Genomic DNA, 57,215 nt, shown 5'->3' on the forward strand with positions numbered 1-57,215 from the left:
CGAGGCGTTCTCCCGCCCCGGAACCACGTCGATCGTGCCCTGGGCGTGGTTGGTGTACCAGCCCGCGTCGTCCCACTGCCGCCACCGCACATCACCGGTGTGGAAGTTCTTGTCGACCGGGATGACCTTGCCGTGTGGGTACTGCGGGCTCATCAGCACCGTCCCCGACGACACCGGCCGGTTGTGCCGGTCCAGTTCGATGACGGTGGCGTCGAGCTGTGGCTGCTGGGAGATGGGCTTCGCGTCGTCGGCGGCGGCCAGCAGCCGCGCCTGCTGCTTCGGTGTCTGGGCGTCCTTGTCGACGGAGTTCGCCCGCAGGCTGCGGGCCGCGGCGGCCGTGGTCGGCGGGTCGGTGTCGAGGACGTCCTGGAACCTCAGGCCGTCCATCGTCTGCTGGAGCTTGTTCGCGATCTCGCTAACGGAGCCGTTCTTGGGCCTTGCGGCCGCCTGGGCCGGCGCGATGGCGGCGCCGATCAGCGCGCCCGCGGCGGCGAGGCATACGACGCTCCGCCCCCAGATTCGAGATTTTGACATGAGGTCAAGGTAGCCAGAAGATCGTTTTGGTAACGACCGAATCGCGAAGTTCGACGATCTTGTTACACCCGCCCCGGCGCGGGCTGTGTCCGCGCCGGGGCCGAGGTCACTAGGAGAACCAGCGGTGGGGATGCCGGGTCAGGCTGTAGCCGGCGACGCCCGCCACGGCGGCCAGCACGCCACCGCCGATCGTCCACCACCAGCGGGTCGACGGCCAGGAGAACGAGAACCAGCTCTTGGCGCGCTGGACCGGTTTCGGCGCCGAGCTGACCGCCGACGGGTCCGCCGAGGGCATGGCGTCCGGGGCCACGGTCGCGCCGGGGTTGACGGCGGGCGACAGCGGGGCCTTGAGGTGCGCGCCGGACGGCTCGGCGTTCCCATGCTTGGCGCTGATCCGCAGCCGTACGTCGATCGGCAGGCCGAGGCCCTGCTCCGGCAGGTCGGCCGCCGCCAGCCGTACGAAGTAGGTGCCCGGCAGCGGGTCGCTGGACCAGGGCTCGGCCCAGGAGCGGATCTGCCGCAGCGTGCACTGGAGCGAGACCTTGGCCGCGCCGGACTGCGCGGTGACGGTCTGCGGGCCCGCCGTGCAGGCCTGCCGCCGGCGCAGCCCGTCGAAGACCTCGACGTTCCAGGTGCTGGCCCCGAGCCGGTTCGAGTCGGTGGGCAGGGTGATCGTGACGGCGATCCGGTCGGTCTGTCCCGCCGCCGCGGCGAACGACCAGTAGAGGTAGTCGCCGGTCGACGCGGACAGCCGTACGGACTGGCCGGGCTGCACGGTCGTGGCGGTGAGGAACGACGTTCCGGCGGTGCCGATCGTCGTACGCGGCTTGGGCGACGCCTTGCCGCCGGCGAAGGCCGGTCCGGCGGTGGCCAGCGCGAGGGCGGCGGTCGCGATCGAAAGGGACAGGAGTCTCGTGACGCGCACGGTCAGTTCTCCTTCCAGATGGCGATCCGCCAGCGGGCGAGCCAGCCGACGATGAGCCCGGCGACCAGGCCGGCGGCGGTGAGCACGACGAGCAACAGCCAGCCGCGGCCGAGGTCCGGGCCGTTCGGCGTCGGCGAGGACGGCACGACGTCGACGGTCAGCTCCAGCGGCATGCCGGGCGTCGTCCGTACGCCGGGCGGTGCGGCGAAGGAGTTGCTCACGACCAGGCAGACGGTGCCGGCCGTGGACCCGCCCGTGCCCGCCGACGCGGAGGCGCTCGGCTCCGACGAGCCGGTCGGCCGCTGGTCGGACCAGCGCAGCCCGGTGGACAGGACGTCGGTGCGTCCGCTGCTCGCGTCCGTACCTCGCACGAGTTCCTGGCCGTCCTGGGACGTCGCGCGCAGCAGCACCCCGTAGTCGGGGTTCAGTCTGCGGTCGAGGGCGACGCTGACGGAGGCGCGCAGCTCCTGCCCGGGGCCCACGGGGACGCGGTAGTAGCGGTGCTCGCTGATCCGTTCGCGGTCGGTGTACACGCCGGGCGACAGCACCGGGGCGTTGGTGCACTGGGTAGCGCCCGTGACCTGCTGCGGGGTCCGCTGATACGTGCTGCCGGCCCGGTGCACGAGCTGGTTGAGCCGGCTGGTGAGCTGCTGCTGGTGCTGGACGGCGGTGTACGTTCCGCCGGTGGCGTCGGCGATGCAGGTGAGCTGCCGCCGGACCTTGTCGTCCAGGGTCAGCCCGAGCGTGTCGATGACGAGGTGGGTGCCCTGCGCGGCGAGCTCGCGGGCGACGTCGCACGGGTCGGGTGGCGCGCAGGTGTCCTCGCCGTCGGTGATGAGGACGATCCGCCGGGTCGTCTCGCCGGTCCCCAGATCCTTGGCGGCGGCGCGCAGGGCGAGCCCGATCGGCGTCCAGCCGGTGGGGCGCAGCGTCGCGATGGCGGCCTTCGCCTCGACCTTGTTGACCTGGGCGACCGGGCTGATCTGCTTCGTATCACGGCATCCGACGGACTGCGGGCTGCCGGGGAAACGGTAGCGGGACCCGAGGACCCGGATGCCGAGCTGTGTCTCGCCCGGCAGGGCGTCCACCACTTCGTCGAAGGACTGCTGGGCCACCGAGATGCGGCTGCGTCCGTCGATGTCCCGAGCCCGCATCGAGCCGCTGACGTCCAAGACGAGCTCGACCTTGGGCGGCTCCGTGGCAGTGGCCTTGGCGGCGCGGGCGGGGGGCGCGCCGAACATCGCCAGAGCGGCCAGCATGCACAGCAGGCCGGCCGCGGACCGTCGTCTGATGATCACCCGAGGATCCTAATGATCATCAGATGGCGCGCTAAATCGGAATCAGGACCGCGACTCCGTGCCGTGCATGCCGTACCGCTCTTGGTCCGACGGGCGGGGCCCTTCGGGGCCGTCGCGGCCGACGCGGAGCATCCGCGAGACGCGCACGATGCGGAACCTGCGGTCCAGCACCGCGAACTCCGGCCCGCTCATCGCCTCGATCCGCTCGGCGGCGTCGTTCCACTCGGCGATCTCCTCGGGCGTGGCGGGCTCGCCCTGGAACTCCAGCAATCGGGGCAGCAGCTCGCTGAAGTACTTCGCCAGGTGCGTACGGGCCTGGCCGGGGCCGTCCGCGCCCGTGAGGGGGTCCCAGGAGTCTCCCTTGATCTCCACCACGGTGTAGGTCGGCGGGAGCAGGACCACGCCGGGGTGGGTGCGGATCGCGTGCCGGGCCTCGATCTGCACCGTCTCGGGGACGGTGCCGGGGATGGGCAGGTGCCCGACGAGGTTCAACCGCAGCTGCGCCTCCCACTGTCCCACCGGCGTCCGCGGCTCGATGAGGTGGTCCTCGAGCATCCGGGCGCCGTACGGAGGGTCGGTGTCGGTGGGCCGCGGCGGCTCCATCAGCCGCTGTCCGATCAGGGTGAACTTCTCGATCCTGATCACCCGGTAGCGGCGGTCGCCGATCTCCCACTCGTCCTTGGGGAGCTGCTTGCCGTCCTCCGGGTCGAGCCGGTCGGCCGCCGCGCGCATGGCGCGGGCGGTCTCCGGATCCTCCTCGTCCTTCGACCCCCTCCGCAGGGCGGCGGCCAGGGAGTACCGGGCGCCCTCCGGATCGCCCGCGCCGACGCATCCGATGCGCCACTCGGTGCCCTTCTGCACGGCGTACCCGAAGTCGGGCGCTCCCGCCGGGAGGAGCTTGGTGAAGGTCCGGATGCGGTCCCCGAGGTCCCGATCACGCATCGCGGCGACCGGGTCGAGGTCCGCGACCACATTGATGTAGTCGTATCCAGGCATTAACGGAAAGGACATGGCCCCATCTTTACCTGCGAACTCCAGGACGCGCATCACTTTTCCCGGATCCACGGAACAAGTGGATCCGCGCAATGATCTCCCAGATCAGCGGGATCGATGATGCTTTTGACATTCTGGGCGGCGACGGATTTACGGGTTATGTCGTTAATGGCCATAAAGGGGGTTGCTGGCGCCGCTATACCGACCCCGTGATCGATATGTGCCCCGGCCCGGCCTCGGTGTCCAGGACGACGTCGGCGCGGTCCCACGTCGTCTCGCGGGCGAGCAGTTCGGCCTCCTGCGCCGCCCACCGCTCCCAGTGCGGCGCGTAGGCGTCACCGTCGCGGTCGAGCGCCCGCCGCCGACGGGTCCGCTCCCCCGCCTCCAGCCAGACCAGCACGCTCGCGTAGCCGGCGGCGCGACGCGCCCCGGCCCCGACGCCTTCGACGATGAGCAGCGCGGGCGGCGGAAGCTCGATCGGCGTCCGCCAGCGCGCGGTCGCCCAGTCGTACCGCGGGACGTACGCGGCGCGCCCGGCGGCCAGCGGGGCGAGGACCTCCGCGACCAGCAGGTCGACGCCGCGCTCGAGGCCGTCCCAGCCGCCGTAGAGGTCCTCCAAACTCACCACCGCCGCGCCCGTTTCCCGGTGCAGCGAGGCGGCGAGCGTCGACTTGCCGGAGCCGGACCGACCGTCGATCGCGACGACGCGTGTCCGGCCGGCGCGGACCGGCGCCGCACGCACCAGCGCGGCCAGGTCCTGCACCCGCCGACGGTCGATCTCGCTCACAGGCCCATCGGCCGTCACCCGTGGACCATGGCCGTGATGTCCGCGAACAGCCGCTGCGCGGCGGCGGCCGCCTCGTCGGAGGTCAGGTCCATGTTCTGGATGAAGCCGTGCACCAGTCCGGGCTCTCGCCGGTGCACGGTGCGGACGCCGGCCTCGGCCAGCCGGTCCGCGTAGGCGTCGCCCTCGTCACGGAGCGTGTCGTGCTCGGCGGTCACGAGGATCGTGTCCGGCATGCCACGCAGGTCAGGGACGAAGAGCGGGCTGGCCGGAACGCGCGTCGCCGGATCGGGCGTCCACTGCTCGACGGCCCAGGCGAGGAAGTCGGCCGCCGGCCCGTAGTCGGCGCTCTTCTCCTGGACGCTGGGCCGGGACAGCGTCAGGTCCGTGTTGGGGCAGATGAGGATCTGTACGCGGGGCAGCGGGCCGCCCTCGTCGCGCAGCCGCAGGCAGGCCATCGTCGCCACGTGGCCGCCCGCGCTGTCGCCCGCCACCGCCACCGGCTCGACCCGGCGCAGGACGTCGACCACGTCGTCGACGGCCGCCGGGTACGGATGCTCGGGAGCCCGCCGGTAGTCCACGGCCAGGACCTCCACGTCACACGCCTCGGCGATGCGCCGGCAGGTCCGGTCGTGGGTGTCCAGGTCGCACATCACCCAGGCGCCGCCGTGGACGAAGACGACGAGCGGCCGCTCCTCCTCGGACGGGCGATAGTGCCGCAGCGTGGGTCCGTCCGGCCCGCGCACGTCCTCGACGCCGGCCATCTCCGGCCCCCGGGGCCGCGCGCCGGCCCGGCGACGGCTTCCATCACGCAGTTCGTTCAGATCGGGAACGGCCATGAGCAGCGATCGTAGCCGCGTCGTAACGGTTAATTCGTTCGTGCCGGTGGTGGGCGGTCGGTCAGACTTGCCGTCTGTGACGTTCCTTCACGTGTTCGACATGGACGGGACCCTTCTGGAGGGGACGACCGCGAGCCTGCAGATCGCGCGGCACGTCGGGTCGGCGGACGCGCTGGTCGAGTTGGAAGAACGGTTCGCGGCCGGAGGAATCGACACGCGCGCCTTCTCGTCCGCCCTCCCCACGTTGTGGCGGGAGCTGACGCCCTCGGACGTCGCCGCCGCGTTCGCCGCCAGTCCCTGGCTGACCGGGATCCGGGAGGTGTGCGCGGACATCCGGACGCGCGGGGAGCGGTCGGTGGTGATCACCATGTCGCCCGACTTCTTCGCCCGCCACCTGCTCGACCTCGGCTTCGACGAGGTGGTGGCCTCCCGGTTCCCGGCCCTGCCCTTCACGGAGCCGCTCGATCCGTCGAACGTCCTCACTCCGCAGGACAAGGTCCGGATCGTGGCGGAGATCTGCGCGCGGCACGACCTCACGCACGCGCGGTGTGTCGCGTACGGCGACTCGATGTCCGACGCTCCGCTGTTCCAGCGGCTGACCAGGACGGTGGCGGTGAACGCGGACCACCACCTGGCCGACCTCGCTGCGCTCAGCTACCGCGGCAGCGACCTGCAGGAGGCGTACGCGCTCGGCCGTTCGCTGCTCGTCACCGCGCCGGAAGGAACGGGCTCGGCCGACCGTGCCAGGAGATCATGAGGGTGTCGCGCGCGCGGGTGGCGGCGACGAACAGCAGCGACCGGGCGCGCTGCGTCTCGCGGCGGTGGCGCTGCGGATCGGTCGCCCGGTAACGCTCCACGTACGTGTTCGGTACGAGGCCGTCGGCGACGCCGCCGAGGATCATGTGCTGATATTCGAGCCCCTTGAAGCGGTGCATCGTGCCGACGTGCACGACATCGTCGAGCTTCGGGCCACCGGGGCCGATGGCCGCCGCGGGGATGCCCGCGCGGGACAGGCGGCTCTCGACCTCGGCGACCATGTGTCGTTCGGGCACGCAGACGGCGATCGACGGGCTGGGACCGTCGATGAGTTCGGTGACGTGAGCGGCGATGGCGTCCAGCTCGTCCGCCCAGGAGGCGGACCGCACGAAGGTCGGACGTGGGCCGCGGAGGATGGAGCGGTAGCCCGTCAGATCGTCGGTTCCGTCGTCGAGGTCGTCCCATGACTCGTCGCCGAGGAGGGCCAGCGCGGAGCCGAGGATCTCGTGGGTGGTCCGGTAGCTGAGCGTCAGCTTCGACGAGCGGCCTCGGATGTTGATCCCGAGACTGCCGAGCGACACGTGGTTGTCGTAGATCCGCTGGTGGGTGTCGCCGACCAGGAACAGGTCGTCGGGGCCGGGCGGGACCATGGCGCGCAGCATCTTCCAGTGCGCGGCGTTCAGGTCCTGGGCCTCGTCGACGACGATGTGGCGGTACTGATACCGCAGCCAGGCTCCCGACTGGTCGGCGCGATGGATGACCTCGCCGTGCTCGGCCCGGTCGGCGGCGTACTTGTCGATCCTGGCGGCCTGCTCCATCTGGATCCGTGCCGCGCGTTCGGCGACCTGCCGGTAGGTCCAGAGGTTCTTCTGGTCGAGCCGCATGGTGAACTTCTCGACGAGCTGCCAGATCTCGGCCCGCTGGGCCCGGCCGAGGTTACGGCCGCGGCCGGCCCGCCGGGCACGGAAGTACTCCGTCCGGGAGTTGACGGCCTGGCCGAGGATGACGTGGCTCCACTCGGCGTGCAGGAACTCCGCGTCCCAGGTGGTGCCGCCCAGGTCTCTCAGCATCTCCTCCCACTCCTGGATCGCCTTTGCATCCTCCAGCCAACGCCGCTTCCCACCCGGCTCGGCATCGGTGACGATCTTGGTCGCAAGCTTGTCGATGTTGACGATGTCGACGCGGTCGGCGATCTCCTTGCCGCCGAGTTCGAGGAGACGCTTGCGCAGGTCGGCGGCGAGGTTCTTGTTGAAGGTCGTCAGCAGGACGGGCTTGTCGTGGCCGGGGCCGAGGCGTTCGACGAGGTGCCTGACGCGGTGCAGGGCGACGATGGTCTTGCCGGTCCCCGGACCGCCGCTGACCCGGGCGGGCCCGTTGTAGCGGCGCTCGACGAGCTTGCGCTGGACGGGATGCAGGAAGACCTTCCAACCGGCGAAGTCCCCGTCGAGGACGGCCTGCAGTTCGACGTCCTCGCTGGTGACCCGGGTGGCGGGCCGGTCCAGCGCGGCGGCGTAGTCCTGGTCGTCGACCGGCTCGTCGACCTTCTCCGGCGTGGTGACCTGGTCGAGTACCTCGTCGTAGCTCTTGCCCTCATACAGGCAGAGAAGGACCTCCTCGGTGAGCGCCGGGGCGTATTCGACCAGGCCGAGCAGCTCCTCCTCGGTCGTGATCTTCTTGATGAGCGGCAGCAGCGGTTCGGCCACCCCCAGTTCGCGCAGTTGCTCGTCGGTGTACTGCGCGAACAGCGGTTCCGGCCCGGAAGGCCGGATCGCATCGTCTCCTCCGGAGACACCGCTCTCCACGGTCCGCAGGTCGACGAACTCGATGCCGCCGGTGACCGGGTTGATCTGGTACGAGTAGCGGTCGAGGTTGTCGTAGACGTCCTTACGGTGCCGGATCGCCACGAGGATGTAGTCCTGCCCGCCGGCGTGCAGCAGCAGGGCCCGGTAGTCCTGGGTCACCCGCGCGGAGTACAGCCGCGAGTCGCCCTGGAGCTGCTTGAACTGCAGCCCCGGCGCGTCCGGGTTCTTCTTGAACTTGCTGTGGAACTCGTAGATGGCGCCCTTGACGACCCGGGGGAGCTTCTGGATCTCCTTGTCGGCCTTGTGGAGTACCCGCAGCGTGGCTCCGTCCGTGGTCATGAGTCGCTCGCTCATGCGTCTCCTCCGATGAGACCGGCGAGTTCTTCGGCGGTCCAGTCCGGCGCGGTCCGTACGTCCCATCCCGCCGCCGCGTAGGCCGCGTAGCAGTCGATCGCCTCCTGGTCGTCGCCGGCCAGGGTGACGCCGACCTTCGCGGCGGGCCACGCGAGTTCGGCCTGCCAGGCGTGTTCGCCGAGTTCGTAGCCCACCTCGGGGACGGCGGCACCGAGCGCGATCAGGTCACGTACGAGGTCGGGGAGCCCTGGCTCGTCCGGGTCGAGCAGGTCGACGACCTGGGCCCAGGGGCCGTCGGGCACCCGTTCGTCCGTGGCACCCGGCCCGCCTCCGGGTTCGGGGGACGGGGTCTCCTCGGGTGACCCGCCGCCGGACGGCTCGCTGTCGTCGTCCGGCGGCAGGCCGAGCGAGCTGAGCAGGCCGGCGCCGCCGGTCACGGCGAACGCGGACGGATCCACCCCGGCGAGCCCGGTGTGGGCGAGTTGTGCACCGTCCCCGGCGCCGTTCGACAGGAACTGCAGCAGGTTTCCCCAGTACAGCCAGGCGCGCCAGCGCAGCCGGTGCGCGTCCTCGTCCGCGTCGATGGTCGTGGCCAGGTCGTCGATCACGGTGATCGCCGTCCACGAGCGGTCCGAGGTGCGTACGACGATGGTGAGCGGGCAGCCCGCCTCGTCGCGGGCGCGTTCGAGCATGAGCGCACCGGGCGCGGCGGGCGGGAGGGGGTCGCCGCGCAGGGAGGCCAGGAGGCGCTCGCCGATCCCGTCGGGTCCGGAGGTCGTGCGCTCGTTGCCGGGCCGACGGAGCATTCCGGCGACGGCGGCGACGGCGCGCCGGTGCCACAGCCGGGGGTCGGGCTCGGCGAGGAAGGCCAGCAGGGTGTGGACGGGGTTGGTCCAGATGAGGTCGGGCAGCTCGGCCGGGTCGCCGCCGAGCTGGAGGTAGACGGCCTGGGCGTTGCGCTGCGCGTTGCCCTGGTAGGGCCGCCACACCGGCGTCCGCGGCGGCTCGCCGGTCTCCCATTCGGCGATGTCGTCCCAGGTGAACTGGAAGACCTGGCGGCCGTGGGCGCGCAGCCGGGCGCGCTTGTCCGCGTCGTCGGCGAGGCGGTTCGCGCCGGGCGCGGCGTGGTACTCGTAGCCGTCGAGGTAGACGGCGACCTCCAGCGGCGCGGCGTCCAGCCGTCTGAAGACGACGTCGGGCCGGGTCCCGCGGATGGTGTTCTGCAGGATGACCTGCCAGTGCACGATCGACCCGTCGGAGGCGGTGACGCGCAGGTCGGCGGTGCGCTGGTCGTTGACCCGCCCGGCGAGGCTGAGCGTGCGCCGGTCGTCGGCGGCGGCCCAGGCCTTCAGCAGGGCGAGGAAACGCGCCTCGAGCTCGCTTTCGACCTGGTCCCACAGCGAGATGTCATCGGTGCTGGAGACGGAGTCGATCCGCCAGTCGTCGAGAAGTTCGCGCAGCATCTCCACGGCGAGGCCGCGGTCGGCCAGGTCGAAGTCGTCGCCGTGGACGTGGGACAGCAGGCAGCGGTGGCAGGCGGCCTTGCCCTCCTCCTCGGCGCACGGGCAGGTCGCCACGACCTCCAGGGCCGCGTCGAGGACCTTCCGGAAACCCTCCCGGGACGCCATGCGGTGGAGGTAGCCGGTGCCGCCCGGCAGCGAGTCGTGCAGGACGACGTACCGGCGGCGGTGCCCGGTCGGCGGGTCCGGCATCGTGGCGATCACGACGCGCAGGTGGTCGGGGTCGCCGCCGTACACCTTCGCGACGCCGGCCATGAGCGCGGCCTGGAAGGTGACCGTGCGCTCGGCGAGCATGGTCGTGGCGGCGGGGACGAGGATGCGCAGCGCCTCGGTGTGCAATTCGTGGGCGAGGATGAGCGGGACGTGCCGCACGGCGGAGCCGCGCCGCTGCGGGCACCAGGGCCGGTGGTGGTTGTCGGGCGAGGAGTCGTAGCCCGACCCGGTGGTGCCGTCGAGGTGCCCGGCGGCCTGCGGCGGCCCGTCGGCGGTCGCGCCGCCGCAGGTCTCGCAGACGTGGAACGCGTTGATCCGTTTCAGCTCGCCCGCGAACGCGTCGCCGGCGGGCCGGTCCATCCGGGCGGCGCCGAGGTTGAAGGTGCGCACCACGGCGCGCCGGGCGAAGTCGACGCCGAAGGTGCGCTTGGCGTGCCGCCACGAGCCGGGGGCGATCTCGTCGGCGGGGATGTCCACCGCCACGGCCTGCTCGTAGTAGCAGCGCAGCCGTTCGTCCTGGTCGTCCCGGATCTTCGCGTCCTCCCGCAGGTCGTGGGCGGTGACACGGGTCGGCACGAGCACCTGGTGCAGCGCGCTGCTGTCGCCGATCTTCTCGTTCCGGCAGCGGGGGCACGGCGCGGTGTCCTCGGCCGCCGAGGTGACGCGGACGTACCCGCACTCCTGGCAGACGCGCCACTGCCGCCAGGCCGGGCGGTTCGCCGAGCCGATGTCCAGGCCGGAGATCTTGTGCCGGTAGCCGCGTACGTAGAAGTGGTTGCCGGGCGCGAACTCGGTCAGGGCGAGGGCGGCCGAACGCTCGTACTCGCGAACCTCACTGTGGTAGCGCTTCTCGTCCTCGCCCTGTTCCTCCCAGGTGAGGGTCGCCTCGAGGGCGGTCCGCGTGTCGATGAGGGAGTAGTTCGGCAGCAGGCCGAGCTCGACGAGCGCGCCGTGCGCGTCGCTGCGTCCGATCTCGCCGACGCGGTTCTGCACGGCCCGGCGTTCGGCCAGCAGCTCCCGTTTACGGGAGCGCTGCTGCGGGTCGGACTCCACCATCGCGTCGATGGCCGCGTCGATCACTTCGAGGCGGGCGCGCAGGTCGTCGAGGCGTTCGTCCCACTGCCGCCCGGCGGTCCGTACGGCGTCGCGGAGCCCGCCGGCCGCGAACTCCCGCAGCCGCGCCGCCGCCTCCGCGCTCACGCCGTCGCCGAACAGCGCGAGGAACCCGTCGGCGAGGGCCTCGCCGTGCCCGATCGCGGCCTCGGCGAGCCCGGTCAGCCAGCCGGAGTCGCCGAACAGCACCGACGCGAGCCGAGGCAGCGGCAGCACGCCCGGCAGCCGGTCGCGGGCGGCGAGGTCGATGAGGTGGGCGGTGTACTGCCGGCGCAGGATCTCGACCGCAGACAGGTGACAGCCGGGCGGCACGATCTCCCCGTCGATCATCTCGAGCGGGTCGGCGAGGTAGTACCGGTCGCGCGGGCGTCGGCCGACGAGGGTGAGCACGAACGCGTTGCCGGTGCTGCGCCCGGCCCGGCCGGCGCGCTGCACGTAGTTGGCGGGCCCCTTCGGCAGCGACCCGAGGATGACGGCGGACAGGTCGCCGATGTCGATGCCCAGCTCCAGCGTCGGGGTCGCGGACAGGACGTTCGGGTCGCTGTAGCGGGTGCCGTCGCGGAACGCCCGTTCGACCTTCTCCCGCTGCGGGCGGGTCAGCGCGCCGGTGTGCTCGGCCGTCACCACGTGGAACGGCACGCCCCGGAGGTAGAGCCGCCGGTAGTAGTCGTCGGCGTAGCCGGGATCGACCCGGACCCGCAGCCGGCCGGGGCAGCGGTAGCGCGGGCAGGGCGCGTCGAGCCATTCGCGCATCCGGTCGGGGTGGACGGTCTGCTCCCAGTGGCAGACGTCGCAGCCGACGCCGGACTCCTCGACGCGGTCCTCGTCGAGCGGCCGCACCTGGATGTGGCCGGGGCGCAGCCCGTACACGACGGTGGCGCCGTCGGCGGCGGTCCGCTTGGCGATGACGGCCTCGTCGGCGAGCAGATCGAGGACGCGGCCGAGGTAATGCGTCGCGTCGTCCGCGTCGAGGCCGAGGCAGCGCCGGGTCCAGTCCTGGTACCAGTTCTGCCGGCCGGGGACGGTGTCGAACTCGGTCCGCTCCTTGCGCCGGTCGAGCAGGAAGCGCGGCGCGGACAGGCCACGGGGGAAGGCCGGCATGCCGTCCGGCCGCTTGCCCCAGATGGTGCCGTAGCGGCGGGTTCCGGCGTGGGCGATCCAGGGTTCGAGCCAGGCGTGCTTGACCGCGCCGCGCATCCGCAGCCGCTCCAGCAGCCCGCGGAGGTACGCGACGTACATCTCGGGCTCCGGCAGGCCGGTGAGCCGCGCGGGGCCGCGCAACTGCAGGTCGCGGGCGAGCGCGGCGATCCGCTCCGGCTCGTCGAGGACGACCTCGGCGGCGGCCGTACGGGTGAGTTCGAGCGTACGGCCGAGGCGGGACCGCAGGCCGAACTCCATGACCGTGGCGAACGCGAGGCGTTCGCCGATGAGGTCCCACGTCTTGTCCGAGCCGCCGCTCTCCCCCGCCAGCAGCGCGTCGACGTCCTCGCGGTCGTGCAGGTCCGGCGGGACGACCGACGGGAGGTACTTCGGGTCGCACGCCTCCTTGACGACGTCGGAGATCAGCTCGTTGAGCGGCTTGGGCAGACCGGGTTCGAGCGCCATGGCGAGCAGCAGCCGCAGCGAGAAGCCGTACGACCGGTTGGCCACGAACCCCGCGCGGTGAGCGGCGTCCTGAACCGAGTCGTTGAACAGCAGGGTCTTGCGGCGTTCGGCGTCGAGCTGGCCACCGGTGAACAGCTCGGTGATGGCGACCGACGCGAGCGCGGCCAGGCCCGCGCCGAGGAAGCGGGTGCCCTGGTCCATGCCGCAGGCGGGGCACTGGTCCTTCTGCGCCGCGCCGTTCGACTCCTTGGTGTGCGCGAGGTCGGCGAGGACGAAGACGTCACGGAAGTCGCTCTGTTCGGCCCGGCGCAGGTCTGCCGGGTCGAGCGGCCGGACGTGCCGGCCGTCGGCCCGCAGGACGAGGACGGGCGGCCCCTGCCGCCCCTCGGCCTGGGCCCGGACCTCGCTGGGGGTGGCGGTGATCAGCGGCCGGACGAGCTTCTTGTCGGACGTGACCCCGGCGCGGTAGATCTTCGCCGGCTCGGTGATCAGATCGTGCGGGTCCTTCTCCGGGGAGATCGCGGCCCACCCGGACCGGCCGCAGTGGCGGCAGTAGACCGCGGGCAGCAGGTCCCGGCCGGCGCCCAGGATGGTCGACTCGGTCTCCAGCGGCGGGGGAGCCTCGCCGTACCAGGCGAAGCCGGGCTTGCGGCCGACCGCGCGCAGCAGCCGCGACACCGACCTGACCCACAGGTGGGTCTGGATGTGCAGCAGCGGCGCCCGCTCGTCCTCAGGGTCCCGGGCGATCGACAGCAGCGCGACGTACCGCGCGAGCGCCGCGGCGGCCTGCCGGGGCTGCAGCCGGATCGCGGTGCCCCAGTTGTACGCCCCGCGGCGCGGGAGCTGTTCGAGAATCCGGCCGAGCGTGTCGGGCTCGCCGTCGAGCACGTCGAGGACCGCGCTGGTGAGGATGTGCCGGCGCAGCACCCCGCCGAGCTCGGCGCCGGACAGGTCCGCCCGCCCGGTGACGGCCTCCATGATCCGCCCCATGGCCTCGTCGTCGCCGTGCGGGTCCGGGATGCTCGCGAGCTCCTGCGGGTCGGGCAGCGGCAGGGAGTAGTCGATGGGGTCGATGAAGTCGTCCGTGCCGCGCCGGTCCTCGGTGATGACGGAGTCCGCGGGGAAGGGCGTGCCGAACACCCGCTCCGCGACCTCACGGATCTTCGTCCCGTCGCCCTCGCCCAGGGTCGCGCTCGTGGCGACCGGGCAGATCCGCCCGAGCGGCCGCCCCGGCTCGCTCTGCCCGGTGGCCGCCGCGAACCGCCGCAGCAGCATGGCCACGTCGGTGCCCTGCGCCCCGTCGTACGTGTGGAACTCGTCCACCACGACGTACGCGGGCTCGGCGCCCTCCCACAGCGGCAGGTCGTCGGCGCGCTGCAGCAGCAGGTCGAGCATCTTGTAGTTGGTGAGCAGGATGTCGGGCCGGGTGCGCCGGATCTCGCCGCGCTGCGTCAGCACCCGCGGGTACCCGGTCTCCGGCGTGTCCCCGATGTACAGGCCGGCGGTGACGTCGCGCAGGTCGGGGAGCAGCAGCAGCTCGTTGAGCCGGTGCGCCTGGTCGGTGGCCAGGGCGTTCATCGGGTAGAGCAGGATCGCCTTCACCCCGGCCCGGCCCCGCCGTCGCTCCCGGCGGCAGTGGTCGAGGATCGGCAGCAGGAACGACTCGGTCTTCCCCGACCCCGTCCCGGTGGTGATCAGCGTGGGCAGCGCGTCGCCGTTCCAGGTGCTGAGCCGCTCGAACGCCCGCGCCTGGTGCCGGTGCGGCCTGAACCCGGGCCGCGTCCACTCCAGGTGCCGCTGCCAGCCATCCTCGGCCCGCCGGAACGGCGTACGGACGCGGAGGTACGGCCCGCGGAAGATGCCCAGCTCGGGATGGTCGAGGAAGCGCTCCAGCCCCTCGCGCACGTCCTCATCGGCGAGCGCGAACGTCGTGGTGAGGTACTGCGTGAGGTTCCACCGCACCTCCTCGGCGGCAAGGGTCGGCCTCACCGCCCGACCGCCCCGGCTGACCGCTCTGCGGTGACGGCTGGCGCCCTACGCGACTCGCAGTCTGCGTGCGGCGGCCGTCGAAGAGCCTCGGGACGGCGATCGATCGTCAGAGCGAGCGGCCGAGGCTGCGGTTGACCTCCTCGACGGAGAACTCCTTGGGAGCGAATTCGTCGCCCGAGGCCAGGCCCAGCCAGTCGAGCCGCTCCTCGTGTTCCTCGTCGTCCGGATCGGCCAGCGTGGCCTTCAGCGCCTCGTACCCCCACACACCGCCGCAGTCCTCGGGCGGGCACGCCCCCTTGCCCGCGGTGCAGACAGGGCCCGTCACCCCGGCGTCGGCCGAAAGAACCTTCTCCAGGACGATGTCGTGCTCCCAGCCGTCACCGAAGTCGTACGTGTAGCGGATCTTGTCGCCGACCTCGGTGAGCAGTTGCGACAGGCTTACCCGCCGCTCGTCTCGATGGCCGAGCTCGCGGTCGGGGAGTCCGTAGCGCCTCCCGCCGGCGGAGAACGCGTGCAGGTGGTAGTCCTCCCAGCCCATCGCGGCCTGGATCACATCGTGGAGCTCGCCGAGGCTGAGATCGGCGGGTACCTGAAGGCGCCGCCACACCGGTGGTTTCGTCACACCGAGCAGCTGAACCTTGATCTGGTACGCGGTTCCGGAGCGATCTCGGCGACGGGGCGGCACCGGACCGGCGTCCTCCGGGCTGCCCGAGATCAGGCGAAGCACCGGAGCCTGCCCGAACGCCTCCGCCCCCGACGGCATGCCCGCTGGTGGCCCGGCCTGGTTCATCGCCCCGCCGCTCAGCAGCTTGACGAGCCGGGGCGCGGCCGGATGGCCGGAATCCTCCAACATCGGCAGGATCTCGGCCGCCTCCTCGCCGACCTGAGCCTGCAAGAGAGCGGGTAGCAGCTCCACAGGAAGCTCGGACGGCAAGGCGTCGACCACGGTGACCAGTGCGTCCACGGCGATCCATGCCGCATCGGCGTCGGCCGGCTCGGCATCGTCCTGCTCGGCCAGCCAGACCCGGGCGTAGGCGCCGAATCCGTCCTTGGCCGCCCACTCGCGCCACGCGGGTGTCGCCTCCGGGCCGCACTCGTCGGCCAGGGCGAGAGCGGTGAGGCGTTCCTGCCCGGACCTCGATTCGCCGACGGCGAGCAGTTCACGGACGGCCACGACAGGCGTACGGGCCGACAGCCACGGGCGGGCCATCACCGCCGCCACCATGGTGGCGAACCGAGCCAGCGCGTCGACCAGGGCCGCGGCGTCGGCGTCCGCGGGCGGGGCGCTCTCGCGGAACATGAAATCGGTTAGCCGGCGGCCGAGCGGTGTCAGCTCGGCGGTGTCGCCCCGCAGCACGGCGATGCCGAACTCGCCCAGGGCCTGCACCACGTCCTCGGCGTCCACCTCGAAGAGGAGGCCGACGGGAAGCCCGAACGTCCCGCCCGGGTACCCGCCCCGCGACGCGCACGCCGGGCACGAGCAGCCGGGCGAAGCGTCGCCGATGAGCTCAGTGACGGCCGTGCTCAGGTCGCCGAGCGAGGCCACGCCGGCACGTTCGTGCAGGGTGACCAGCGCGGCGAGGTACTCCAGATCCGTCTCCTCGACCTCGTCCGCCAGCCCGAGGGACTCCAGCACGCACTTGATCCAGATGGCCAGCACGGTGTCCGGAGCGCCGTCCGCCCACGCCGTGAGCGCGGGCCCGGCCACCGCCCGGCCGCTAGTCACCTCGATGAACCCGGCCGCGGACGCCGCCGCCCACACCATCATCAGCTCGTGGATGTCCAGAGCGCTGCGCGGCTTGCGCGACGGCGGCTCGATGCCGAGCAGGTCACACGCCTCGACGGCGAGGGCCGGCTTGAGCACCCCGCGCGCGGTGACCGCCCGGCCGGTACCGACCCACTCGGCCAACTTCTGGGCGGTGGCCATCGCCGGGCACCCACGAGCCGCCGAGGCCAACCCTTCGGGCGAGGAGTCCGTCGCAGGTGTGACAAAGCGGCGTGGCATGCGTGCAGCCTACTGGCCATCGCCGGGATGACGCCGGGTCGTACGGCCTCGCCGGTCGAGGAAGGACACGCCTCGAACCGCCCGTCAGGCAACCGGGTCCTTCCGGTGTCCGCCTCCTACAGGCCCCAGCCAGAGCCGCCTGGCCCGAACCGGTAGAGCCGGGCGGCGGTACGCGCGTCCGCGTCCGGATCATAGGGCCGGTCGTTCCGGTCGGGCAGTCCGGGCAGCTTCAGATCGGGCAGCGTGAACCGCAGGTCCGGCGTCTGGAACACCTTGCGCAGCGCGGCGTCGGGAATGGCCGCCGGTCCGAGGACCGCGACACGGTCGACGCCGTCCATCGGGTTCGCCCGCAGCCGCCGGCGCAGGCGGTGAGCGTGGCTGATCCGGCCGAGCTGCCAGGGGGAACGAGGCAGGACGCGCTGTTCGCGCAGGGCGTTGCCGATCTCGGCGACGGCATCGCTGTCGGCGGCCACCGCGGTCAGTACGCCGAGCGGCCTTCCCGCGTCGGGGATCGCGCCGAGCACGGCCGATTCGACCTTGTCCCGGGGCGCGCGCCGGATGACTCTGACCCGGTGCAGGGCGCGCGCGACGGTGATCTGCTGATCGTCGATGAGCGCGAGCACCGCCACCGTCACCACCCGGGCCGGGCCTCCGCAGAGGTAGGCGAGTTCGTAGACACCGAGCTGTGCATGGTCGGTCATGACCACTTCCTCACGGTAGGCGGCCTGCGTGATCGGATGATGGACCGGGCCCCGCGGTTCCGTCGGTAGCCGAACCGCTCCCGTACCAGGGATGGCCCGCGCCATGGGCGCGCCGGGATCACCGGGAAGGCGGCGGATCGAAGAGCACGAACTCGGCGCGTACGGTCTTGCCGGCCGCGGTCGGGTGGATGGTGACGCGGGCGAGTTCTTCGGCGATCCACAACCCGAAGTGACCGACCTCGCCGGGCAGGTCCTGGACGGGCAGGTCGGGTGAGGCGTCCGCGACGTCGAGGACGACGGTCGGCTCGGGCTCGGTCCGTACGGTGACGGTGAGGGTGACCGGGGCGTCCCCGTGGGCGATGGCGTTGGTGACCAGCTCGCTGGTGACCAGGATCGCGTCTTCGACCAGATCGGTGTCCCAGCCGGCCAGGACGGTGCCGACCAGGGTACGGGCGGTGATGACGGCCGCGGGGTCCTCGTCCAGGCGGCAGAACCACTGCCGCTCCCCGTGCGGGGCCTGGACGTCGTTCTCGGCGAACATGGCATGACCTCCATGAGGTGAAGGCCGTGACGACCAGGTCGTTGGACAGGCCCGGCCGCCACGGCGGGGGGTGTGTCAGCGGTCTGGGCAGCCGAGAACCTGGATGATGCGGGCGGCGGCGATGTCGACGTTGTCGACGTGGGCGATCCGGGTGCCGAACGACCAGCGGAACCACCACAGCCCCGCCCGATCCGGAGCTATCGCGATGTCGTCGTTGAGGGGAGCGGCGGACGGGTTCACGACCCGCACTAAGCCCGCTCCTCCCGGCGAAGTGATGACGCGGGCGTACCACCCCACACCCCGCAGCCGCTCCGCGAGCGCTTCGAGGTAGGGGATCCGATCACCGGTTGGAAGATCTTCCCGGGCGTGCTTGCCCGAGACGCGTTTTTCGGCCATTTGCCCCCGTTCCGTAGTTGCATCGTGACAGTATGTGTTCGATCGCACGCTAGACCAAGAGCCGTGATCTCACAAGTGAAGGGACCACAAATGAGCGCGTCACTCGTTCTTCGGCGTCGTCTCGCCGGCGAGCTACGAGCCCTCCGCATGCAAGCCGGCCTCTCGCAGGAGACCGTCGCGGAGTACCTGGACGCCTCCGCGTACAAGATCGTTCGAATCGAGAACGCGCAGAGCTCGATCGGCATGAGCGACCTGCGCCAACTCCTGGCGCTGTACAAGGTCGACGCGGAGACCCGCGAACGCCTCATCGACCTCGGCCGCAACGCCCGCAAACGCGGCGGCTGGTGGTCCTCCTACCGCGACGTCCTCCCCGGCCCGTACGTCCAGCTGGAAGCCGAGGCATCACAGCTCCGCAACTATGAACCAAGCAAAGTGCCCGGCCTGCTTCAGACGCCGGACTACGCTCACGCCGTAGTGCGCGCCTCCGACCCCTCCATCTCCCCCGAGGAGGCAGATCGTCGCGTCACCGTGCGGATGAAGCGGCAGGAGCGACTCCACGAAGACGACGGCCCCCTCGAGCTCAAAGTCCTCGTCGACGAAGCTGTCCTACATCGGTACGCCGGAGGCCCGGACGTCATGCGGAGCCAGTTGGAGCACCTACTCCATACGTCAGAGCGCCCCAACGTCAGCTTGCGGGTACTTCCGTACGAGGCGGGCCTCTACCCGGCGGTGGGGAACCCGTTCGCGATCCTGACTTTCGCCGAGTCTGTTGATCCGGACGTCGTACTCTGCGAAAACCGCGTTGGCGAGCGATACTTCCACGATGCAGATGAGGTCGCAGGCTTCCATGCTGACTTCGCCCAGATGACCAAGGTCTCCCTCAGCGAGGACGCCTCGGTTACGCTCATCAAAAGGGTGATCGCCGAGATGGGTGGGTGAGCGTGGACATCTCTCAGGTGAGCTGGCGAAAGAGCCGCAGGTCGAACACGGAGGGCAACCAGTGCGTCGAGGTGGCCGAGCTAATGGACATCCGGATGGAAGAGCGCCCGGCAACCGGTTCATCGTCCTGACGTTCGCTCTCACTACTACGGCAGCCGCATTTCGTTAGGTGAGCTGGCGGGTATGCATGCTGGGGTTGTCGGCGGAGGCGGGTTCGTTCGTGGTGCCAACGGGCTCTGGCGCGGTTGCCCTGCCCGGGCCGGTCGGCTTGATCAGCCCAATCAATGGATAGCATTCGCCGATACACAACAGGTCCCCTGCTTCAGCCATCCTACCAGCCCGCCAGAAAGCGCCTCCATTGGATCAATATTTCGCCCGGGTAGCGGAAAGGCTTCTTGTCACTGCCGTCGCTGTATCCAGCCGTCCCGAACAAAGCATCGGCCGGCAACACAGAACAGAGAGCTTGACGTGCTGCACTCAACTGCCCTTTAAATTTCGAGAAATCTGCGTCACCATACGCTCACGCTGCGTTAGATCATCATACGCTTCGTTTGTTGGCCTCTGCGATGGAGGTATGTCCCCTGTGAACCGCTTAGTGGCGGGCTAACACCCCCACCTACATCATCGCATCGCTTCGGTCCACCCTCCCCACATCACTCGACTCTGGTCAGTACGACGGTCCAGTCCGGGCTACGGGGGTTCTCGACTCGGTCGAGTTTCCATGTCTGACCTCGGACAGGAAAGGTATCGCCGAGACGAAGGCTGTATCGGTGTTCTTCATCGTCGACGACGCCGAGTCGAACGACAAGTGGATGATCGTCACGTGCATCGACGTGGATTACGCCGAAGCTCCCGATATCTTCATTCGCCAAAATGCCATCCCAGAGGATAATCTCATTGAGAGCCATAACTACTCCAAAGTGCTATAGCGAGGCCGGATACTAGCTCGAAATTCCCCGATCGTTAGAGGTTCGGGATGTTGCTCGTTCCACGGGTTACGTAGATGCACCATGTTATTATCATCGATCTTCGTAACTTCATATGCGTGAGCCTTCTTCAGATCCTTCGGAAGCGGAGGCTCGTTGTCTCGCAAGTCCTTCGTACCCACGAGTATCGGCTTGTGATCACCGAGCTGTTTCTTAAACTCATCGATTAGTTGCCTATCGGAGCTACGCCCATTGATGTCGTAGCCCTTAGGGAACTCAAATGTCTTAGCGGGCCGGCCGGTAAGCTGAGTAAGCAGTTCTGCTCGATCACTAGGATTGCTGCCCTGATTGAGCCGCACGTAGCCTTTGGGAGCCTCGCCACCGTCACCCTGCACTTTCCAACGCTCACCCCACCTCTCCCAGCGCCCATCATCCCAGACCTGGTCGCTTCCTGCGATCGCCTTCTCAAGTATGGGCGACCAAGCGACCCCAGTCGAGGACGAGTCCGCAAACGCCGGTCGATGGGGCTTGTCTTCATAGACGGGCAGATCTGGCGTAACGGTCAGATTTATGATTTGTCCGGTAGCTTCATACCGCATGCGCGATGTGGAATACTTCGCTTCGTTGAGTCGCACTTCATAGTTGCCATCTTCGCCTTCTTTAATGCAATTGCGAATCGCTTCTGGATCGTACGCGGCTACTGCGCCGAGCGTCGAGATAATGCCGCAGTCTCCTAGTCGCCCTTGCTTGGTCTGCTCGCGTGTCGGCTCTCCATCGAATAGCGGAGTGCGCGTACCGTCGGCGCGTTCAAGCGGGTTCCCGTATCGATCGGGGAGCTTCTTTAGCTCCATCTTCGGATCTTGGAAGTCTGGTCGGTCAACAACGCCGTTCAGTTCGCGAGGAGCATCCGTTCTATCGAACCTGGCGGCTACCTGCTTAATACGGTCTAGGAAGCCTCGTTCCACCTCCACATCAACGACGCCGGCTACACGAGCGTTGTCGTCGGACGGTACTTCGCCGGGGATCGCCTTGAACCCTCTGTCTTCGATCTCTCCCTCAGAGCGCGCGTCAACGCTCGTCTTTGTGTCGGTTCCGGCCATGTCTGCGACGCCTACGGGATCTACTTCGGCGCTCGGCTCAGGATCGCGGAGATCTCCACCGCTTCCCTGATTGGCCTTTTCGTCTACGGGATAGGAGCCAAGCTCTGATTCTTCCTTATCGATGTCTGGATGCTCGACCGTAGCGTCAGGTTCCTCGATGAGGATCGGACCGGACTCCGCAGCGGTGGACGAAGAATCAAGCTCGCCTTCAGCAGTTGCAGGAGTCGGCTGATCGGCGGCCTGCGCCATGTCTTCGTTCCAGGAGGCAGGAGCGGTCCTGCGCTCCGCTTGCGGTGGGGATTCTCCGGCGTCGGGTGCTAGCGGGCGGTCCAGAGATCCCTGTCTTTTACCCGTCTCGCCGGCGGGATCACCCTCCGAGCCCAGATCGACGCCGGCAGTGCCAGGCCTGTCACGATCGATTGTTGTGACAGTTGAGCGTTCTTCGCTGACGCCATCACGCTCGACTGCGGCGTCGTTGGCCTCAGTAGCCACCTCACTCGATTCGTTCGTCGCGGAGAAGACGCCGGCCTGCTCATCGATGGGCGCAAGGGATAGTTCGGGGGCCTCCTCAGCATCTTGGTTGGCTGCAGCAGCACCGGCTCTGCTCTCCGCTCGCGAGGGGAAACCATCCTTGCCCGGGCGATCAGGCGGCGGGCGCCGGGATTGATCACGCGGCTCCTCGCTCCTCTCGTCGAACGCATCGGCAGCACGATCAGTCGCCATGGCTTCCGCCTACCACCGCAGCTGTCGCCGTGACCGATTTACCGGCGAGTGGACTTCGGAACGTGTCGGACCTTGGCATCATGAAGGTTATCTCCCGCCCTCCTTGGCGTGCCGCAGCCGCTCGGAGAACACGGCGTGCGCCTGTCGGTACTCACTCTCTCGATCCGCTTTATAAAAAGGCGCTTCATACCCCCCGGGCGGCGCCACACTCAAAGGATCATCTAGATGCTTGACGAATTGGACGTAGTGCGCCTTCGTCTGGCCATAACCATACGCATTGTGATTGGCAGCAATGCGGGCGCGGATGTCCCTCCGGTCGGCGAGGTGCGCGTGGATCACCTTCACGGCGACGCGCACCGCATCGGGGGTCACCCCGTAGTAGACCTTGCCCATTCCCCCTTCACCGAGCACCCCGTGCAGCTCGATACCGCCGAGCGCACGAGGGTCGGTCGGCTTGAGAGGATCCATCGCCACCCGTCCGCCGCCCCGCCGTCGAAGACCGTTCACCCGTTCGCGCGTTCAGGCTATTGCGTCGCGCCCGTTACAGGTGGTTACCGACCAAATCCGGCCATCCATCACACGGGTTTTCGGGCACGCCGCCGGGAAACGGGCAAGAGGCCGGATGGCCGATCGGCGTATTCTTTACCATCTCCCCTACCAAGCCGATGACAAGGATGTCGCGTGCCTGTCGAAGCACCCGCCGATGCCTTCGCGGAGTTCAACCGGAACCTCGACTACGCCCGGAAACTCGTCGAGGGCGGCAGGCGACTCGGACAGCTCCAGGTCGGCGCGTTCGACGTGGACGACCTCTACCGGGCCGCGTGGGTCCAGGCGGTGGCCGCGCTCGACCACTGGATCACCCGCGAACTCATCGACCGCGCGGTCGCCCTCGCCCGGGACCCCTCGGCCGTACGGTCGCCGAAGTTCCACAAGCTCACCATTCCGATCGAGCTTTTCGAGAAGGTTCATTACGACGACAAGCCGCTTGACGAGGTCTTTCGCGCGCACTTCGCGCAGACGTTCGGGTTCATGACGTTCCAGAACCCCGACAAGATCAAAGAGGGGTTCGGCTACGTCAGCACCGTCAATCTCTGGCTGCGCGTCGCCCAGATCCTCGAGCGGCGGCGAACCGACGGCGAGCCGATCACGGCCGACCTGGTCCGGACGAGGCTCAAGGAGATCGTTCGGCGCCGCAACCAGATCGCTCACACCGCGGACCACGACGCCGACTCGCCGACCTCCCGGGCCGCGATCACGGCGGAAGAGGTGATCGCGACCGTCGACTGGCTCGGGACGATGGCGACCGCCATCAGGGAGGCGGTGGGCGAGCCGACGCCCGCCCCCGACTACGACAGCGCCCCCGAAGAGGCCGGCGGGCTCGGCGCGGCCCCGGACGTGACCGAGGAGACCCCGCGCGAGGTGCTCACGCGCGGCACCGGCCGCTGGGACGAGGCGAGCCTGCTCGACAGCATCAAGCGCCACTGCTCTCCCGACGTCGCGGAGACGCTGCTGGCCGTCTACCGGCACGCCGAGAGCCACCCCGCGTTCCGTGGCTACTCCTTCGGCGAAGGCGCCTATCCCTCCGTCACGGCGTGGTTCGACATCGGCGGCGACGAGGCCCCGGTGTGGAGCATCTACACCGGGGTGAGCAAGTCCGTGCTCTCGATCAACTTCGAGTGGATGCGGAGCCGTGGCGCTCCGGTCGAGCGCCTGGAGCGGCTCGCCGACTCCCTCGCCGTGTTCCCCGGCTGGTCCGCCATGCCGGAGACGCTGCGGAGAGACGACCACCGCCGGCGTCCGTCCCTCGGGCCGGCGGCGCTGGCGGGCCCCCTCGCGATGGGCCTCATCACCGGAGCCGTCGACCAGTTCCTCGCGCCGTCCGGACGTGCGGAGAGCCGGTGAAGGGACCGCGCTCATGGTGACCGGAGGTCCGCCCGCCGGGTGGTATCCCGACCCGGGCGGGCGGCCGTACGAACGCTTCTGGGACGGCCGGACGTGGACCACCGGAATCCGCGCCGTGCCCGGCATGCCCGCGTCGGCCTCCCCGTGGCCGGGCCCCGCACCGCCGCCCGGCGCTCCCGGCCGGGCGGCAGCGGCGCCGGCCGCGCGGCCGGCCGTCCCCGGCCGTGCGGTCGTGCCCTCGCCGGGCTCGCGGGCGCTCGTCCGTCCGCCCGGCTCGGCGCGGTCGATGGGGGCCGGGCCGGGGTCGATCATCGTCGCCGTCGCCATGTTGATCCCCGCGGCGATCGGCGCGCTGGCGATCGCCGCGCCGATCGCGTACGGGCTGCACCTCGTCTGGCCGGTCTGGGGAGCGGTGGCCCCGTTCGCCGCGTGGGTGCTCGGCGCGGCCGTGGCTACCTGGCCGGGAGAGACGATCCAGCGCGCCTGGTGCGGCTACCGCGACCCGACCGCCGAGGAGCACCGTCGCCTCACCGAGCCCTCACGCGCCGCGCTGCGGCGCATGGGGCTCACCGCCGGACGGTACCGGCTGATGATCGCCGAGTCGGACGGTCCGAACGCGCCCGCCGTCACCGGCCGGACCGTCGTCATCACCTCGTACGCGGTGACCAGGCTGCCATCCGGCCCGCTGGAGGCCGTGCTGGCCCACGAGCTCGGCCACCATCGCGGCCCGCACGCCGTCCCGGTGCTCTGCCACACCGTCCTGACCCTGCCGATCCGGGCGCTGTGGTGGCTCCTCGCCCGGATCTGGCATCCGGTACGCCGCATGTGGGCGTTCGCGAAACGGTGGCACACGCCGTTCGGGTTTCTGGTGTCGGCTGTGTTCACCCTCGCCGTGGCGTTGATCGTCGTGGCCTCGGCGATCCCCGCCGGGGTCGCCTTCGTCGGCGCGACCCTGGCACGGCTCTCCACCGACCGCGCGGAGTTCCTGGCCGACGCGGCCGTGGTCGACGCCGGGCTCGGCCCGCAGCTCCTGGCGGCGCTGGAGACCGCCATCGAGGCCGGTCACCTCGGCACCGACCGGATCGCGCGGCTGCTCTCCGTCCAGCCCCTCGTCATACGCCGCGCCCAGCGCCTCCGCCGCCACCTCGCGACCTGACGCCGTACTCCCCCGGTGCGGCGACGATGCCGCCCTGACCGCCGACCTCGTCCCCACGCGGGCCGCACGCGGCCTTGCCGTCAGCGTTGCCGGGACAAAACGCGTAATCGGGACGAAGCCCGTCCGCAGCGACGGCGAAGTGACCACAGCGACGGCGAAGCAGGCATAGCGTGGTCCCCCATGGAGAAGTCATTCCCGTCGACTCCGCAGACGCGTGAGAAGGCCCGGAGGCTCGCCGAAGACCTCGAGCGGGACCTCGCCGCGTACCCGGACGAGCGCGACGAGATCATGCTGGAGATGGCGGCGCAGTGGTCCGCCGCCGGCGACGACGACCGGGCGCTGAAGATCTACGACGAGGTCGTGGCGACCGCGTCGGAGCAGGAGCGCGCGCAGTTCGCCATCGTCGAGAGGATCGCGGTCCTCGAGCGCCTCGGGCGGGAGGAGGACGCGCGCGCCGAGATCGCGCGTCTCCCGATGAGCCAGGCGCTGCCCGGTCCGGCAGAGTTGGTGGCGGAGTTCTTCGAGGCCCACGGCGAGCTGAACGATGCTCTCACGTGGTACAACCTGGCCTGCCGAGATTTCCTCGCCGACTCCGTCGAAGAGGACGAGCCCGAGATCGGTTTCGCCGACACCGAGTTGGACGGACGCGCACGCGTGCGGAAGGCGCTCGGGCTCCCGCCCGACGCACTCGATCGACGCGTCGCCGACAAGCGTGCCGAGATCGGGAGGATGTTCGATAGTCTCGCCCGGCGCGGGAACTCGTCACACCACCATTCGACCGGTCTCGGGACATTCTTCGTCCGCGACGACGTGAAGCGCGCCTTCGCCGAAGGTCTGGTCCACGTCGACGACCCCGGAGACGACGACGTGGCCTCCTACTTCCGCCGCGTGGAACGCGGCTGGCGCCACACCAGCCGTGAAGGCGGCGCCACCGGGCTCACGATCCTCCCGACGGCAGTGGACGATCTTCTGCGGTACGCCGAAGAGCATGACCGTGACCCGAAAGATCAGCAGACCCGGATGGACTACACACAGGACCGCGTGCGCGAAGGAGCCCCGACCCTCCACTGGCCGCCGGAACGCAACCAGCCGTGCTGGTGCGACTCCGGCCGCAAATACAAGAAGTGCTGCGGGTCACCGGCCAACCGATGACCTACGGTGGGCCTGGCGCGATCCGTACTTCGATATTGCCCCCAGGGTTGTCGGATGGCTTACTGCTGGTATCGCAGTAAACTCCTGCTGTGTCAGAGGTCTACATGTACGCCGATGAGACCGGCGACCTGGATATGACCGGTTCGATCGGTACGAGCCGTTATTTTGGATTCGAAACTGCCGTATTCCATGGCGATCACGGCCCGGCGCTCATTATGTGCACAAGTCGCCCGTGATCGCGAGATCGTTCTCTGTGTCTGGGATGCGCCGAGCGCTTGGGGCATACAAGTCGCCGACTACGGGCTATGGGCAGTGCAACGGCTGCTGGAAGGCCGTGCATGCAAGTGGTACGACGACTGCGTCAAGCCGACGCTGCAGACCACGTTCATGCCATGGGGAGAGGCCGACCTGTCGTCGTCTCCGGTACCGGGTGGGCGGCCTCCGGGCGGTGGATCCTGACGAGAGGGGTCTCTGCGCGATCGCGTGGTGCGGGCATGACCTGCCCTGGCCGCCGGTCCTGGTCCTCCGACGGGGGACGGGGACCGGTCTGGTAGCCGGGCGGTGGGCCGGAAGCGTACGGCGGGTATTCGCGCGGCGGTTCGACGGCCGGTGGGGTGGCCCATCGCGGCGGGCCCGGCACGGCCGAGGGCCGCGCGCGACGTCACCCTCTGGGGAACGGCGGCTCCCTCGGCGATCGAGGCGGCGGTGGCGGCGCGCCGCGACGACGACTGGGCCGAGCGCCTGACCGAGGCCGTCGTCGATCTGTCGAACATCGGCGGCCTCATCCGCTTCTTCGCCCCCGCCACGGAGTGATCCTCAATGGTGGCCGTCGAGGCCGCGCCGCTCGGCCAGGCGCTGCTCGATCGATGCCCGGTAGAAGCGGAGCCGGCCGGTCGGGGTCGCGGTGTACGGAAGCAGGCCACGGTACGCCCATGACGTCACCGTCGAACGCGCCACTCTGAACAGTCGCGCCACCTCGCTCGTGGTCAGCCACTGTGGAGTCGCAGTGGTCTTGTCCGTCACGGTTTCCAGCATAGGACGCGCCGTGGAGCGTTATGATGCGGTTCGCGGACCGGGCGACGCTGTCACGGGCGCGGGATGTTGCGCAGGTTGGAGCGGGCGAGCTGGACCATGCGGCCGACGCCGCCGGTCAGCACCAGCTTGCTCGTGGTCGTGGCGAAGCCGGCCAGTTGGCGGCCGGTGATGCGCGGCGGGATCGACAGGGCGTTCGGGTCGGTGACCAGGTCAACCAGCGACGGACCGGGGTGTGCGAGGCTCTCGCGGAGCGCGTCGCGTACGTCCCGCGGGTCCTCGACGCGGACGGCGTGTGCCCCGGCGGCGCGCGCGATCGCGGCGTAGTCGGTGTGCGGATAGGTGGTCGCGTACGGCGGGAAGCCCCCGACCATCATCTCCAGGTCGACCATGCCGAGGCTGGAGTTGTCGAACAGGACGACCGTCACCGGCAGGTCGTAGGCGACGAGCGTGAGAAGGTCGCCCATCAGCATCGAGAAGCCGCCGTCGCCGGACATGCTGACGACCTGCCGGCCGGGGTCGAGCAGTTGCGCGCCGATCGCCTGGGGCATGGCGTTGGCCATCGAGCCGTGGCTGAACGATCCGATCATCCGGCGCCGGCCGTTCGGGGACAGGTAGCGGGCCGCCCAGACGTTGCACATCCCGGTGTCGACCGTGAAGACCGCGTCGTCGGCGGCCTCCTCGTCCAGGATCGCGGCGACGTACTCCGGGTGGATCGGCCGGTGGTGCTCGACGTCGCGGGTGTAGGCGGTGACCACTCCTTCGAGGGCGTCGGCATGCTTCTTCAGCATCCGGTCCAGGAACCGGCGGTCGGTCTTCTCCCGGACCCGCGGGATGAGCGCGCACAGCGTCTCCCGGACGTCTCCCCAGATCGCCACGTCCAAGCGCGAGCGGCGGCCCAGGTGCTCGGCCAGGATGTCGACCTGGGCGGTGCGCACGTCCTCGGGCAGGAAGGCGGTGTAGGGAAAGTCGGTGCCCAGCAGGATCAGCAGGTCGGCCTCGTGCATCGCCTCGTACGCGGCGCCGTAGCCGAGCAGGCCGGACATGCCGACGTCGAACGGGTTGTCGTACTGGATCCAGTCCTTGCCGCGCAGCGCGTGCCCCACCGGTGCCTTGACGCGCTCGGCGAACTCCATGACCTCGTCGTGCGCGCCGGCCGTGCCGCGCCCGCAGAACAGCGTGATCGCCTCGGCCTCGTCGACCAGCCGCGCCAGCTCGGCGATCTCCGCGTCGCCGGGGCGTACGGTGGGCCGCTCGGTGACGATGGCGACGTCGCCGTCCGGGGACGGCGCCTCCTGCCCGGCGACGTCGCCCGTCACGCTCACGACGGAGACGCCGGACCGTCCGATGGCGTGCTGGATGGCGGTGGTGACGACCCGCGGCGTCTGCTCCGGGGTCGAGATCAGCTCGGAGTAGTGGCTGCACTCGGCGAACAGCCGGTCCGGGTGGGTCTCCTGGAAGTACGCTGTGCCGATCTCGGCGCTGGGGATGTGCGCGGCGACGGCCAGCACCGGCGCCATGCTGCGGTGGGCGTCGTACAGCCCGTTGATGAGGTGCACGTGGCCCGGCCCGCTGCTGCCCGCGCACGCGGCCAGATGGCCGGAGAGCTGCGCCTCCGCGCCCGCGGCGAACGCGCCCGTCTCCTCGTGGCGTACCTGGACCCAGTCGATCGCGGCGTTGCGGCGTACGGCGTCGGTGACGGGATTCAGCGCGTCCCCGACCACGCCGTAGAGCCGCCGGACGCCCGCGCGTACGAGCAGGTCGACGAGTTGCTCGGCCACCGTTCGCTTGGCCATCGCTCGGTCCCCCCGGTTGAGCGGCGGCCCGCCGGGTGGTGATCGATCTCGGCCGAGTCGCCTTGGCCCTCGTACCAACTGTGCCCCGGTCCGCGACGATGCACACGAGCGGGGCCGCGGCGGGGCCGCACACCGTCGGTCGGTGTGCGGCCCCGCGAACACCTCCCTACCAGCTGTGGAGGCCGGCGCCGTAGGGGTACAGCGGGTCCCCGTAGGTCGTGGCCGGTGACTGACCGGCGTCGATCTTCGCCCGGATGTCGGAGCGCTCGGCGGCGGTCGCGCCCAGGTCGTACGGCAGGCTCCAGTCCTCGACGGCGTCGGCGGGGGTGTCGGTGCCGCCCGGCTTGAGGACCTGGTCGACGCTGCGCGGGAGCTGCCACGGCAGTGACCCGTGCGGCGTGTAGTCGCCGAACAGGAGGGAGGCCGTCGCCGGGCCGACCTCCTCGCCGCCGCGGTAGGTCATCACGATGGCGTCGGCGATGCCGTTCCACTCGGAGATCACCGTCGGCCGTGGCAGGTCCATGACCACGACGACCGGGATCCCCTGGTTGTGGAAGTTCTGGATGATGGCGAGCTGGTCCGCCGGCAGGTAGGGCTGTGTGTCCGGCCAGGCGGTGGCGTGCGTGTAACTGGGCTCGCCGACCGCCACGACGGCCAGCTTGGGCGACGGCCCGCTGTCCGAGTAGACGTTGACGCCGTCCTTCGCCGCCCTGGCCTTGATCGCGTCCAGGATGTCCAGCGAGCCGTAGTTCTGGTGGAAGTAGCTGGTCCAGACGCAGCAGGCGGCGCCGTCGGTGGCACGCGGACCGGCCACCACGATGTTGTCGCCCGCCTTGAGCTTCATCGGCAGGACGCCGTCGTTCTTCAGCAGGGTGATGGACTCGCGCGCGGCCTGGTTGGCGAGTGCCGCGTACGACGGCTGGTGGAAGCGGTACGGGCCGTTCACCGGGTCGCCGTACGGGCGGTCGAAGATCCCGAGCTCGAACTTCAGCCGGAGGACCCTCGTCACCGCGTCGTTGATCCTGGCGATCGGCACGCTGGACAGGAAGCTCGCGATCGAGAATCCGGACGCGCCCGGGTCGGCGCCGCCCATCACGTCGGATCCGGCGTTCGCCGCGCTGATCCACGCGCCCGAGGGCAGCCAGTCGGTCGTGATCAGGCCCGTGTAGCCGAGGTTGTTCCGCAGGTAGTCGAGGATCGGCTTGCTGTTGCCCGCGCCCGGCCCGCCCGGGTCGAGGTAGGAGCTGCCCGCGTAGCCGGGCATGATGTTGACCGCCCCCGCGTCGAGCGCCGCCCGCCACGGGATCATGTGGTACTTGATCGTCACCGCGTCGTAGACGATGCCCGCCTCACCGCCGGCCCCCTCCCCCGGCCAGTGCTTGACGGTCGCGAGGACTGAGCTCGGGTTCAGCTCCGGCCCGCCCTGCAGGCCGGCCACCAGGGCGCGAACCTGGGCGGCCGCGACGTCGGCGTTCTCGCCGTTGCCCTCCTGGATGCGCGGGTAGAGCACCTTGGTGCCGACCTCGGCCAGCGGCCCGAGCACGCCGCGCGTGCCGACCTCCAGCTCCTCGCGGCGCTGCATGTCGCCCAGCTTGTAGTCGAGCGGGTAGTCCTTGCCGGCGGCCAGCGCGCTCTGCAGCGGATACGTGGTCTCGTACCCGGAGATCGTGTCGCCCGCGGAGACCGGCGGGATGCCCAGGCGTGTTCCGGCGGCGGCGCGGAGCACCTTGTCGAGGTCGGCCGGCTGCGCCGGGCCGAAGTGCCACCCCGACTGCGGGTACGTCTGGGCGTTGTAGAACATCTGGTACGCCTTCTCCTCAGGCGTCATCCGGCCGAGGAGGTCGGCCACGCGGGTCTCGACCGGCTGCCGCCAGTCCTCGTACGGCTCGATCGTCCCGTCCTTGTTGAGGTCGCGGGCACCGTTCACGATGTTCACGCCGTCGCCCGCCGCCGTGATGGTGGGCAGGTAGACGCTGAACGTGCGGATGTTCGACGTGGTTTTGGCACCCGACCCGTTCACCGCGACGACGAACCACTTGTACGTCCACCGGTCGCTGATGTCCCAGGTCGGCGTGTAGCTCGTGCCCGTCGGCTCGGCGACCTTCGTGTAGAGGTCGAGCAGGCGGCCGGACGCGGTGAAGTCGTAGTCGGTACGGCTGACATTGAGCCACACCTCGTAGTGCGCGGTACCCGAGACCGCGGCCCAGGACAGGGCCGGTCGGCGGGTGTCGGTGACCATCGCGTGGTCGGCGGGCGCCGACAGCGCGAACTGGCCGGTGGTCGCCGGCGCCTTGGTCGGCGGGGACAGCAGCGGCGGCGTGTTGCTCGACGCGTCGACCGTGCCGAAGATCTGGAACTCCCACAGCGAGTAGCCGTAGCCCGTGGCCCTGGCCGTGCCGTGGAAGCGCACGTAGCGGCCCTTACCGGAGATCGTGAGGTTCTCGGTGCCGCCCTTGCCGGTCGTGGTGGTGTAGATGCTCGTCCAGTTGGTCTGGTCGTTGGAGACCTCGATCCGGTAGCCGGTGGCGTAGGCGTTCTCCCAGACGAGCGTGGCGCCGGTGATCGTGGCGGCCCCGCCGAGGTCGACCTCCAGCCACTCGTTGTCGGTGTACAGGCTGGACCAGCGGGTGTCCGTACGGCCGTCCAGCGCCGCCGCCGGGGCGTTGCCGCCTTCGGTCGAGGATGCCCGGACCTGCTTGAACGCGGAGATCGGCGTGCCGCTCGGCGGCGGCGTCGACCCCGCCGAGCCGTACACCTGGAACTCCCACAGCGAGTAGCCGTAGCCCGTGGCCCTCGCCGTCCCGTACATCCGGACGTAGCGGCCGGTGCCGGAGACGTCGAGCGTCTGCTTGCCACCGGTGCCGCTGGTGGTGCTGTAGACCGTCCGCCACGTGGCGGCGTCGTCGGAGACCTGGAGCTGGAAGGCCGTCGCGTAGGCCGTCTCCCAGGTGAGGACCACTTGGGAGACGGTGGCAGAGGCGCCGAGGTCGACCTGCAGCCACTGCGGGTCGCTGAACGCGCTCGACCACCGGGTACCGGTGTCGCCGTCCACGGCCGCCGAGGCGGGGGTACCGGCGCTCTCGACCGACGAAGCGGTGGCCGGTTTGCCCTGCGAGAGCAGCGTGGCGGCCGCGCTCGCCGAACCGGACAGGACGGTCCCCGCGCAGGCGAGGAGCAGGGTCAGGATGGTGATCACTACTGCGGGCACGGCGGGACGGTGTTCCGCTGCCCGGGGACGGGGCTTCATGGGGGCGGCTCCTCTTCGCGGGCACGGCGGAGCGGCGAGGAGACCGCCCGCCGTGAAGCTGGTGGCGGCAAGGACTCCCGGCGAAGTTGGGGCTCTGACGTGCACCGGGAGCGGAGGAGCGCGCTCTCCCGAGAGACTGATCGGGATCGCGACCGGTGTCAATACTCCGAGGAGGAGTTTTTTCGGAGCTTATATTAAGTCCCTGCTTGAGGCGGTCCGCACCCTACGGCCACCCGCGCAGCCGCCCGCCATGCCGATCACGCGAGGCCCGACGCGACGATCGGCCGACGGCTCCGCCACCACATGACCAGTCGGTCCGTACACCCCGCGCCACGCCGACCGGCGACCCTACCGCCGCATGACCGGCCGACCCGGACGCCCCCGCGCCGCGCCAACCGGCGGCCCTACCGCCGCATGACCGGCCGACCCGGGCGCCCACGCGCCGCGCCGACCGGCCACCGCGACCGAGAACCCTCAAACGCGGTCTTCGGTTACACCTCTGTTGGGTTTTACCTGGCGCCCGAATACGGCCTTACTTGCACTTGGCCTGGCACTTGCCCTTGCCCTTCTTGTAACCGTATTTAGCGCACCGGTGGGTCTTGGGGTTCATCTTGAGACAGCACCGGGTACACGGCGCCGGCTTGGCATCGACGCGCGTCGACACCGACGCGACGGCCCCCTTTTGCGCGTACGCGGAGCCGCCGGCCAGCAGGACGCCTCCGAGGACCAGCATGGCCATCGCAACGGCCGCGGCGACCAGCTGTCCGACCTTCTGGAGCATGAGACCACCTCTTTTCACCATCCAGTCCACTTCGACAAGGTTCGCACCGTTTACTGTTTCCGGATAGGGCCGAATACCCCTGATAGGACGACAACTGGACAACACTTTCGTGTCCGTTGAGACGGACTTTGTCAGTACTCGGCCGAGCTGCCGCGTCTCCAGCCGGAGCCGGTACAGAAGGCGTCCAATGCGGACACCAAAGGAGTCGCCCGATCACCGGCACCAGAAGCAACGAAAAGGCAATGGAACGTACGGCCGTCGCCTTCCGGGCACTCAGGATGCCGACGCACCGGGCCTGGCCGGGCGCAGTCGGGTCCGCTCGGGCGCCGCGGCGATGACGGCGTCCCAGCGGATCACCGCGAGTCACCGGGAACGCCGACCGGCCGCAGCGAGGCACCACCAACCCTGGCCAGGTCCGCTGGGCGGCTCGCGTTACCGCCCTGGATCGCCGTCGTTGGCGGCACCGAAATCCACGGCGCTGATCCCACCGATCAGCCATCCAGTGGCGGGCCCGAACCCCGGTGAAGACGGCGGCGCGGTCCGCCTCCCGGCCACGGAGACCAAGCCGATCAAAGCCCGATAGCAGCGGGTTCGTCCTGCCGGTCGGCCGAGCGGGCACCCAGGACGCCGCCGGCCGGAGGCCGGCGGCGTACCGAATGCTCGGCGATCGCGATCCAGGAGATGGTCAAAGCCCCCCATACCAGCGCTACGAGGGGGCTTCTCCGAGCATCCCGTACGCCCCCACCCGACGACCCCAGGGACACAACAGACAACCACCGCAGGTCGCGCGGGACGCCGGAGGCAGCCGGTGGCACCGGCTCCGCCGGCAGGAGCGCCTACCGCGAGGAGATGAACTGGTGGAGTTCGTCCCCGCTCATCCGGTCGAACCGGGCGAGCGCGGCATCGATGAACAGGAGTTGGTCCGTGTCGCGCGTCGCGACGTAGCAGGGTTCGTCCTGCCGCCGCCACAGCGGAACTCCCCGTACGTCTTCGTCGACGCGCACCCAGCCGGGTGGCGCCTCGCCTTCCGGTACGGCGTCCACGGCTCTCGGCTCCTTGCCCCTGCTGGGGAGATCATCACAGCGGCTGCCGAGCCGCGTGGGCTGGGTTTCTACGCCCATGAGACTCCCTCTGGTCGCGGAGCGGGCCGCTCCGGCCGCCGGATGGAGCGGCCACGGGTGGGTTGGTTCGTGCGTCCGGACATTCGTCGGGTTCCTCTCTTGCTGTGGGCGGTGACGTACATCGCCTGGCGTCTCAGCCCTAGACGAAGGCGACTCTCACCACCTTCACGAAGACGCGGTGGTCTTTCAGGGGGCGGCGGAAGTAGCCCCATGAGGCGGTGAGGGCTTCGACCAGGAGGAGTCCCCGGCCGCCCTCGTCGAGGTCGTCGGCGTCCCGGAGCGTGGGCATCACCCTGGGGCATCTGTCGATCACGTCGAAGACGCATCCCTGCCGGTGACGCTCGAAACGCACCGCGAAGTAGCCCCCCTTCGGGGCGCCGTGCCGCATCGCGTTGGTGGCCAGTTCGCAGATCACCTCTTCGGCGTCTTCGATCAGGTCCGTACGGCCGCAGGCCGTGAGGCATTCGCGAACGAATCCCCGCGCCAGCCGCGCCGCCGCGGGCTCAGCCCGGTAAATCCGTAGCTCTCCGGTGTCAGCCGGAGGCACCCACGCTCCCGGCTTTTCCAAGTCCAATACGTCCATTTTTCGCCCGATCTCGTGATGGGCCTCCGTGATTTAGCTGACAGCCTGACATCGGTTCGCTACGGTGCGTATGTACCCGAGAACATTGAAACGGTCAGGAGCTCCGCGATGAGCGCTGCGGACCACATCAACCCCGACGCCTCCCTCTGGCACTGGCTCGCCTTTGACCTAAGGCGATACCGGCAGGCGCGGAAGCAGTCGGTCACCGAGGTCGGGCGCGTCATGGGCGTCGCACGCACAAGCGTTTCGAACTTCGAAGCCATGCGTCGGCGACCCGATGTGGATCACCTGAAACGCCTCGACGCGGCCTGGCGAACGGGCGGCCACTTCCTCCGGCTCCTGACGTTCGCCCGTCTCAACCACGACCCGAACTGGTTCAAAGAGCACCTGTTCTACGAAGCGCGTGCCCGCATGTTGCGCATCTTCGAACCGCTGATCATCCCTGGACTGCTCCAGACCGAGGACTACGCGCGGCTCGCGATCGTCGCCGAAGCGGGCGGGGCGTCAGAGAAGACGGAGGCGGACCTCAAGCTACGCATGGACCGGCAAGGTCTACTGACCCGAAAGGACCCGCCACGACTTCATGTTCTGCTCGACGAGGGCGTACTAGATCGCCCAGTCGGCGGGCCAGACATCATGCGCAGGCAGCTCGCCCGCCTGCTCGAAGTCTCAGAGCTGCCGAACATCGTTCTTCGTGTGCGCCCTCGTTCTGCCGGGTATCACGTCGGGCTGATGGGAGCCTTCAAAATCATGACATGTGCTCCAGAGGGCGAAGTGGCCTATACGGAGGCAGCAGAGGGCGGGAGACTGGTACTCGATGGCACGGGCGTAGCCCGGTTCGTTACACGGTTCGACGACATCGGGGCGGAGTGCCTGTCCCGATCGGCATCCCGAGAGATGCTCAAACGCGCGATGGAGGCGATGAGGTGACCGACTTCCGTAAGTCGACCTACAGCGGCGGTGGAAACTCTGACTGCGTCGAGGTTGCGGCCAGCGCCCGCGACGAGATCGAGCAAGCCTGACCCTCCCGACATCGAGCCCCCGCCTCGGCGGGGGCTTCGTCGTTGCGGGAGCACTGCCTCGGTCAGCGCCCCGCCGAGAGTCGTGGGCGGCAAGCAAGGGCCCGGGCGGCTGGCCTCAAGCGCTACCACTGGCGTTCGCTGCGGCTAGAGAGCAGTGAACGCCAGTGATTGAGCACGCCAGCCGAATGGTGCGGGTGCCGTCGGCCAAATCCGGTCGGTGTGGTCGTGGGGTTGGCGCCGGTTTGGAGGTCACCTCCATCGGCCGAACCGGCAACCGGGACGGCTCCGGTCCGCCGCCCACGGCGTACCGAATGCTCGGCGACCGCAGCCCAGGACGACGACAAAAGCCCCATATCCGCGCCACGGGCGGGACCTTTCCCGAGCATCCGGCGCGGCGGCGCGGCGGGCCCCGGCTACGATCATGATCATGGGTCGGTGTGATCGGTGTGGAGGGCGCGGCCGGGGCGTGACGGGATGAGCGATTCCGTCGAGGACGCGGCGGCCGGGCTCGACGTCGATCCCCGGACGCCGAACGTCGCGCGGATGTACGACTACTTCCTCGGCGGCAAGAACAACTTCCGCGCCGACCGCCAGGCCGCCGGCAAGGTCACCGAGGTCCTCCCGAACGTCGCCGCGGTGGCGCGCGCCAACCGGGAGTTCCTCCAGCGGGCCGTCCGGTACGTCGCGGAAAGCGGGGTCGACCAGTTCCTCGACCTCGGCTCGGGCCTGCCGACGCAGGGCAACGTGCACGAGATCGCGCAGGCCGCCCACCCGGACGCCCGCGTCGTCTACGTGGACAACGATCCGGTCGTGGTGGCCCACGCGCAGGCGCTGCTGTCCTCCGCCGAGCGTACCGCCGCCGTCCGCGCCGACCTGCGCGATCCGGAGACCGTGCTGAAGGACCCGCACGTCCGGCGGCTGATCGACTTCGACCGGCCGGTCGGGCTGCTGTTCGTGGCCGTGCTGCACTTCGTCCCCGACGAGGAGGACCCCGCCGGTCTCGTACGGCGGTACCGGGACGCCCTCGCGCCCGGCAGCCACGTCATCCTCTCCCACGCCGCGGTGGAGGAGGAGCGCAACCTCGACGTGGCGACCGCGTACCGCGGCGCGAACGCCCCCTTCATCGCGCGGACCCGTGACCAGGTCACCGCGCTCCTCGCCGGCATGGACGTCGTCGACCCCGGCGTGGTCCACCTGTGCGAGTGGCGGCCCGCCCGCGCCGAGAAGCCGCTGACGGCCGGCTGGACGGCCGTCGCCCGCACGCGCTGACGGATCTGGCTGATCCTGGGCGTTGACGGTGGCCGGATGAGTGCTCACCAACGCCGTGGCGACCGGGGCCCTCGAACGCAATCGGTGATCGAGCCTGGCCACGGGCGTCGTACGGGGAGTGCCCCGGTCGCCGTCGCCAGGGGTTACGGCGACGGTGACCGGAGCGGTGGCGCGGCCTCGGTCAGAAGCCGGCCGTGATGCGGGTGAAGTCCCAGTCGTTCTGGGAGATGCCGCTGCAGGTGGACTGCACTCCCCCGCCGGGGCAGGAGTGGTCGCGGTTGACCGCCCAGAAGGCCAGGCGGTTCAGGCCCTTGGACACCGCCCAGTCGCGGATCTGGGTCCAGGTTGCCGTCGAGGTGGTCTCCTGCTGGTCGGACAGGCCGTTCATGCCGGAGATCCCCATGTGCGCGTACGCCTGGGCGTCGGTCCAGCCCCACGCGTTCTTCAGGTCGGTCTTCAGCCCTTCGGCCGCGTTGACGGTGCTCTGGTACATGTTCGAACCGCCGCCGAAGTCGAACGGCATGATCGTGTAGCTGTCGATCGGCACGTTCAGCGCCTTGGACTGGTTGATGAGCCGGACGCCGTCACCGCTGGGTCCGCTCGTCGTCGTGCCGAAGGTCACGGCGATCTTGACGTTCGGGTTGTTCTGCTTGACGATCTTCAGGCCGCCGAGGATCCGGTCCTGCACCGTGTAGTTCGAGAACTCGTCGGTGTTCTCGATGTCGAAGTCGACCACGGCCGGGCCGACCGCGTTGATGACCTGCTGCACCGCACCGGCGTACGCGGAGGAGGACGCGCAGTTCGGGCCGAGCTTGTTGCCCGACCAGCCGCCGAAGGAGACCTCGACGCTGCCGCCGGCGCCCTTGATCGCCGAGATCGCCTGCGCGTCGACGCCGCCGGTGAGCGGCCTGGAGCCGTCCCAGGCGGGGGTGCATCCGCCGCTGGAGTTGACGAACGCCATGGTGAAGGACTTGACCCCGGTGGCGCTCATGACCGTGGCCGGGTTGGGCGGGTTGCCCCAGCCCATGTAGAGGTAGGGGGCTCCGGGGATCCGCCCGGAGGCGGGCGGCGGGGTACCGGTCCCGCCGGGCAGCGTCCACTTCTGATTGGCGCTGCCGGCGCAGTCCCAGATCTGCAGCGGGGTGCCGTCCGCCGAACTGGGGCCGGTGGCGTCCAGGCACTTGCCGAGCGCGCGCAGGCTGCCGTCGGCGGCCGCGGTCCACGACTGGGCGGCGGTTCCGTTGCAGTCGTAGAGCTGCACCTTGGTGCCGTTGGCGCTGTTGGCGGCGGCGACGTCGAGGCACTTGCCGAGGCCGCGGATGGTGCCGTCGGTCCCGACCGTCCACTGCTGCGCGCTGGTGCCGTTGCAGCCGTAGAGCTGAACCTGGGTGCCGTTGGCGCTGTTGGCGGCGGCGATGTCGACGCACTTGCCGCCGTACCCGGTGATCTGTCCGGTCGCGGCCCAGGCGGGGGAGGCCGCGGCGACGATCGGCGGCAGCGCGAGGGCGGCGGCGCCGGCCAGCAGCCGGAGCCGGAGACGGGAGAAGCGTTCCTGATTCATGGCGGGGGTCCTCTCAGGAAGGTCAATGCTTCAACTAAGACGCGAAGTAAGGGGTCGGACCTCCTCCTTCCTGCCGTCGTCGCGATCGAGGCCTGGTCGGCCTCAAAGATAAGGAAGGTTTCCTAAGAATTAGCCCGAATATAGCCCAGGGGACACGATTCGCGTCAAGAGACCGCAGGGCCCGTCTCGTGACAGGATTGGGCGATGGTTGCCGGACCCCCGCGATCGGATGTGACGGTTCCCGCGTACGTGGCGGCCCTGGCGGCGGGCCGGCCGGTGCGTGCGGTGTGGGAGAACGAGCTGGGCGGGCTGACGTTCGAGGTCGGCGCGGACCCGGACCGGTGTTTCGTCAAATGGGCTCCGCCGGGCAGCGGACTCGACCTCGCCGAGGAGGCCGTACGGCTGTCCTGGGCGGTGGCGTTCACCCCGGTGCCGCGGGTGCTGGACCAGGGCGCCGACGATGAGGGCTCCTGGCTCGTCACCGCCGCCCTGCGCGGTCAGAGCGCCGTCGCCGACCGGTGGAAGGCCGAACCGCGAACGGCGGTGACGGCCGTCGGCGAAGGGCTGCGCGCCCTCCACGACGCGCTCCCCGTCGCGGACTGCCCGTTCTCCTGGGCGGCCGAAGACCGGCTCGCCGACGCCCGCCGGCGCGCCGCTCAGGGCCGCGTCGACGCGACGCGCTGGGACCCGGCGCACCGCCCCCTGGGCGTCGACCGGGCGCTCGCGGTCCTCGCGGAGATCCCGCCGCACGACCGGCTCGTCGTCTGCCACGGCGACAGTTGCGCGCCCAACACCCTCATCGGCGAGGACGGCCGCTGGTCGGCCCACGTCGACCTCGGTCGGCTCGGCGTCGCCGACCGATGGGCCGACCTCGCCATCGCCGCCTGGAGCACCGAGTGGAACTACGGCCCCGGATGGGAGGACCTCCTCCTCGACGCCTACGGCGTCCGTCCCGACCCGGACCGGATGCGGTACTACCGTCTCCTGTGGGATCTCGGGGACTGATCCGAGGCGTCGCGTTAGCCCGCGCGTTCACCGGGTATCCGCCGCACCGAAGCGGTAAACGGAACCCCCGAACGGGAAGAGGTGCGGGCAACGTGAGCACGAGGGACCACCGGAGCCGGTCATGAGCAGGTCCGACTCGATCTCCCGTCCGGTCTCCGCGGTCCTCGGCCTCGCCGGCGGCCTGATCGCCGGAGCGCTGTTCAAGCAGACCTGGAAGCTCGTCTCCGGCCAGGACGACGCGCCCGACGCCGGGGACGTCGAGCGCGGCTGGGTCGAGGTCCTGGCCGCCGCCGCGCTGCAGGGCGCGATCGTCGGCGGCGTCAAGGCCGCCCTCAACCACGGCTACCTGGTCCGCCGCCACGGCGGCCGAGAGAGTTCGTGACCGTACGAGCCGCGGACACCGTCCGGTGACCGGAGGTCCACAGGACCCCGGTCACCGGACGGCCAGAACCCGTCGGCCGGTCAGACGAGTCAGACGAGTCAGACGAGGTCGAACCGGTCGAGGTTCATGACCTTGTTCCAGGCCGCGACGAAGTCCGTCACGAACTTCTCCTTCGCGTCGTCGCTCGCGTAGACCTCGGCGACCGCGCGCAGCTCGGAGTTGGCGCCGAAGACCAGGTCGACGCGGCTGGCGGTCCACTTGACGTTGTCCGAGGCATCGCGCCCCTCGAAGGTCTCGGACTCTTCGGACACCGGCTTCCACACCGTGCCCATGTCGAGCAGGTTCACGAAGAAGTCGTTGGTCAGCGTCCCGGGACGGTCGGTCAAGACGCCCAGGGAGGACTGCTGGTGGTTGGCGCCCAGCACGCGCAGACCACCGACGAGGACCGTCATCTCGGGCGCGCTCAGCGTGAGCAGGTTCGCCCGGTCGATCAGGAGGAACTCGCCCGGCAGCATGTTGCCCTTCATGAGGTAGTTGCGGAACCCGTCGTGCGACGGCTCCATCACCTCGAACGACTCGACGTCGGTCTGCTCCTGCGACGCGTCGGTGCGTCCCGGAGTGAAGGGCACCACGATGTCGTGGCCGGCGTCCTTCGCGGCCTTCTCGACGGCCGCGCACCCGCCGAGCACGATCAGGTCGGCCAGGGAGATCCGCTTACCACCGGTCTGCTCGGCGTTGAACGCCTCCTGAACCTGCTCCAGGGTGCGCAGCACGGTCGTCAGCTCGTTGGGGTTGTTGACCTCCCAGTTCTTCTGCGGCTCCAGCCGGATGCGCGCGCCGTTGGCGCCGCCGCGCTTGTCGGTGCCGCGGAACGACGCGGCCGACGCCCACGCGGTGGTGACCAGCTGGGAGATCGACAGGCCGGAGTCCAGGAGCCGGGCCTTGAGCGCGGCGATGTCCTCGGCGTCGACCAGCTCGTGGTCGACCGGCGGGATCGGGTCCTGCCAGATCAGCGTCTCGGCCGGCACCTCCGGGCCGAGGTAGCGCGGCTTCGGGCCCATGTCGCGGTGGGTCAGCTTGAACCAGGCGCGGGCGAACGCGTCCGCGAACTCGTCGGGGTTCTCCAGGAAGCGCCGCGAGATCGGCTCGTAGATCGGGTCGAAGCGCAGCGAGAGGTCGGTCGTGAGCATCCCCGGCGCGCGCGTCAGCGAGCCGTCCTCGGGGTCGGGCACGGTGCCCGCCCCGGCACCGTCCTTCGGCCGCCACTGGTTCGCCCCGGACGGGCTCTCGGTCAGCTCCCACTCGTAACCGAAGAGCAGCTCGAAGAAGGTGTTGTCCCACGTGGTCGGGGTGGGCGTCCAGGTGACCTCGAGACCGCTCGTGTGAGAGTCCCGGCCCTTGCCGGTGCCGTAGGAGTTCTTCCAGCCCAGACCCTGGTCCTCCAGCGGGGCGCCCTCGGGCTCGGGTCCGATGGCGTCGGCCGGGGCCGCGCCGTGGGTCTTGCCGAAGGTGTGGCCACCGGCGATCAGGGCGACGGTCTCCTCGTCGTTCATCCCCATGCGGCCGAACGTCTCGCGGATGTCGCGCGCCGCGGCGACCGGGTCCGGGTTGCCGTTCGGGCCCTCGGGGTTGACGTAGATGAGGCCCATCTGCACCGCGGCCAGGGGCTTCTCCAGGTCACGCTCACCGCTGTAGCGCTCGTCGTCCAACCAGGCGGTCTCGGGACCCCAGAAGACGTCCTCGTCGGCCTCCCAGGCGTCCTCGCGGCCACCGCCGAAGCCGAACGTCTTCAGGCCCATCGTCTCCAGGGCGACGTTACCGGCCAGGATCATCAGGTCGGCCCACGAGATCTTCTGGCCGTACTTCTGCTTGACGGGCCACAGCACGCGGCGGGCCTTGTCGAGGCTCGCGTTGTCCGGCCAGCTGTTGAGGGGCGCGAAGCGCTGCTGGCCCGCCCCGGCACCACCCCGGCCGTCACTGACGCGGTAGGTGCCCGCGCTGTGCCACGCCATGCGGATGATCAGCGGTCCGTAGTTCCCGAAGTCGGCCGGCCACCAGTCTTGCGAGTCCGTGAGCACCCGCGCGATGTCCTGCTTCACCGCGGCGAGGTCGAGGCTCTGGAACGCCTCGGCGTAGTTGAACTCCTGGCCCAAGGGGTTGGCCATCGGCGGGTTCTTGACGAGCAGCTTCAGGTTGAGTCGCTCCGGCCACCAGCCGCGGTTGCCGCCGCCCTGGGTCGGGTGCGGGGCGCGGGTACGGCCGTGCGCGACCGGACAGCCGCCTTCACCCTCCGTCTTGGCGTCTCTCACGATCGCGTCATCGTTCTCAGGCATGGCAATCCTTCCGGTCTCAGGCGGATCACGGTGTTCAGGAATTGCGGGCGGTGGAGCAGGCGGGGCACAGGCCCCAGTAGATGACCTCGGCCTCGTCGATCGAGAAGCCCTGGTCGTCGGACGCGGTCAGGCACGGTGCCTCGCCGATCGCGCAGTCGACGTCGGCGACGGCACCGCACGACCGGCACACGACGTGGTGGTGGTTGTCCCCGACGCGTCCCTCGAACCGGGCCGGGCTGCCGGCCGGCTCGATGCGGCGGATGAGGCCCGCGGCGGTGAGCGCGTGGAGGGCCTCGTACACGGCCTGCACGGAGACGTGGCCGACGCGGTCGCGCACCCCGGAGGCGATCGCCTCGACGCCGAGGTGGTCACCGGTCCGTACGGTCTCGAGCAGCGCGACGCGGGCGGCCGTCACCCGCAGGCCGACACCGCGCAGCTCCTCGGCGGTGGTCGGGGACTGGGATGGCGTCATGGCGCCCAACCTAGTCCACTAACCAGAACGATTCAAGAGAACAAATGATTCTTGTTCATGGCGCGTGGACTCGGCGGCCGCTCCGGAGGGGATCCCCGGCCTGGACGTCAGCGGCTGGCAGGGCAACGTCGGCTGTCGTCGGAACGCATGGGGATGCGGGCTCGGCCCGCCTCCTTACCGGGTGGTGCACACCCAGGTGATCCAGTGGCCGCCGCCCGCGTTGGAGATGGCGTCCTTCTCGGCCGCGGTCTTCGTGGCGCCGCGACCGCCCCAGTACTTGTTGGTACGGGGGTTGTACGCGACGGCGCCGCAGCTGTTCATGAAACCCACGAGCACCTTGCAGTGGGAGCGGGGGCACTCGTTCAACGCTCGCTTCTCGGCGGCGGCCGCGGAGCTGTAGTCCCACGACTTGCCGACGCTGCCGTCGCTCGCCACGGCGATGGCGCCGTAGTACTGCGGCGGCGGTGAGTAGGTGTCGGTCGGAGAGTCGGGGCCGGACGGGAAGGACGGCGAGTAACTGGGCAGCGGCGGCGGGCTGTAGGTGGGCGGCGTCGGGAGGTCCGGCAGCGTGGGCACCGCGACCGCGTGCTTGCGCGCCGAGTCGCCGACGTGGAATCCCAGCCACAGGATCGCGCCGCCGCCGATCACCAACACGAAGACGGCGACGAGGACGATGACGACCGCCACGCCGTTGTTGTTCGGCCGTCGCGGGGGCGGCGGCCCCCATCCCGGGGGCCCAGGCGGCATCGGCGGACCGGGCGGAGGCCCGTACGCGGGCGGCTGACCGCCGTACGGCGGCTGCGGGGGTTGCACGGTGACCCACTCCCCAGATGCGTCAATGTCCGGAAGATCGTAACGGTTGCCCTGTCGCTGCAAAGCAGAGCTAGGACGCCATTTCCGGCATATCGGTTCCGGGGCCCCTCGACGTTTCTGAGCCGCCCTCCGAAGCGTTCTCCGTCACTTCCGCTCCCCGTCGGAATGCGCGCCGCGAGGCTCAGGCACAGAAGTCCGCGATGGTGCCGGTGAGGATGTCGGTGAGGCGGTCCAGCGAGGCGAGATCGACGTACTCGGTCGCCGCGTGGGCGCCCGCACCGTCGACGCCGAAGAGCAGGCAGGGGATGCCCGCGCGGTCCAGGAGGGCGCAGTCGGTCCAGAAGGGCTCGGCGCGCACCACGGGCGGGCGCCCGAGGACCTCGTGCGCGTGCCGGGTCAGGGTGCGGACGACGAATGCCTCCGGATCGGCCTCGAAGGGCTCGCGGTGCAGGCCGCGGGTCAGCCGGTAGTAGAAGTCGGGGACCGTGCCGGCGAGGCGCTCGAGCACCGCGGTCAGCTCCCGCTCGACACCGTCGGCGCTCTCACCGGGTACGGTGCGGCGCTCGAGCGTGACGTGGCAGCGCGCCGGGTAGGTGGAGGGCTCCTGGCCGCCGTGGATGACCGAGGCGTGCACGGTGCCGGTGCCCAGGAGGGGGTGTGCCGGGCGCAGCGCGAGGTACCGTCCCAGCTCCTCCAGCGCGACCAGGAAGTGCCCGGCCTTGGCGATGGCGTCGATGCCGAGCTCGGGCCGCGACCCATGGGCCGCTCGGCCCTCGATCTCCACGTCGAACCAGGCGAAGCCCTTGTGGGCGAGGGTGACCTCCAGATGGCTCGGCTCGGCGACGATCGCCCCGTCGGCGGTGAAGGACTCCAGCACCTCCTCGGTGCCGAAGCTGCCGTGCTCCTCGTCGGCGACGCAGGCGAGGATGACGTCGCCCCGCAGCGGGGCGCCGGCGGTGGCGCGGGCGGCGGCCACCATCATGGCCGCGATACCGCCCTTCATGTCGAAGGCCCCGCGGCCGAACATCTTCCCGTCGCGGACCTGCGGGTCGAGCGGGTCGCCGTCGTAGCCGGCCAGGCCGACCGTGTCGAGGTGGCCGTTGAGCATGAGGGACCGGCCGCCGCCGGTACCGCGGGCGATCGCGACGAGCGAAGGCCGGCCGGGACGCTTCTCCAGGCGGTGCACCTCGAAGCCGCGGGCGACCAGCCATTCGCCGCAGAAGTCGGCGATGACGCTCTCGCCGGCCCCACCGGCCACGAGGTCCGGGTTGACGGAGTCGATGGCGATCAGCCGGGCCAGCAGGCGGCCGGGGTCCAGGGGATCGGGAGCCGCGGCGGTCGAGGGCGTCTCGGGGAGCATGGGGACCTTCCGGAGTTCTGCGGCCGCCCCGGGAGACAGGGGCGGCGCGGTGTGGGAGACGTGTCGCGGTCAGTCCTGGTCGGCGAGGCGCAGGAGGGTGGTGGCCAGGACGTCGACGCCGTGGGCGCACGCCTCGGGGGTGGAGTATTCGCGGGGGTTGTGGCTGATGCCGTCGTACTCGCCTCGTACGAAGATCATGGCAGTGGGGCAGAGCGCGGCGATCTCCTGGGCGTCGTGGCCGGCGCCGGAGAGCAGCGAGACGTGCGCCAGGCCGTGGTCGTCGGCGGCCTGCGCGATGACCTTCTGCACCCCTTCGTCGAAGGGGACGTAGCCGGTCTCGGCCATCCGCCGGGTGGTCGACGAGAGCCCCGGCCGGCCGTCCTCCAAGTCGCACAGGAACGCCGCGAGGGCCTTCTCGGCGCGGGCCATCTGGACGTCGTCGGGGTTGCGCAGGTCGACGGTCAGTTCGGCGCGGGCCGGGACGATGTTGGTCAGGTCCGGGTGCACGGTGAGGTGGCCGACGGTGGCGCGCAGGTCGCCGTACGCGCCGGAGTCGACCATGGCCCGCAGGTGGACGATGAGCCGCGCGGCCGCGAGCCCGGCGTCGGCGCGCAGGTGGGTGGGGGTCGTGCCGGCGTGGGCGGCGCGGCCGTGGATGGTGATCTCCTGCCAGGAGATGCCCTGCACGCCGGTGACGACGCCGACCTCGACCCCGTTCTCGGCCAGGACGGGGCCCTGTTCGATGTGGCATTCGACGTAGGCGTGCGGCGGGGCGAGGCGGACGTCGGCGGGGCCGTCGAAGCCGGTGCGGGCGAGCTCGCCGCCGAGGGTGCGGCCGTCGCGGTCGGTCAGGCCGTGGGCGTACTCCAGGGTGAGGCGGCCGGCGGCGACGGCGCTGCCGAGCATGTCGGTGCCGAAGCGGACGCCCTCCTCCTCGGTGAAGACGCCCACCTCGATCGGGCGGCGGGTGGTGATGCCGCGGTCATTGAGGGTGCGGACGACCTCGATGCCGCCCAGGACGCCGAGGCAGCCGTCGAAGGCGCCGGCGGTGGCGACGCTGTCGATGTGCGAGCCGGTCAGGACCGGGGCCGCGGTCGGGTCGGTGCCCTCGCGGCGGCCGTAGATGTTGCCCATCCGGTCCACGCGGACGGCCAGGCCGGCCTGTTCCATCCACGCGATGACCCGGCGGCGGGCGGCCGCGTCGGCGTCGGTGAGGGCGAGACGGTCGACGCCGCGCAGACCGGTGCGCTCGTCGTCGTACGCGCCGATCTCGGCGAGCTCCATCAGGGACCGCCACAGGCGGTCGCCGTCGACGGTGATCGTGGGGTTCGTCATGATCGATCTCCTGGGTTGGCGGCCGGACCCTCGGTGCTCAGCAGGACGACCACCGAGGTCGCCCCGAGCCCCAGCGCCGTCCGGCGTTCTTCGGCGCCCGCGCCGGTGAGCACCGCGCGGAGACCGGCGAGCGCCGCGGCCCCGCAGGGGCCCGAGGAGACGCCGAGAGCGCCGAGGTCGGCGACCGCCCGGGTGCTGTCGGCGTCGGGGATGGCGACGGCGGCGTCCAGCCCGCCGTGCAGGAAGGGCCAGGCGGTGCTGGACGGGGTGCCGCAGTTCAGCCCGGCCATGACGGTCTCACCGGTCGTGACGCCGACGGGTTCGCCCCGCGTGAGGCTTTCGAGGACGCAGGCCGCGGCCTCCGGTTCCACCGACAACAGCGCCGGAGCCCGCCCGGACGGGCGGCTGCGGTAGTGCGTGACGACGGCCTGGGCCAGTGACCCCACGCCCACCGGTACGGCCACGAGGTCGGGTCCCTCGGTGACTCCCGCGGCCGTCAACTGCTCGTCGACCTCGGCGCAGAGGGTGGAGTAGCCCTCGACGATCCAGCCCGGGATCCGCTCGTAGCCCGGCCAGGCGGTGTCCTGGACCAGGACCGCGTCCGGCGTGGCGGCCGCCTCGGCCGCCCGGCGTACGGCCTCGTCGTAGGACCCCGCGATCTCGGTGACCCGCGCCTGCTCGGCGACGATGGCCGCCACGGCCCGCGGGTGCACGCCCTGCGGAACGAAGACGTGGGCGTGCTGCCCGAGCAGGCGCGCCATGCGGGCCACCGCCCGGCCGTGGTTGCCGTCGGTGGCGGTCACCAGGGTGACCGGGCCCGGTTCTCCGCCGCTCACGGCCCGGGCGGACAGCGCGCGGTGGACCGCCCAGGACGCACCGAGCGCCTTGAACGCGGGCAGTCCCAGCCGGCACGACTCGTCCTTGACGAAGACCCGGCCGACCCCCAGCTCCGCGGCCAGCGGCGGGAGTTCGGTCAGCGGTGTGGGCGCGTAGTCGGGCAGTGCGGCGTGGAAGGTCCGCACCTCGACGGGCGCGGGCGCGCATCTCCAGGTACGGGCGCCGGGCGGCGCGAACCACGGCGACGCGGGGCGGGAGGACAGGTTCTCAGGCACTCGTCCAGAGTGCGGTGTCCTCCTCCGATCGGTCCAGCGAATGTTTTCGACGTATATTCATCGGAGAAACCGACCGTTCGAGAGCCGCTCCGTGCCGGTGGGGAAGGCGATCCGCCAGTGTTCGACCTGCACCGACTGCGCCTGCTGCGCGAGCTCAAGCACCGCGGCACGCTGGCGGCCGTCGCCGCGGCCCTGTCCTACGCTCCCTCCTCGGTCTCCCAGCAGCTCTCGCAGTTGGAGGCCGAGGTCGGCGTCCGGCTGCTGGAACCGGTCGGGCGGCGGGTGCGGCTGACCGAGCAGGCCGAGATCCTCGTCGCCCACACCGAGGCCGTTCTCGCACGCCTGGAGCGCGCGGAGGCGGAGATCTCCGCCTCCCTCACCGAGCTGACCGGCACCCTGCGCGTCGCCTCGTTCCAGACGGCCGCCCTGGCCCTGGTGCCGCCCGCGCTCGGCCTGCTGCGCGACCTGCACCCGCGCCTGCGCGTCCACCTCACCCACCTGGAACCGGAGAAGGCCCTGCCCGCCCTGCAGGCCCGCGACTTCGACCTGGTCCTCGCCGAGGAGTACCCCGGCAACCCCAACCCGCGGCCCGCCGGCCTCGACGAGCAGGACCTGCTCGACGACCCCCTGCACCTCGCGCTGCCCGAACCGGCCGACGCCCCTGGCGCCGCCGACCTGGACGCCGACGACCCGATGGCCGCGCTGCGCTCGCTCGCGGACCACCCCTGGGTGATGGAGCCCGAGGGCACGGCCGCACGGCACTGGGCCATGACCCTGTGCCGCAACGCCGGTTTCGAACCCGACGTACGGTTCGAGACCACCGACCTCCTGCTCCACCTTCGCCTCGTCGAGCAGGGGCACGCCGCCGCCTTCCTTCCCGACCTCGTCTGGATCGGACAGGCACCGACCGTCACCCTGCGGCGCCTCCCCGACGGTCAGCGCGCACGCCGCCTCTTCACCGCCGTACGCAGCGGCCGCAGCCGGCACCCCGCCGTCCAGGCGTGCCGTGACGCCCTCCTCCGGGCGGTCGCCCTGCGCTCCGCTGAGCCGTCGGATCGGCCCGACTGCCGGTGCCGCAATTTGCGCAGTTCCGGCATAGGTTAGGCTCACCTAACTGCTAGCTGATCCACAGCAAAAGGAGCCTCGGGTGTCTCTTCGGCGTCGCGGCACGGCCGCCGTCGCTCTCGCCATCGCCGCCGTCCTGTCCCTCGGGGCGTGCGGCGGTGGGTCCACCGGGAACGGGAAGGAGGGCGGCGCCGAGACCAAGAACAAGCAGTCGGTCGCCAAGGGCGGGAAGGACTTCGCGAGCGCCGCGGAGAAGACCGCGGCGATGGGCACGGACGCCAAGCCGGGCCAGTGGCCGCGGACGATCACGCACGCGATGGGCCGTACTGTCATCAAGGCGCAGCCCCAGCGGGTCGTCGTGCTGGACGTCGGCGAGCTCGACAACGTCGTCTCGCTCGGGATCAAGCCGGTCGGGCTGGCCCCGACCGAGGGGTCGCCGGAGCTGCCGTCGTACCTGAAGAACGACGCGGGCACGCCGAAGAACGTCGGCACGATCAGCAGCCTCAACCTCGAGGCGATCGCCGCGCTCAAGCCCGACCTGATCCTGGGCAGCCAGCTCCGCGCCGCGGACTCCTACGACGAGCTGTCGAAGATCGCCCCCACCGTCTTCTCCATCCGCCCCGGCTTCACCTGGAAGGAGAACTACCTCCTCAACGCGGCCGCGCTCGACCGGACCGCGCAGGCGAAGGCGAAGCTCGCCGAGTACGACAAGAAGGCCAAGGCCCTCGGGGAAAAACTGGGCGTGAAGAAGCCGACCGTGTCGATGGTGCGCTACCTGCCCAACGGCGTCATCCGGCTGTACGCCAACGCCTCCTTCATCGGCACCATCCTCAAGGACGTCGGCATCCCGCGCCCGAAGAACCAGGACATCAACGACCTGGCGGCCGAGGTCAGCGCCGAGAACATCGACAAGGCCGACGCCGACTACATCTTCACCGGCGTGTACGGCGACCCGAAGGCCACCGACAAGAGCAAGGCCCAGGGCAACCCGCTGTGGAAGAACCTGAAGGCGGTCAAGGACGGTCACGCGTACGACGTGCCGGACGAGACCTGGTACCTCGGGCTGGGCGTCACCGCGGCCGACGCGGTCCTGGACGACCTGCAGAAGTACCTGACGGCGTGACCGCCCGACCCCGGAAGAGAGCCCGGCCCCGGAAGAGAGGGTGAGCGCGGCGTGTCGCCATCGACCCGTCGCCGTGCCGCCTGGCTGCTGGCGGCCTTCCTGTCGCTGCTCGTCGCCGTGCTGCTGAGCCTGGCGGTGGGCAGCCGGCAGATCGGCCCCGCAGAGGTGTTCCAGGCCCTGCTGCACGGCGGGACCAGTGACAACGCGCAGGTGGTGCGGTCGCTGCGGGTGCCCCGCACCGTCATCGGTGTGCTGGTCGGCGTCGCGCTCGCGCTGGCCGGGACCGTGATGCAGGGCGTGACCCGCAACCCGATCGCCGAACCGGGCGTCCTCGGCGTCAGCCAGGGCGCGTCGGTCGGCGTGGTGTGCGCGATCGCCTTCTTCGGCGTGCACACGCTCGTGGGTTATGTCTGGTTCGCGTTCGCGGGCGCGGCGCTGGCGGCGGTCGGCGTGTACGCCGTCGCCAGCGGCGGGTACCGCGGCGCCTCGCCGGTCAAGCTCGCCCTGGCCGGCGCCGCGATGAACGCGTTCCTCGCCTCCGTCGTCTCCGGGATCGTCACCACCAACGCCCGCGCCCTGGATGAGTTCCGCTTCTGGCAGGTCGGCTCGATCAGCGGACGCGGCAGCGAGATCATCGGCCAGGTATGGCCGTTCCTGCTGGCCGGTCTGGTGCTGGTCGCGGCGATGTCCCGCGGGCTGGACGCCCTGGCCCTCGGCGACGACGCCGCCATGGGTCTGGGCCACAACGTCGCCCTGCTGCGCGCGCTCGGCGCGCTCGGGGCGACCGTGCTCACCGGGGCGTCGGTGGCCGCCGTCGGGCCCATCGCCTTCACCGGCCTGGCCGTACCCCACATCGCGCGCGCCCTGGTCGGCAGCGCGCACCGCTGGGTGCTCCCGCTGGCCGCGCTGCTCGGCCCCGTGATGCTCCTCGTCTCCGACGTGCTCGGCCGGATCATCTTCCCGCCCTCGGAGGTCCCGGTGGCCGTCATGACCGCGCTGCTCGGCGTGCCGTTCCTCATCGCGCTCGTACGCCGCAAGACGGTGGTGGCGGCATGAACGAAGGAGGGCGCATGAGCACGGGTAGTCGTGCGTCGAGCCGCCCGATGACCGTACGGCCGCCCGGTCATTCCGTGCTGCGGCTCGGACGCGGCAGCCTCCTGGTGCATCGCCGGGCCCTCGTGGTCGTGGTGGCGCTCGCCGTGCTGCTGGCCGCGGTCGTGGTCGCCTCCCTGTGCGTCGGCCAGTCCTTCGTCTCCCCGGTGGAGGTGTGCCGGGTCCTGCTCGGCCGGCCCAGTCCCGACGAACTCGTCGTCGGGACCCTGCGCCTGCCACGCCTCGTCGTGGGCCTGCTCGCCGGGGCCGCCTTCGGCGTGGCGGGCGCCCTGGTCCAGACCGTCGCCCGCAACCCGCTGGCCAGCCCCGACGTCATCGGCGTGACGCACGGCGCGGGCGCGGCGACGGTCGCCGCGATGAGCTTCGGCGTCGCCTCGTACGACGCCCTGCCGTACATCTCCGTCGGCGGTGGCCTCGCGGCGACGCTGCTGGTGTACGTCTTCGCGTGGCGGCGTGGACTGCACGCATCCCGCTTCGTGCTGGTCGGCATCGGCATCTCGGTCGCGCTGGGCTCTCTCACGCAGGTGTTCCTCACCAAGGGCGACTACCTCGTCGCGCAGCAGGCCAAGGTCTGGCTGACCGGCTCCCTCAACGGGCGCGGGTACGACCACGCGGCGCCGCTCGCCCTCGTCATGCTGGTGGCCCTCCCGGCGGCGCTGTGGGCGGCCCGCGCCCAGCGCAGCGCGCTCTTCGACGACGACACGGCCACCGCCCTGGGCGTACCGCTGGACCGGATCCGGCTCGGCCTGGCCGTGCTCGGGGTCGTCCTGGCGTCGATGGCGACCGGCGCCGCCGGACCCATCGACTTCGTCGCCCTGCTGGCACCGCAGATCGCCCGCCGCCTCACCCGTACGGTCCAGATCCCCCTGCTGTCCTCCGCGCTGGCCGGCGCCCTGGTCGTCGTCGTGGCGGATCTGCTGGCCCGCCGCCTGTTCGCCCCGATCGAGCTGCCGGTCGGCGTCCTCACCGCCGTGGTGGGCGCCCCGTACCTGATGTGGCTCATCGTCCGTACCCGCAGCCGTTCCGGAGGCACCGCCCAATGAGTGAGCGAAGCGAGAGCACAGCACCTCTGGTCACTCCGCCGACGAAGGAGGGCTCATGACCGGCACCAGCCGCCTCACGGCGCAGGACCTGACCCTCGCGTACGAGGACCGGGTCGTCGTCGACGGACTGGACCTGGAGATCCCCGACGGGCAGGTCACCGTCATCGTCGGCCCCAACGCCTGCGGCAAGTCCACCCTGCTGCGAGCCCTCGGCCGGCTCCTCAAGCCACGCCGCGGGACGGTGCTGCTCGACGGCGCCGAACTCGCCCACGTCTCCCGCAAACAGATCGCGCGGACCGTGGGCGTCCTGCCTCAGTCGCCCACTCCCCCGGACGGGATCACCGTCGCCGACCTGGTGGCACGCGGCCGGCAACCGCACCAGAAGTGGTGGCGGCAGTGGTCGCAGGACGACGAGCGGGCCACCGCGGAGGCGCTGGAACGCACCGCGACCGCCGACCTCGCCGAGCGTCCGGTGGACGAGCTGTCGGGCGGCCAGCGCCAGCGGGCGTGGATCGCGATGGCCCTGGCCCAGGACACCGACCTGCTTCTCCTCGACGAGCCCACGACGTATCTGGACATCGCTCATCAGGTGGAGGTCCTGGACCTGATCCGGCAGCTCAACCATGAGCGGGGCCGCACCGTCGTCGCCGTCCTCCACGACCTCAACCAGGCCGCCCGCTACGCCGATCACATCGTCGCCATGAAGGCCGGCCGCGTCATCGCCCAGGGCCCGCCACGTGACGTGGTCACCGCGGACCTGGTCCGGGAGGTCTTCGGCCTGGCGTCCGTCGTCGTCCCGGACCCGGTCACCGGCGGCCCGCTCGTCGTACCCGGCATGGCGTGGCAGCCCGAAGCGGAGGACGACCGCGTCCGGTAGCCGCGGCGCGCGGCGACCGACGAACCCGACCACGTGGGGCCGCAGGGCATCGCCGACCTGGCGATCCCCGCGCGCCGGGCCGCCGGCGGGCGGCTCCTCAGGCTCGCAGGAAGGCCAGGACGGCGAGCACTCGGCGGTGGTCGTCGTCTGCGGGGGGCAGATCCAGCTTGGCGAGGATGTTGTTGATGTGCTTGCCGACCGCCGCCGGGGACACGACGAGGGTGCGGGCGATCGCGGCGTTGGATCGTCCCTCGGCCATCAGCGCGAGCACCTCCCGTTCGCGCGGGCTGAGGCGTTCGAGGGGGTCGCGTCGGAGACGAAGCAACTGGCGGACGACCTCGGGATCGATCACGGTGCCGCCGTCGGCCACCCGACGCACGGCGTCGACGAACTCCGTCACCTCGCCCACCCGGTCCTTCAGCAGGTAGCCGACGCCGGTGCCGCCGGAGGAGTCGAGCAGCTCGCCGGCGTAGGTCTGCTGGATGTACTGGCTGAGCACCAGCACCGGAAGCCGCTTGTGTGCCTCCCGGATGGCGAGGGCGGCGCGGAGCCCCTCGTCGGACAGGCCCGGGGGCATCCGCACGTCGGTGACGATGATGTCGGGCGGATCCTGCTCCACCGCGCAGATCAGCGCCTCGGCGGTGCCCACGGCCGCGATGACCTCGTGGCCGAACCGCTCGAGCACCGCGATGATCCCATCACGCATCAACACGCTGTCCTCGGCGACGGTCACTCTTAGGGACCGGTCTGCGGGCACGGAAGCTCCACTTTCACGACGGTCGGCCCTCCGGCCGGGCTGGACAGGGTGACGGCGCCGTCGACGAGCGTGACGCGGTCGGTGAGGCCCGTCAGGCCACTGCCGCGCTCCGCGTCGGCTCCGCCGACACCATTGTCGCGGATCTCGATGACGAGGACGCCGTCGACGAGCCCGCCGGTGACCCAGGCGCGGGACGCTCCGCTGTGCTTGGCGACGTTCGCGAGGGCCTCGCAGACGGCGAAGTAGGCGGTGGTCTCAATGGTCCGCGGCAGCCTGCCGGGCAGCGCGAGCGCGACCTCCACGGGGACCGGTGAACGGCTCGCGACGTCGAGCGCCGCGGGCGGGAGGCCGCGGTCGGTGAGGATCTGTGGATGGATCCCATGGATGAGTTCGCGCAGCTCGGTCAGGGCCTGCGCGGCCTGTTCCTGGGCGTGGGCGACCTGGTCGGCGGCGGGCCCCGGCGGCAGGTCGAGGCGCGCCAGGCCCAGGCTCATCGACAGGGCGACGAGACGTTGCTGGGCCCCGTCGTGGAGGTCGCGTTCGATCCTGCGGCGCTCGGCCTCGAACGCCCGGACCAATCGTTCCCTCGACCGGGTGACCTCGGCCAGCTTGTGGATCAGTTCGTCCTCACGGGGCGCCAGCAGGGCCCGGGCCAGCCACGCCCGCGCGGCGGCGAAGCCGGTGAGCAGGTAGGCCGCCACGACGAGCAGCACGAGGCCCGCCGGGACCGCCGCCAGCGCCTGCGCGGCCGTGGAGATGGTCGCCCCCGGCCAGAGTTCACGGTGCCCGCCGGCGACGAACACGGGGATCGGCGCGCTCAGCAACGCGAGCGGCAGGCAGATCCCGATCACCGCCACGCCCAGGTCGAGGGGCCACAGAACGGTGACGAACAGCAGGGTGTAGGCGAGTTCACGCCGGGTCGCGGGTTCGCGAAAGCGCGTCCTGAGCCAGGCGACCGGGCCGGGACGGTCCGGAACGCGGTGCGGGTCGGGCGCGGGTTCGGGGTCGATCAACCGCATCCGCCACCGCTCGGCCGACGCCAACGGCACCCCGGCGAGCCCGGCCGCCAACAGCATCGGGATGCCGATCAGCACGGTGGACAACACGCCCCCGACGGTGATCAACGCGCCGATGACGGTGAGCCCGACGCTCCCCGGCACGGCCGCGGTGGCGAGGTACGCCGCCCCGCGCCAAGGCCAGCCGGAGAGCAGGAAACGTCGCTCCGACATCGCCTGCCAGGCCGTCCGCGACGGGGGGACCGAGACCATGCGCCGAGCATAGGAGCGGGGCCGGTCTCCGCCGACCATGCCTGCCCGACCTTCCGGGTAATGCAGGCCATACCCCGGATCGGCAATCTCGGACCAGTGCTCCGGCCCCGCCCGGCCCGGTTCGATGATCTTCATGAGTCACGTACAGCTTCATGCGGTGCGCAGGACGTACGGCCGTGGCCCCGGCGCCGTCGTCGCGCTGGACGGGGTGAGCGTGGACTTCCCCGCCGGCTCGTTCACCGCGGTGATGGGTCCCTCCGGGTCGGGCAAGTCGACGCTGCTGCAGTGCGCGGCCGGGCTCGACCGCCCCAGCGCGGGCACCGTCACCCTGGCCGGCACCGACGTGACGCGCCTGCGTGAGACGGCGCTGACGCGCCTGCGCCGGGACCGGATCGGCTTCGTCTTCCAGGCGTACAACCTGGTGTCGTCGCTGACGGCCGAACAGAACGTCGGGCTGCCGCTGCGGCTGGCCGGCCGCCGACCGGAGCGGACCACGATCGCCGCGGCGCTCGAGGCCGTGGGCATGGCCGACCGCGCGCGGCACCGTCCCAGCGAGCTGTCAGGCGGCCAGCAGCAGCGGGTGGCGCTCGCCCGCGCGTTGGTCACCCGGCCGGATGTGCTGTTCGCCGACGAGCCGACGGGGGCGCTGGACACGGCCGCCTCCGCCGAGGTGCTGTCGCTGCTGCGCGGGCTCTCCGGCGAGAACGGGCAGACGATCGTCATGGTCACGCACGATCCGGTCGCCGCCGCGTACGCCGACGGGGTCGTGTTCCTCGCCGACGGCCGGGTGGCCGACCGGATGGACCGTCCCACGGCCGGTGCCGTCGCCACCCGGATGACCCGGCTGAGGGCCGTGCGATGCTGAGCATCGCCCTCGCCACGCTGAAGGCCCGGTGGACGGCGTTCGCCGGCGCCTTCGTCGCGCTCGCCCTGGGCGTCTCGATCATCGCCACGATGGGCCTGGTGCTGGCCGCCGCGGCCACCGGCCCGCACCGGAGCCCGCAGCGCTTCGCCGACGTCCCGGCGGTCGTCCGGGCCGAGCCGGCCAAGCGCGTCCGTGACAGGTACGGGACGGACGTCGTCCCGCTGGCCGAGCAGCCGGCGCTCCCGGCGGCCGTGGTCGCCCGGTTCCCGGGGGCCGTCCTGGACCGGACGTTCCACGCCCAGGTGGAGGGCGGCCCCGCCGATCAGGTCGGGCACGCGTGGTCGGCCGCCGCCTTCACGCCGTACCGGCTCGTGGCGGGCCGCGCGCCCGGCCGCCCGGACGAGATCGTCGTCGGCGGGGGCGCGCGGAGCCTGATCGGGGGCCGGGTGGCCGTCCGCACCGCGCGGGAGACCCGCGAGTACCAGGTGACCGGCGTCACCGCGAGCGTGCCGTTCGAGCACGCGGTCTTCTTCGCCGACGCGGAGGCCGCCCGGATCTCGCCGGAGGTGGACGCGCTCGTGCCGCGCGGGCGGGTGAGCCCGGTACCCGGGACGCAGGTGCTGACGGGCGACGCCCGGCACCTCGCCGACCCCGGCGCGGCCCAGGACGCGACGGACCTGGACGCCCTCCAGTCGTTCCTCGCCGTGATGGCGCTGGTCGCCGGCTTCGTCTCCCTCTACGTGACCGCGTCGGCGTTCGGTCTGACCATCACCCAGCGGCGTCGCGAGCTGGCGCTGCTGCGCACGACCGGCGCGACGCCGGGTCAGGTGATGAGGATGGTGTGCCTGGAGGCCACGCTCGTCGGCGCGATCGGCGCCGCGGCCGGCTGCGGGCTGGGGCTGTGGGGCGGCCCGGTGCTGGCCGGCTGGATGACCGCGCGGGGCATGGCGCCCTCCTGGTTCGGCGTCGGCCTGTCCGCCGGGTCGGTCCTGGCCCTCGCCGTCGCCTTCCTGGTCGGCGTCGCCATCGCGGTCCTGTCGGTGGCGGTCGCGGCGGCGCGGGCCGGCCGGATCCGTCCCGTCGAAGCGCTGCGAGAGGCCGCCGTCGACCGCCGGGCGATCACCCGGGTTCGGACGCTGCTCGGCTGGATCGCCCTGGCCGGCGGGCTGGTGATGCTCGCCGCGATCGTGGTCGCCTACCCGGCCGGGGCCACGGACCTGAAGACCGTCGTCCAGCTCGCCCTGCTGCTGATCGCGGCGACCGGCCTGCTCACTCCCGTGCTGCTCCCGCCCCTGATCCGGATCCTGAGTCGGCCGTTCACGTACGGAGCGGGCGGGCTCCTGGTCCGGGAGAACTCGCTGACCGCGGTACGCCGCGCGTCGGCCGCCGTCGCCCCTGTGCTGATCACCGTCGGGCTGGCCTGCTCCGTCCTGGGAGCGAGCGGCGCCGTCGACTCCGCCACGGACCACGATCTGCGGCGGCAGGCCGCTCGGGCGGACTACGTCGTCCTGCCCGTCGGAGGCGCCCAGCTGAACCGGACGGTCATCGACCGGATCCGGGCCGTTCCCGGGATCGAGGCCACGACGGTGACGAGCACGACGCTGTTCGCCCACG

The 57,215-nt window shown here is 70.8% G+C and carries 50 protein-coding genes (1 of these 50 running past the window's edge); 20 read left to right on the forward strand and 30 right to left on the reverse strand.

The window, feature by feature from the left end; genetic code table 11:
* The 6 genes from AB0K82_RS05890 to AB0K82_RS05915 all read right to left on the reverse strand — a co-directional run.
* On the reverse strand, positions 1–534 hold a 534-nt coding region (locus AB0K82_RS05890), incomplete at its 3' end, for a hypothetical protein (protein WP_364393240.1).
* Positions 535–643: 109 nt separating this feature from the next.
* Complete coding sequence (locus tag AB0K82_RS05895; protein ID WP_364393243.1) at positions 644–1,459, reverse strand: hypothetical protein; 816 nt, start codon at positions 1,457–1,459, stop codon at positions 644–646.
* Between the two features lie 2 nt (positions 1,460–1,461).
* Entirely contained in the window at positions 1,462–2,757 is a 1,296-nt protein-coding gene (locus AB0K82_RS05900) for a VWA domain-containing protein (protein ID WP_364393245.1), read from the reverse strand.
* Between the two features lie 42 nt (positions 2,758–2,799).
* Positions 2,800–3,768 carry a DUF5954 family protein gene (locus AB0K82_RS05905; protein ID WP_364393246.1) on the reverse strand — a complete coding sequence of 323 codons (969 nt, stop codon included), beginning with the start codon at positions 3,766–3,768 and terminating at the stop codon, positions 2,800–2,802.
* A 178-nt stretch (positions 3,769–3,946) separates the two neighbouring features.
* Positions 3,947–4,537 carry a phosphoribulokinase gene (locus AB0K82_RS05910; RefSeq protein ID WP_364393249.1) on the reverse strand — a complete coding sequence of 197 codons (591 nt, stop codon included), beginning with the start codon at positions 4,535–4,537 and terminating at the stop codon, positions 3,947–3,949.
* Positions 4,538–4,551: 14 nt separating this feature from the next.
* Positions 4,552–5,373 (reverse strand): alpha/beta hydrolase, encoded by an 822-nt coding sequence (locus tag AB0K82_RS05915; protein ID WP_364393251.1) that lies wholly within the window; start codon positions 5,371–5,373, stop codon positions 4,552–4,554.
* Positions 5,374–5,449: 76 nt separating this feature from the next.
* Between AB0K82_RS05915 and AB0K82_RS05920 the strand changes: the two genes are divergently transcribed.
* Positions 5,450–6,130, forward strand: a complete 681-nt coding sequence (locus tag AB0K82_RS05920; RefSeq protein WP_364393253.1) for an HAD-IB family phosphatase — start codon at positions 5,450–5,452, stop codon at positions 6,128–6,130.
* Here the strand turns inward: AB0K82_RS05920 and AB0K82_RS05925 are convergent.
* From AB0K82_RS05925 to AB0K82_RS05950, 6 genes are all read right to left on the reverse strand, one after another.
* Entirely contained in the window at positions 6,081–8,285 is a 2,205-nt protein-coding gene (locus AB0K82_RS05925; RefSeq protein ID WP_364393255.1) for a UvrD-helicase domain-containing protein, read from the reverse strand. The two genes, AB0K82_RS05920 and AB0K82_RS05925, sit on opposite strands and share 50 nt — an antisense overlap.
* On the reverse strand, positions 8,282–14,725 hold the full coding sequence (locus tag AB0K82_RS05930; RefSeq protein WP_364393257.1) for a DEAD/DEAH box helicase: 6,444 nt from the start codon (positions 14,723–14,725) through the stop codon (positions 8,282–8,284). Before AB0K82_RS05930 ends, AB0K82_RS05925 begins: the two co-directional genes overlap by 4 nt.
* A 106-nt stretch (positions 14,726–14,831) precedes the next feature.
* Positions 14,832–16,652: a plasmid pRiA4b ORF-3 family protein gene (locus tag AB0K82_RS05935; protein ID WP_364393260.1), complete on the reverse strand. Its 1,821-nt coding sequence runs from the start codon at positions 16,650–16,652 to the stop codon at positions 14,832–14,834.
* A gap of 194 nt (positions 16,653–16,846) precedes the next feature.
* Positions 16,847–17,431: a TIGR04222 domain-containing membrane protein gene (locus tag AB0K82_RS05940; RefSeq protein WP_364393263.1), complete on the reverse strand. Its 585-nt coding sequence runs from the start codon at positions 17,429–17,431 to the stop codon at positions 16,847–16,849.
* Positions 17,432–17,549: 118 nt separating this feature from the next.
* Positions 17,550–17,972 (reverse strand): ATP-binding protein, encoded by a 423-nt coding sequence (locus tag AB0K82_RS05945; protein ID WP_364393265.1) that lies wholly within the window; start codon positions 17,970–17,972, stop codon positions 17,550–17,552.
* Between the two features lie 75 nt (positions 17,973–18,047).
* Complete coding sequence (locus AB0K82_RS05950; protein ID WP_364393268.1) at positions 18,048–18,368, reverse strand: hypothetical protein; 321 nt, start codon at positions 18,366–18,368, stop codon at positions 18,048–18,050.
* A gap of 90 nt (positions 18,369–18,458) precedes the next feature.
* Here AB0K82_RS05950 and AB0K82_RS05955 point away from each other — a divergent pair, with 90 nt between their 5' ends.
* Positions 18,459–19,307, forward strand: coding sequence for a helix-turn-helix transcriptional regulator (locus AB0K82_RS05955; RefSeq protein ID WP_364393270.1), 849 nt, complete (start codon positions 18,459–18,461; stop codon positions 19,305–19,307).
* A gap of 17 nt (positions 19,308–19,324) precedes the next feature.
* Positions 19,325–19,438 (forward strand): DUF397 domain-containing protein, encoded by a 114-nt coding sequence (locus AB0K82_RS05960; RefSeq protein ID WP_364393708.1) that lies wholly within the window; start codon positions 19,325–19,327, stop codon positions 19,436–19,438.
* 522 nt (positions 19,439–19,960) lie between these two features.
* Here AB0K82_RS05960 and AB0K82_RS05965 read toward each other — a convergent pair.
* The 3 genes from AB0K82_RS05965 to AB0K82_RS05975 all read right to left on the reverse strand — a co-directional run bounded on the left by AB0K82_RS05965 (position 19,961) and on the right by AB0K82_RS05975 (position 22,524).
* Complete coding sequence (locus tag AB0K82_RS05965) at positions 19,961–20,215, reverse strand: DUF6406 domain-containing protein (protein WP_364393272.1); 255 nt, start codon at positions 20,213–20,215, stop codon at positions 19,961–19,963.
* Between the two features lie 2 nt (positions 20,216–20,217).
* Entirely contained in the window at positions 20,218–22,056 is a 1,839-nt protein-coding gene (locus AB0K82_RS05970) for a C2 family cysteine protease (protein ID WP_364393274.1), read from the reverse strand.
* An 87-nt stretch (positions 22,057–22,143) separates the two neighbouring features.
* Positions 22,144–22,524 (reverse strand): hypothetical protein, encoded by a 381-nt coding sequence (locus tag AB0K82_RS05975; protein ID WP_364393276.1) that lies wholly within the window; start codon positions 22,522–22,524, stop codon positions 22,144–22,146.
* Positions 22,525–22,737: 213 nt separating this feature from the next.
* Between AB0K82_RS05975 and AB0K82_RS05980 the strand changes: the two genes are divergently transcribed.
* The 5 genes from AB0K82_RS05980 to AB0K82_RS06000 all read left to right on the forward strand — a co-directional run bounded on the left by AB0K82_RS05980 (position 22,738) and on the right by AB0K82_RS06000 (position 27,079).
* Positions 22,738–23,958 carry a hypothetical protein gene (locus tag AB0K82_RS05980; RefSeq protein ID WP_364393278.1) on the forward strand — a complete coding sequence of 407 codons (1,221 nt, stop codon included), beginning with the start codon at positions 22,738–22,740 and terminating at the stop codon, positions 23,956–23,958.
* A gap of 13 nt (positions 23,959–23,971) precedes the next feature.
* A complete protein-coding gene (locus tag AB0K82_RS05985) occupies positions 23,972–25,114 on the forward strand; it encodes a M48 family metalloprotease (protein WP_364393281.1) in 1,143 nt (380 codons plus the stop codon).
* A gap of 180 nt (positions 25,115–25,294) precedes the next feature.
* The gene (locus tag AB0K82_RS05990; protein WP_364393283.1) at positions 25,295–26,266 is read left to right on the forward strand and encodes an SEC-C domain-containing protein; all 972 of its coding nucleotides are present in this window, start codon (positions 25,295–25,297) and stop codon (positions 26,264–26,266) included.
* 89 nt (positions 26,267–26,355) lie between these two features.
* Complete coding sequence (locus tag AB0K82_RS05995; RefSeq protein ID WP_364393285.1) at positions 26,356–26,502, forward strand: hypothetical protein; 147 nt, start codon at positions 26,356–26,358, stop codon at positions 26,500–26,502.
* Between the two features lie 373 nt (positions 26,503–26,875).
* Positions 26,876–27,079 (forward strand): hypothetical protein, encoded by a 204-nt coding sequence (locus AB0K82_RS06000; RefSeq protein WP_364393287.1) that lies wholly within the window; start codon positions 26,876–26,878, stop codon positions 27,077–27,079.
* 3 nt (positions 27,080–27,082) lie between these two features.
* Here the strand turns inward: AB0K82_RS06000 and AB0K82_RS06005 are convergent, their stop codons facing one another.
* The 6 genes from AB0K82_RS06005 to AB0K82_RS06030 all read right to left on the reverse strand — a co-directional run bounded on the left by AB0K82_RS06005 (position 27,083) and on the right by AB0K82_RS06030 (position 34,790).
* On the reverse strand, positions 27,083–27,289 hold the full coding sequence (locus tag AB0K82_RS06005; RefSeq protein ID WP_364393289.1) for a helix-turn-helix domain-containing protein: 207 nt from the start codon (positions 27,287–27,289) through the stop codon (positions 27,083–27,085).
* 62 nt (positions 27,290–27,351) lie between these two features.
* Positions 27,352–29,094, reverse strand: coding sequence for a pyruvate dehydrogenase (locus tag AB0K82_RS06010; protein ID WP_364393291.1), 1,743 nt, complete (start codon positions 29,092–29,094; stop codon positions 27,352–27,354).
* Between the two features lie 166 nt (positions 29,095–29,260).
* The gene (locus tag AB0K82_RS06015) at positions 29,261–32,302 is read right to left on the reverse strand and encodes a discoidin domain-containing protein (RefSeq protein WP_364393293.1); all 3,042 of its coding nucleotides are present in this window, start codon (positions 32,300–32,302) and stop codon (positions 29,261–29,263) included.
* Positions 32,303–32,873: 571 nt separating this feature from the next.
* Positions 32,874–33,122, reverse strand: a complete 249-nt coding sequence (locus AB0K82_RS06020; RefSeq protein ID WP_364393295.1) for a hypothetical protein — start codon at positions 33,120–33,122, stop codon at positions 32,874–32,876.
* An 836-nt stretch (positions 33,123–33,958) separates the two neighbouring features.
* The gene (locus AB0K82_RS06025) at positions 33,959–34,165 is read right to left on the reverse strand and encodes a hypothetical protein (RefSeq protein WP_364393297.1); all 207 of its coding nucleotides are present in this window, start codon (positions 34,163–34,165) and stop codon (positions 33,959–33,961) included.
* 217 nt (positions 34,166–34,382) lie between these two features.
* Entirely contained in the window at positions 34,383–34,790 is a 408-nt protein-coding gene (locus AB0K82_RS06030) for an ATP-binding protein (protein WP_364393299.1), read from the reverse strand.
* A 144-nt stretch (positions 34,791–34,934) separates the two neighbouring features.
* On the opposite strand from AB0K82_RS06030, the gene AB0K82_RS06035 reads away from it, so the two are divergent.
* From AB0K82_RS06035 to AB0K82_RS06045, 3 genes are all read left to right on the forward strand, one after another.
* Positions 34,935–35,756 carry a helix-turn-helix transcriptional regulator gene (locus AB0K82_RS06035; RefSeq protein WP_364393302.1) on the forward strand — a complete coding sequence of 274 codons (822 nt, stop codon included), beginning with the start codon at positions 34,935–34,937 and terminating at the stop codon, positions 35,754–35,756.
* A complete protein-coding gene (locus AB0K82_RS06040; RefSeq protein WP_364393304.1) occupies positions 35,753–35,848 on the forward strand; it encodes a DUF397 domain-containing protein in 96 nt (31 codons plus the stop codon). The genes AB0K82_RS06035 and AB0K82_RS06040 overlap by 4 nt, the downstream gene beginning before the upstream one ends.
* Positions 35,849–36,322: 474 nt before the next feature.
* A complete protein-coding gene (locus tag AB0K82_RS06045) occupies positions 36,323–37,117 on the forward strand; it encodes an SAM-dependent methyltransferase (protein WP_364393306.1) in 795 nt (264 codons plus the stop codon).
* 181 nt (positions 37,118–37,298) lie between these two features.
* On the opposite strand, the gene AB0K82_RS06050 is transcribed toward AB0K82_RS06045, so the two are convergent.
* Positions 37,299–38,678 carry a ricin-type beta-trefoil lectin domain protein gene (locus AB0K82_RS06050; RefSeq protein WP_364393309.1) on the reverse strand — a complete coding sequence of 460 codons (1,380 nt, stop codon included), beginning with the start codon at positions 38,676–38,678 and terminating at the stop codon, positions 37,299–37,301.
* A 204-nt stretch (positions 38,679–38,882) separates the two neighbouring features.
* Between AB0K82_RS06050 and AB0K82_RS06055 the strand changes: the two genes are divergently transcribed.
* Entirely contained in the window at positions 38,883–39,683 is an 801-nt protein-coding gene (locus AB0K82_RS06055; RefSeq protein WP_364393311.1) for an aminoglycoside 3'-phosphotransferase, read from the forward strand.
* 121 nt (positions 39,684–39,804) lie between these two features.
* Positions 39,805–40,065, forward strand: coding sequence for a DUF4235 domain-containing protein (locus AB0K82_RS06060; protein ID WP_364393313.1), 261 nt, complete (start codon positions 39,805–39,807; stop codon positions 40,063–40,065).
* Between the two features lie 98 nt (positions 40,066–40,163).
* Here AB0K82_RS06060 and katG read toward each other — a convergent pair whose 3' ends face one another.
* The 6 genes from katG to AB0K82_RS06090 form a co-directional block, all read right to left on the reverse strand.
* Complete coding sequence (gene katG, locus AB0K82_RS06065; protein ID WP_364393316.1) at positions 40,164–42,398, reverse strand: catalase/peroxidase HPI; 2,235 nt, start codon at positions 42,396–42,398, stop codon at positions 40,164–40,166.
* 34 nt (positions 42,399–42,432) lie between these two features.
* Positions 42,433–42,870 carry a Fur family transcriptional regulator gene (locus tag AB0K82_RS06070; protein ID WP_364393318.1) on the reverse strand — a complete coding sequence of 146 codons (438 nt, stop codon included), beginning with the start codon at positions 42,868–42,870 and terminating at the stop codon, positions 42,433–42,435.
* A gap of 174 nt (positions 42,871–43,044) precedes the next feature.
* Positions 43,045–43,557: a DUF4189 domain-containing protein gene (locus AB0K82_RS06075; RefSeq protein WP_364393320.1), complete on the reverse strand. Its 513-nt coding sequence runs from the start codon at positions 43,555–43,557 to the stop codon at positions 43,045–43,047.
* Positions 43,558–43,864: 307 nt separating this feature from the next.
* Positions 43,865–45,043, reverse strand: coding sequence for an ArgE/DapE family deacylase (locus AB0K82_RS06080; RefSeq protein ID WP_364393322.1), 1,179 nt, complete (start codon positions 45,041–45,043; stop codon positions 43,865–43,867).
* Positions 45,044–45,112: 69 nt separating this feature from the next.
* Positions 45,113–46,378 (reverse strand): Zn-dependent hydrolase, encoded by a 1,266-nt coding sequence (locus AB0K82_RS06085; RefSeq protein ID WP_364393324.1) that lies wholly within the window; start codon positions 46,376–46,378, stop codon positions 45,113–45,115.
* Positions 46,375–47,490 carry a diaminopropionate ammonia-lyase gene (locus AB0K82_RS06090; RefSeq protein ID WP_364393326.1) on the reverse strand — a complete coding sequence of 372 codons (1,116 nt, stop codon included), beginning with the start codon at positions 47,488–47,490 and terminating at the stop codon, positions 46,375–46,377. Before AB0K82_RS06090 ends, AB0K82_RS06085 begins: the two co-directional genes overlap by 4 nt.
* Before the next feature lie 117 nt (positions 47,491–47,607).
* Between AB0K82_RS06090 and AB0K82_RS06095 the strand changes: the two genes are divergently transcribed.
* Genes AB0K82_RS06095 through AB0K82_RS06115 form a run of 5 tightly spaced genes read left to right on the forward strand, consistent with a single transcriptional unit; the run spans position 47,608 to position 52,711 of the window.
* Positions 47,608–48,594 (forward strand): LysR substrate-binding domain-containing protein, encoded by a 987-nt coding sequence (locus AB0K82_RS06095; protein ID WP_364393329.1) that lies wholly within the window; start codon positions 47,608–47,610, stop codon positions 48,592–48,594.
* Between the two features lie 43 nt (positions 48,595–48,637).
* Positions 48,638–49,678, forward strand: coding sequence for an iron-siderophore ABC transporter substrate-binding protein (locus AB0K82_RS06100; RefSeq protein ID WP_364393330.1), 1,041 nt, complete (start codon positions 48,638–48,640; stop codon positions 49,676–49,678).
* 51 nt (positions 49,679–49,729) lie between these two features.
* Complete coding sequence (locus AB0K82_RS06105; RefSeq protein WP_364393332.1) at positions 49,730–50,734, forward strand: iron ABC transporter permease; 1,005 nt, start codon at positions 49,730–49,732, stop codon at positions 50,732–50,734.
* Positions 50,735–50,748: 14 nt separating this feature from the next.
* Positions 50,749–51,834, forward strand: a complete 1,086-nt coding sequence (locus AB0K82_RS06110; protein ID WP_364393335.1) for an iron chelate uptake ABC transporter family permease subunit — start codon at positions 50,749–50,751, stop codon at positions 51,832–51,834.
* Positions 51,835–51,889: 55 nt separating this feature from the next.
* A complete protein-coding gene (locus AB0K82_RS06115; RefSeq protein WP_364393337.1) occupies positions 51,890–52,711 on the forward strand; it encodes an ABC transporter ATP-binding protein in 822 nt (273 codons plus the stop codon).
* A gap of 97 nt (positions 52,712–52,808) precedes the next feature.
* Here AB0K82_RS06115 and AB0K82_RS06120 read toward each other — a convergent pair whose 3' ends face one another.
* Both AB0K82_RS06120 and AB0K82_RS06125 read right to left on the reverse strand, forming a co-directional pair.
* Positions 52,809–53,468, reverse strand: a complete 660-nt coding sequence (locus AB0K82_RS06120; RefSeq protein ID WP_364393340.1) for a response regulator transcription factor — start codon at positions 53,466–53,468, stop codon at positions 52,809–52,811.
* Positions 53,447–54,736, reverse strand: coding sequence for a sensor domain-containing protein (locus tag AB0K82_RS06125; protein WP_364393342.1), 1,290 nt, complete (start codon positions 54,734–54,736; stop codon positions 53,447–53,449). Before AB0K82_RS06125 ends, AB0K82_RS06120 begins: the two co-directional genes overlap by 22 nt.
* A gap of 133 nt (positions 54,737–54,869) precedes the next feature.
* Between AB0K82_RS06125 and AB0K82_RS06130 the strand changes: the two genes are divergently transcribed.
* Positions 54,870–55,601: an ABC transporter ATP-binding protein gene (locus tag AB0K82_RS06130; protein WP_364393344.1), complete on the forward strand. Its 732-nt coding sequence runs from the start codon at positions 54,870–54,872 to the stop codon at positions 55,599–55,601.
* On the forward strand, positions 55,595–57,215 hold the 5' portion of the coding sequence (locus AB0K82_RS06135) for an FtsX-like permease family protein (RefSeq protein ID WP_364393346.1). It continues 836 nt past the right edge of the window; the window shows 1,621 of its 2,457 coding nt (coding positions 1–1,621); the start codon lies at positions 55,595–55,597; its stop codon lies off the right edge, out of view. The genes AB0K82_RS06130 and AB0K82_RS06135 overlap by 7 nt, the downstream gene beginning before the upstream one ends.

The organism is Actinoallomurus sp. NPDC052274, from assembly GCF_040679475.1.
Classification (GTDB): domain Bacteria; phylum Actinomycetota; class Actinomycetes; order Streptosporangiales; family Streptosporangiaceae; genus Actinoallomurus; species Actinoallomurus liliacearum.

Bases quoted from the DNA above. Each gene is read 5' to 3' on its own strand.
- AB0K82_RS06110 (WP_364393335.1), top strand. From the start codon at position 50,749: ATGAGCACGGGTAGTCGTGCGTCGAGCCGCCCGATGACCGTACGGCCG.
- AB0K82_RS05955 (WP_364393270.1), top strand. From the start codon at position 18,459: ATGAGCGCGTCACTCGTTCTTCGGCGTCGTCTCGCCGGCGAGCTACGA.
- AB0K82_RS05975 (WP_364393276.1), bottom strand. From the start codon at position 22,524: ATGGATCCTCTCAAGCCGACCGACCCTCGTGCGCTCGGCGGTATCGAG.
- katG (WP_364393316.1), bottom strand. From the start codon at position 42,398: ATGCCTGAGAACGATGACGCGATCGTGAGAGACGCCAAGACGGAGGGT.
- AB0K82_RS05915 (WP_364393251.1), bottom strand. From the start codon at position 5,373: ATGGCCGTTCCCGATCTGAACGAACTGCGTGATGGAAGCCGTCGCCGG.
- AB0K82_RS06035 (WP_364393302.1), top strand. From the start codon at position 34,935: ATGAGCGCTGCGGACCACATCAACCCCGACGCCTCCCTCTGGCACTGG.
- AB0K82_RS06020 (WP_364393295.1), bottom strand. From the start codon at position 33,122: ATGCTCCAGAAGGTCGGACAGCTGGTCGCCGCGGCCGTTGCGATGGCC.
- AB0K82_RS06050 (WP_364393309.1), bottom strand. From the start codon at position 38,678: ATGAATCAGGAACGCTTCTCCCGTCTCCGGCTCCGGCTGCTGGCCGGC.
- AB0K82_RS06130 (WP_364393344.1), top strand. From the start codon at position 54,870: ATGAGTCACGTACAGCTTCATGCGGTGCGCAGGACGTACGGCCGTGGC.
- AB0K82_RS06060 (WP_364393313.1), top strand. From the start codon at position 39,805: ATGAGCAGGTCCGACTCGATCTCCCGTCCGGTCTCCGCGGTCCTCGGC.
- AB0K82_RS05940 (WP_364393263.1), bottom strand. From the start codon at position 17,431: ATGACCGACCATGCACAGCTCGGTGTCTACGAACTCGCCTACCTCTGC.
- AB0K82_RS06055 (WP_364393311.1), top strand. From the start codon at position 38,883: ATGGTTGCCGGACCCCCGCGATCGGATGTGACGGTTCCCGCGTACGTG.
- AB0K82_RS06085 (WP_364393324.1), bottom strand. From the start codon at position 46,378: ATGACGAACCCCACGATCACCGTCGACGGCGACCGCCTGTGGCGGTCC.
- AB0K82_RS06010 (WP_364393291.1), bottom strand. From the start codon at position 29,094: ATGGCCAAGCGAACGGTGGCCGAGCAACTCGTCGACCTGCTCGTACGC.
- AB0K82_RS05935 (WP_364393260.1), bottom strand. From the start codon at position 16,652: ATGGCCACCGCCCAGAAGTTGGCCGAGTGGGTCGGTACCGGCCGGGCG.
- AB0K82_RS05945 (WP_364393265.1), bottom strand. From the start codon at position 17,972: ATGTTCGCCGAGAACGACGTCCAGGCCCCGCACGGGGAGCGGCAGTGG.
- AB0K82_RS06045 (WP_364393306.1), top strand. From the start codon at position 36,323: ATGAGCGATTCCGTCGAGGACGCGGCGGCCGGGCTCGACGTCGATCCC.
- AB0K82_RS06070 (WP_364393318.1), bottom strand. From the start codon at position 42,870: ATGACGCCATCCCAGTCCCCGACCACCGCCGAGGAGCTGCGCGGTGTC.
- AB0K82_RS05905 (WP_364393246.1), bottom strand. From the start codon at position 3,768: ATGTCCTTTCCGTTAATGCCTGGATACGACTACATCAATGTGGTCGCG.
- AB0K82_RS06115 (WP_364393337.1), top strand. From the start codon at position 51,890: ATGACCGGCACCAGCCGCCTCACGGCGCAGGACCTGACCCTCGCGTAC.
- AB0K82_RS05990 (WP_364393283.1), top strand. From the start codon at position 25,295: ATGGAGAAGTCATTCCCGTCGACTCCGCAGACGCGTGAGAAGGCCCGG.
- AB0K82_RS05970 (WP_364393274.1), bottom strand. From the start codon at position 22,056: ATGGCGACTGATCGTGCTGCCGATGCGTTCGACGAGAGGAGCGAGGAG.
- AB0K82_RS05985 (WP_364393281.1), top strand. From the start codon at position 23,972: ATGGTGACCGGAGGTCCGCCCGCCGGGTGGTATCCCGACCCGGGCGGG.
- AB0K82_RS05950 (WP_364393268.1), bottom strand. From the start codon at position 18,368: ATGGCCGAAAAACGCGTCTCGGGCAAGCACGCCCGGGAAGATCTTCCA.
- AB0K82_RS06125 (WP_364393342.1), bottom strand. From the start codon at position 54,736: ATGGTCTCGGTCCCCCCGTCGCGGACGGCCTGGCAGGCGATGTCGGAG.
- AB0K82_RS06080 (WP_364393322.1), bottom strand. From the start codon at position 45,043: ATGCTCCCCGAGACGCCCTCGACCGCCGCGGCTCCCGATCCCCTGGAC.
- AB0K82_RS05965 (WP_364393272.1), bottom strand. From the start codon at position 20,215: ATGGCTCTCAATGAGATTATCCTCTGGGATGGCATTTTGGCGAATGAA.
- AB0K82_RS05925 (WP_364393255.1), bottom strand. From the start codon at position 8,285: ATGAGCGAGCGACTCATGACCACGGACGGAGCCACGCTGCGGGTACTC.